This window comes from Microcoleus sp. w1-18aA5, assembly GCF_036701705.1.
Taxonomy (GTDB): domain Bacteria; phylum Cyanobacteriota; class Cyanobacteriia; order Cyanobacteriales; family Microcoleaceae; genus Microcoleus.
Window position 1 is genome coordinate 1 of record NZ_JAUPTE010000050.1, and the last position, 48,425, is coordinate 48,425.

General features: G+C 45.3%; 38 protein-coding genes. 25 read left to right on the top strand and 13 right to left on the bottom strand.

The genetic code is table 11. The annotated features are described in order from the left end of the window. Positions 1-130: 130 nt before the first annotated feature. The 4 genes from Q5691_RS17965 (at position 131) to Q5691_RS17980 (ending at position 4,176) form a co-directional block, all read left to right on the top strand. Entirely contained in the window at positions 131-577 is a 447-nt protein-coding gene (locus Q5691_RS17965; protein ID WP_333211027.1) for a helix-turn-helix domain-containing protein, read from the top strand. A gap of 19 nt (positions 578-596) precedes the next feature. Then, complete coding sequence (locus Q5691_RS17970) at positions 597-1,394, top strand: PIN domain-containing protein (protein ID WP_333211026.1); 798 nt, start codon at positions 597-599, stop codon at positions 1,392-1,394. A 77-nt stretch (positions 1,395-1,471) separates the two neighbouring features. Continuing rightward, entirely contained in the window at positions 1,472-1,702 is a 231-nt protein-coding gene (locus tag Q5691_RS17975; protein WP_333211025.1) for a type II toxin-antitoxin system HicB family antitoxin, read from the top strand. 53 nt (positions 1,703-1,755) lie between these two features. Continuing rightward, the gene (locus Q5691_RS17980) at positions 1,756-4,176 is read left to right on the top strand and encodes a dynamin family protein (RefSeq protein WP_333346043.1); all 2,421 of its coding nucleotides are present in this window, start codon (positions 1,756-1,758) and stop codon (positions 4,174-4,176) included. Positions 4,177-4,200: 24 nt separating this feature from the next. Here the strand turns inward: Q5691_RS17980 and Q5691_RS17985 are convergent, their stop codons facing one another. Then, a complete protein-coding gene (locus Q5691_RS17985; protein ID WP_333346046.1) occupies positions 4,201-5,379 on the bottom strand; it encodes a DNA cytosine methyltransferase in 1,179 nt (392 codons plus the stop codon). 530 nt (positions 5,380-5,909) lie between these two features. On the opposite strand from Q5691_RS17985, the gene Q5691_RS17990 reads away from it, so the two are divergent. From Q5691_RS17990 to Q5691_RS18000, 3 genes are all read left to right on the top strand, one after another. Next, positions 5,910-7,466, top strand: coding sequence for a metallophosphoesterase (locus tag Q5691_RS17990; RefSeq protein ID WP_333346050.1), 1,557 nt, complete (start codon positions 5,910-5,912; stop codon positions 7,464-7,466). A 145-nt stretch (positions 7,467-7,611) separates the two neighbouring features. Next, on the top strand, positions 7,612-8,340 hold the full coding sequence (locus Q5691_RS17995) for a DUF3891 family protein (RefSeq protein ID WP_333211017.1): 729 nt from the start codon (positions 7,612-7,614) through the stop codon (positions 8,338-8,340). Between the two features lie 269 nt (positions 8,341-8,609). Continuing rightward, positions 8,610-9,578: a YegS/Rv2252/BmrU family lipid kinase gene (locus Q5691_RS18000; RefSeq protein ID WP_333211015.1), complete on the top strand. Its 969-nt coding sequence runs from the start codon at positions 8,610-8,612 to the stop codon at positions 9,576-9,578. 52 nt (positions 9,579-9,630) lie between these two features. Here the strand turns inward: Q5691_RS18000 and Q5691_RS18005 are convergent, their stop codons facing one another. Beyond that, positions 9,631-9,987 (bottom strand): hypothetical protein, encoded by a 357-nt coding sequence (locus Q5691_RS18005; protein WP_333211013.1) that lies wholly within the window; start codon positions 9,985-9,987, stop codon positions 9,631-9,633. Between the two features lie 379 nt (positions 9,988-10,366). Here Q5691_RS18005 and Q5691_RS18010 point away from each other — a divergent pair, with 379 nt between their 5' ends. From Q5691_RS18010 to Q5691_RS18020, 3 genes are read left to right on the top strand one after another with little or no spacing between them, the layout of a single operon-like run. After that, entirely contained in the window at positions 10,367-14,860 is a 4,494-nt protein-coding gene (locus Q5691_RS18010) for a WD40 domain-containing protein (RefSeq protein ID WP_333308541.1), read from the top strand. A gap of 19 nt (positions 14,861-14,879) precedes the next feature. Beyond that, on the top strand, positions 14,880-15,119 hold the full coding sequence (locus tag Q5691_RS18015) for a hypothetical protein (RefSeq protein ID WP_333211010.1): 240 nt from the start codon (positions 14,880-14,882) through the stop codon (positions 15,117-15,119). Next, complete coding sequence (locus Q5691_RS18020) at positions 15,107-15,550, top strand: PIN domain-containing protein (protein WP_333308543.1); 444 nt, start codon at positions 15,107-15,109, stop codon at positions 15,548-15,550. Before Q5691_RS18015 ends, Q5691_RS18020 begins: the two co-directional genes overlap by 13 nt. 206 nt (positions 15,551-15,756) lie before the next feature. Here the strand turns inward: Q5691_RS18020 and Q5691_RS18025 are convergent, their stop codons facing one another. Both Q5691_RS18025 and Q5691_RS18030 read right to left on the bottom strand, forming a co-directional pair. Next, the gene (locus Q5691_RS18025; RefSeq protein WP_333346053.1) at positions 15,757-17,484 is read right to left on the bottom strand and encodes an ABC transporter ATP-binding protein; all 1,728 of its coding nucleotides are present in this window, start codon (positions 17,482-17,484) and stop codon (positions 15,757-15,759) included. 307 nt (positions 17,485-17,791) lie between these two features. After that, a complete protein-coding gene (locus Q5691_RS18030) occupies positions 17,792-18,274 on the bottom strand; it encodes an FxLYD domain-containing protein (protein ID WP_333308547.1) in 483 nt (160 codons plus the stop codon). Between the two features lie 219 nt (positions 18,275-18,493). Here Q5691_RS18030 and Q5691_RS18035 point away from each other — a divergent pair, with 219 nt between their 5' ends. Beyond that, positions 18,494-19,021, top strand: a complete 528-nt coding sequence (locus Q5691_RS18035) for a hypothetical protein (RefSeq protein WP_333346056.1) — start codon at positions 18,494-18,496, stop codon at positions 19,019-19,021. A 105-nt stretch (positions 19,022-19,126) separates the two neighbouring features. Here the strand turns inward: Q5691_RS18035 and Q5691_RS18040 are convergent, their stop codons facing one another. Then, a complete protein-coding gene (locus Q5691_RS18040; RefSeq protein WP_333346059.1) occupies positions 19,127-20,836 on the bottom strand; it encodes an ABC transporter ATP-binding protein/permease in 1,710 nt (569 codons plus the stop codon). A gap of 629 nt (positions 20,837-21,465) precedes the next feature. Here Q5691_RS18040 and Q5691_RS18045 point away from each other — a divergent pair. Next, positions 21,466-22,689, top strand: a complete 1,224-nt coding sequence (locus Q5691_RS18045) for an RNA-guided endonuclease TnpB family protein (protein WP_333308553.1) — start codon at positions 21,466-21,468, stop codon at positions 22,687-22,689. Between the two features lie 147 nt (positions 22,690-22,836). On the opposite strand, the gene Q5691_RS18050 is transcribed toward Q5691_RS18045, so the two are convergent. After that, positions 22,837-24,540, bottom strand: coding sequence for an NAD(P)/FAD-dependent oxidoreductase (locus Q5691_RS18050; RefSeq protein WP_333346062.1), 1,704 nt, complete (start codon positions 24,538-24,540; stop codon positions 22,837-22,839). A gap of 93 nt (positions 24,541-24,633) precedes the next feature. Here Q5691_RS18050 and Q5691_RS18055 point away from each other — a divergent pair, with 93 nt between their 5' ends. Then, positions 24,634-25,548, top strand: a complete 915-nt coding sequence (locus Q5691_RS18055) for a calcium-binding protein (protein WP_333308557.1) — start codon at positions 24,634-24,636, stop codon at positions 25,546-25,548. A gap of 79 nt (positions 25,549-25,627) precedes the next feature. On the opposite strand, the gene Q5691_RS18060 is transcribed toward Q5691_RS18055, so the two are convergent. From Q5691_RS18060 to ribD, 4 genes are all read right to left on the bottom strand, one after another. Next, a complete protein-coding gene (locus tag Q5691_RS18060) occupies positions 25,628-27,112 on the bottom strand; it encodes a DNA-processing protein DprA (protein WP_333308559.1) in 1,485 nt (494 codons plus the stop codon). A gap of 4 nt (positions 27,113-27,116) precedes the next feature. Further along, positions 27,117-29,213, bottom strand: coding sequence for a RecQ family ATP-dependent DNA helicase (locus tag Q5691_RS18065; protein ID WP_333308561.1), 2,097 nt, complete (start codon positions 29,211-29,213; stop codon positions 27,117-27,119). A gap of 110 nt (positions 29,214-29,323) precedes the next feature. Continuing rightward, on the bottom strand, positions 29,324-29,920 hold the full coding sequence (locus Q5691_RS18070; RefSeq protein ID WP_333308563.1) for a hypothetical protein: 597 nt from the start codon (positions 29,918-29,920) through the stop codon (positions 29,324-29,326). Between the two features lie 52 nt (positions 29,921-29,972). Continuing rightward, the gene (gene ribD / locus Q5691_RS18075; RefSeq protein WP_333210993.1) at positions 29,973-31,148 is read right to left on the bottom strand and encodes a bifunctional diaminohydroxyphosphoribosylaminopyrimidine deaminase/5-amino-6-(5-phosphoribosylamino)uracil reductase RibD; all 1,176 of its coding nucleotides are present in this window, start codon (positions 31,146-31,148) and stop codon (positions 29,973-29,975) included. Positions 31,149-31,534: 386 nt separating this feature from the next. Here ribD and Q5691_RS18080 point away from each other — a divergent pair, with 386 nt between their 5' ends. Beyond that, positions 31,535-32,395 carry an FAD-binding domain-containing protein gene (locus Q5691_RS18080; RefSeq protein ID WP_333308564.1) on the top strand — a complete coding sequence of 287 codons (861 nt, stop codon included), beginning with the start codon at positions 31,535-31,537 and terminating at the stop codon, positions 32,393-32,395. A 164-nt stretch (positions 32,396-32,559) separates the two neighbouring features. Further along, positions 32,560-32,973, top strand: coding sequence for a hypothetical protein (locus tag Q5691_RS18085; protein WP_190657509.1), 414 nt, complete (start codon positions 32,560-32,562; stop codon positions 32,971-32,973). A gap of 86 nt (positions 32,974-33,059) precedes the next feature. Here Q5691_RS18085 and Q5691_RS18090 read toward each other — a convergent pair whose 3' ends face one another. Beyond that, positions 33,060-33,599 (bottom strand): cyclic nucleotide-binding domain-containing protein, encoded by a 540-nt coding sequence (locus Q5691_RS18090; RefSeq protein ID WP_333346065.1) that lies wholly within the window; start codon positions 33,597-33,599, stop codon positions 33,060-33,062. 148 nt (positions 33,600-33,747) lie between these two features. Between Q5691_RS18090 and Q5691_RS18095 the strand changes: the two genes are divergently transcribed. From Q5691_RS18095 to Q5691_RS18130, 8 genes are all read left to right on the top strand, one after another. Further along, a complete protein-coding gene (locus Q5691_RS18095) occupies positions 33,748-34,026 on the top strand; it encodes a hypothetical protein (protein WP_333210986.1) in 279 nt (92 codons plus the stop codon). 231 nt (positions 34,027-34,257) lie between these two features. Then, positions 34,258-35,367: a hypothetical protein gene (locus Q5691_RS18100; RefSeq protein ID WP_333346068.1), complete on the top strand. Its 1,110-nt coding sequence runs from the start codon at positions 34,258-34,260 to the stop codon at positions 35,365-35,367. A 232-nt stretch (positions 35,368-35,599) separates the two neighbouring features. Further along, positions 35,600-35,875 (top strand): hypothetical protein, encoded by a 276-nt coding sequence (locus tag Q5691_RS18105; protein WP_333236574.1) that lies wholly within the window; start codon positions 35,600-35,602, stop codon positions 35,873-35,875. Then, entirely contained in the window at positions 35,868-36,209 is a 342-nt protein-coding gene (locus tag Q5691_RS18110; RefSeq protein WP_333103909.1) for a type II toxin-antitoxin system PemK/MazF family toxin, read from the top strand. The genes Q5691_RS18105 and Q5691_RS18110 overlap by 8 nt, the downstream gene beginning before the upstream one ends. 64 nt (positions 36,210-36,273) lie before the next feature. Beyond that, positions 36,274-39,393, top strand: coding sequence for an AAA family ATPase (locus Q5691_RS18115; protein WP_333346071.1), 3,120 nt, complete (start codon positions 36,274-36,276; stop codon positions 39,391-39,393). Positions 39,394-39,774: 381 nt separating this feature from the next. Next, positions 39,775-43,083, top strand: coding sequence for a PAS domain S-box protein (locus Q5691_RS18120; RefSeq protein ID WP_333346074.1), 3,309 nt, complete (start codon positions 39,775-39,777; stop codon positions 43,081-43,083). A 165-nt stretch (positions 43,084-43,248) separates the two neighbouring features. Continuing rightward, positions 43,249-45,123, top strand: a complete 1,875-nt coding sequence (locus Q5691_RS18125; protein ID WP_333346077.1) for an adenylate/guanylate cyclase domain-containing protein — start codon at positions 43,249-43,251, stop codon at positions 45,121-45,123. A 272-nt stretch (positions 45,124-45,395) separates the two neighbouring features. Then, a complete protein-coding gene (locus tag Q5691_RS18130) occupies positions 45,396-45,998 on the top strand; it encodes a Uma2 family endonuclease (protein WP_333209603.1) in 603 nt (200 codons plus the stop codon). A gap of 9 nt (positions 45,999-46,007) precedes the next feature. Here Q5691_RS18130 and Q5691_RS18135 read toward each other — a convergent pair whose 3' ends face one another. Beyond that, positions 46,008-46,775: a YebC/PmpR family DNA-binding transcriptional regulator gene (locus Q5691_RS18135; protein WP_333209601.1), complete on the bottom strand. Its 768-nt coding sequence runs from the start codon at positions 46,773-46,775 to the stop codon at positions 46,008-46,010. A gap of 148 nt (positions 46,776-46,923) precedes the next feature. Further along, on the bottom strand, positions 46,924-47,562 hold the full coding sequence (locus Q5691_RS18140) for a histidine phosphatase family protein (protein ID WP_333346080.1): 639 nt from the start codon (positions 47,560-47,562) through the stop codon (positions 46,924-46,926). Positions 47,563-47,625: 63 nt separating this feature from the next. Between Q5691_RS18140 and Q5691_RS18145 the strand changes: the two genes are divergently transcribed. Then, positions 47,626-47,898, top strand: a complete 273-nt coding sequence (locus Q5691_RS18145; RefSeq protein ID WP_333346083.1) for a BrnT family toxin — start codon at positions 47,626-47,628, stop codon at positions 47,896-47,898. Continuing rightward, positions 47,885-48,106, top strand: a complete 222-nt coding sequence (locus tag Q5691_RS18150; RefSeq protein ID WP_333346086.1) for a hypothetical protein — start codon at positions 47,885-47,887, stop codon at positions 48,104-48,106. The genes Q5691_RS18145 and Q5691_RS18150 overlap by 14 nt, the downstream gene beginning before the upstream one ends. The last annotated feature ends 319 nt before the right edge of the window (positions 48,107-48,425 follow it).

A 48,425-nucleotide genomic window follows, 5' to 3' on the forward strand; every position in this document is an offset into this window, starting at 1 on the left:
ACGTCTTAAGTTTAACTCCAATCAGGCAACTTAATGTTTTGTTACATAGATTGGTTTTTTCCCGCCTATCTACTTACCACCATATTTACTCTGTGCTTCAAAAACAATCACATCAAAAAAGAGATTAATTATGTTGAACCAAAAAGCATCGCTTGAGTCAGTTTTGATTCCCGAACAAAAACAAGAAGAAATAGCAAAATTAGATCGGATTCTCAGCCACGAATTTGCACAACCAAAATTAGTGGGAAGTAACGGAGAAGAGATAGTAATTCCTGAATCAGTCTACAGCATTTTGCGTCAGGTCGTGCGTGCAATGGCATCAGGTCAAGCTATCTCTCTAGTACCTCACAATCACGAACTGACAACACAAGAAGCTGCTGATATTCTGAATGTATCCCGACCATTTCTGGTCAAGTTACTAGACCAGGGAGAAATTCCTTGTATCAAAGTAGGAAAGCATAGACGTATTCGTTTGGAGGATTTAACTTTATATAAAGAACATCGAGACAACCAACGTCGCAAACACTTGGATCGGCTAATCGAGATGACCGAAGAAGCTGGTTTGTACGAGGCATAGAAATAATTCCAACATTAATATGTCTAAGCTTAGTGTTGTCCTCGATGCTTGTGTCCTGTTTCCTATGTATCTGCGCGATACTCTGCTTTCTACCGCCGAGGCTGGTCTGTATTTACCCTATTGGTCGCAGAAAATCCTGGATGAAGCAATGAGCAACCTTGTCCGCCAAGGGATATTATGCCAGGAGAAAGCAATCAATCTTGAAGCGGAAATCAATGCAGCCTTTCCCGAAGCAATAATTGAAGTACCTGTCGGCTTAGAGCAAATCATGAAAAATGACCCTAAAGACCGTCATGTTCTTGCTGCTGCTGTAACAGCAAATGCTGATGTCATTGTTACCAGCAATCTAGCGGATTTCAAAGAAAAGGATTTAGCTCCTTGGAACATCAAATCGCTGTCACCTGATGAGTTTATGAGCGATCTATTTGACGAATACCCGGACTTAATAGTGAGATTATTACGGCAACAGTCGGAAAGGTACAAAAAACCTCCGAAGACTGTTGCTGAATTACTTGAATTTTTGGAAAAAAAAGCAGGTATGCCCAAATTTGCTAGTGATATTTTGTTATATGAATATAGTCTAGATATTGTGGAAACTGCGGAAACAGTCTTAAGAAACTACGGCAGACAAATACCCGAAGGCGGTAAATTTCTTGAGGGAGAGCGGTATCGTATTTGGCAGCAAGAAAAAACACTTACAATTACTGCGAAAGATGGTAGAGGTGAAATTCTACGATTTCAGAATCAGGAAATTGAGGGGAATATCTCATCAGAGGATGTCAAAGCCTTAAAAATATTTGCTCAAAGCTTGGAGTGAGAATTAACAATAAATAGGGTTGAGGAGCAACAAGCTGATTAAAATAACCGATTTGCAGGAGCTAAAGGAGCTACAAGATGAATAGCCGTTACAGTCTCATCATCCAGTGGTCAGAAGAAGATCGACTTTTTGTTGTCAGGTGGCCTGAGTTTACCGATGTCATGCAGCCTTGTACTCACGGACACACTTACGAGGAAGCAGCAAAACACGGACAAGAATTGTTAGAAACATTGATTGAACTCTATCAAGAAGACGGCAAACCTCTACCACAACCTCACACGTTGGGGAAACGACTACAAATTGCTTAAAGTTGTTATACAATCTCTGCTACCATTCACCATAAACACCAACTAAAAACCCTATGACTTCTCAACCCTCCAAGCCAAATGTTCAAGACCTGCAAAGACAGGTAATTGCCCTGTTACAAGAAGTTAGCACTCTGATGGGTCGCGCTAGCAAAGAACTTAAGTCTGAGGATAGCTCAGAAAACAAGTACCAGATATATCAACAGGAAATTGCAAAGGAGATTGGTACAGTCACAGACCTAAAACTCAGAATGGCTATTGCCGCACCGATGAATGCTGGCAAGTCCAAAATTATTAATGCCATTATTGGTCAAGAACTCCTGCCAAGTTCTGCTACAGCGATGACCACACTGCCAACAGAGATTGTATTGAAAGAAAATGCAGCCGAGCCGATTCTAAAATTGAGTCCTAGAATTTGTGAAGCATTTAAGAAAGCATTGGATGCTATCAGGCAGGAAATTGAGCAGCAAGGGATGGAAGAAGTTCTTAAGCATACTGGTGAATATCCGCATTTAGCAAGTTTACTCCAAGAAATCCACAGTGATACAGATTTTGGGATTTCCGAAGAAATCTCTGGCAGTAAGAATATCAACAAGATCCTGACAGAGTTGAATCATATTATCCGTCTTTGCAACATTTTGGCCGTATCCCAAGATCAAGATCCTCTCCAGTTGCTCAATGACAATGACATTCCATCTATCGAAACTCCTTTTTTCAGAACAGAGCAAAATCAACAACTAGAGAAGCTAGGTAATCTTGTAATCGTTGATACGCCTGGGCCAAGTGAAGCCGGAGTCAGCGAAAAACTAGAAATTGTAGTTTCCAAGCAACTTAAGCGTAGCCAACTTGTGCTGCTTGTCCTGAATTTTACTGAATTGAGGGCTGAAGCAGCCGAAAAAATTAAAGCAGAAGTTCACAAAGTTATTAGAACAAGCAGTCAAGAAAATTTATATGTTTTAGTTAATAAAATTGATGAGCGTCGTCGAGGTGACATAGATACCGAAATGGTAAAACAATTTGTTGCTAATAACCTCGAACTGGGCGACACAGACCGCGTATTTGAAGTTTCTGCTAGGCAAGCATTCTGCGCTAAGGATTTTCTCCGTCAATCATCTTTCAGTAGTCAAGATATTAAAGATCCTGAAGCTGCCGAAGCATTAGCTAGAGAAGTCTGGCCTGTTGATTGGGAGGATGAACTGGAGGATGCAACTGTAGAGGAATTACAAAAGAAAGCGGTAAAACTTTGGAAAGCATCAAAGTTTGCATCTTTTCTGGAAGAAGCAATTAATGTAATTTTGCTACAAGTTGCCCCCCGCTGCATGGAGTTTGCATTGAATCGTTGTCTTATTCATCTAGATGATTTATGTAACAATGCAAAAAATGACCTGACTTACATTAACAGTAATGCTGAAAAGCTTCAGCAAGCAATTGAGGATCTTAACAAAGAGCTTTCTAGTCTAACTGCTTGCCGTCGGAGTCTAGATGAAGAGGTTGCCCAAACAAAAAAGCAAATAAAGGAAACCGTAAACGCCAACCTAGAAACCCTCAAAAAAGACGTTAAAAACGAACTTGACACACTATTGAAAAAGTATGTTTTAGATTCTGCTATAACAGTATTTTCCAAGTGGTTGGACGACATATCCAACATCTTTAATAGAGATAAAGATGAATTTGAATTTGATAGTAAGCAAGATGCCAAGCTATTCGCTGAGCAAATAGCAGCTTCGGCGAAGCAAATTATTGAACGTCAATTGGATGTCGCTTGTAAAGAGACGGATACACAGACTGAAAACAGGATTCAAAAATTATCCGAGTCACTAGATAATGAAACTAAGCCTATTATTGAACGCGCTCAAGATAGGTTAAAAAGAGATTTTGATGTTATTTTTAAGCCAGATATACTCAAGCTAGCTGATATTTACATAGAAGTGAATACCCCTGATCTTGAATTCAGAGGGTATGGGTTATCTGATTTACTCGCAGCATTGTTAGAAGAAGCATTTGGTGGTTTGTTGGTGCAGTTTGCTGCTCGTTTAGTGGCAATGGTAGCTAACAGTCCAATACTGAGCGCAATTTATGGTGCAGTTAGCACCTTTTTTGGTTGGTTCCGTGTGGACTTAGACAAACTTGTATATAAAGAAAGATATACAGTTAACATAATCCTTTTCAAGGGGGAAATTGTTAAATTCTTTGACAATAAAGTCGAAGAAATTCAAGAACAATCTAACCGATTGATTGAGCAATCATTGGATCAACAAATTAAAAGGTACTTTGAGGCTCTAGACTCTCTTGTAGGTGATTATAGGAAGGATTTGGAGCAATCACTAAAAGCTCAAGCTTTACCTTTAGAAACACTGAAAGAATTAAAGCAAGCGCTTGAATCATTTTCAGTAGGTAATGATAAATTACAGGTGGATAAGTTGAAAGAGAAGGCTAATGAACTTCTGAGTCAGACAAAACCATTAATAGCAAGCTGAGATGCGCTTACGTTTTTTACTAATTTAAGATTTCTGGAACAGGAACTTATTAAGTAAACTAGGTTTGTTCAAAGCAATATCAGTCAAATATGGAATAAGTGCAAAACCGATACACTCTGCTAAACGCGGCGACACGGCATTTCCAATTTGCCACATAGCCTTTTTCATTGAACCTTCAAAAATAAATGAATCCGGGAAACTTTGCAATCTAGCCATTTCACGAGCTGAAATCACGCGGTTGAGATAAGGGTGAATATGAGTGCCACCGTGATTTTCTTTAACAGTCATACTCGGTTTTCCCGGATACTGTCGCTTGAAAGCATCGGCGTAGCTTTCATACAAAGAACCGCCTGGTGGAACTTTAGCAAGTCTTTCCATGTACTGAACAGAATGACGAGTCCATTCGTGGTTGATTTCTGGGATGGGAGTATACTCTGGTAAATCATCAATTGCTGACTCAATCGCTTTGTATTGTTCTGGAAACAATTGCGGCTTCGGATAGGGATTTTGCATCCCAAATCTATTGGCAATAAAAATGGCTCGCGGGCGGATTTGCGGGATTCCATAGGCGGCTGATTCCAGAACAGCAACGGACATATGGGGATAGCCAATTTCCTCAAAAGCCTCGCAAATGGCTTGCTTAACAGCTCCTTTTTGCATAGTCAATATTCCGGGTACGTTTTCCATGACAACATACCAAGGACTTATTTCAGAGACGACGCGGACAAACTCTCTAAAGAGGCGATTTCGAGGGTCGTTGGGGTCGCGTTTTCCTGCAACTGAGAAACCTTGACACGGCGGCCCGCCTACAACAACATGAACTTCGGGCGAACCAATTTCAGCGAGCAACTTTTGGGGATTTAAGTTTTTTATATCGTCGCACAAGTGATGGCAATCGGGAAAGTTTTTTGTATGAGTTGCCGAGGCGATGGGATTAATTTCAACACTTGCTACTGGTCGAAAACCAGCTTGCAATAAACCTTGGGTCATGCCGCCAGCACCGCAAAAAAGATCGACAAATGTATAGTCTAATTTTGGCAGTGACTGAGATTCAACATCAATGAATATCTTGTAGGGGTCGCAGTCATTTGCTTCTAGTTCGCGTTGGATGCGTTCGTAACGCCCTAATTTTGCTTTCTTCTGCTTTTTGGCAGGAATTGGTTCTGACTCATTTGAGAACAAAGACAGTTGTATTGCTTCCATTTTATATTTTTTTACTGCGTTCTATCTGATGTTGCCCGCTTGGGTCAGGGTGTAGGGATCGATCGCACTTAGAGTCGGAGAGTGCGATCGTCTCACATATTGCACCATTCTCGCTTAACACGCTTTCCGACCTGTTCCACAAAGAGTGAGTTTTTTTGTGGGCTGGGCCCCAGAGTCCGCCCATAACAGGCTTATTGAGAATGCGACAAGATGTGAGTTGTAACTGAGATGTTGCACCATTCTCAAGAACAGGCAAGATGCCTGTTCCACAAGAGATGAATTTTATTGTGGAACAGGCATCTTGCCTGTTCCTAAAAAGCTTATTGAGAATGGTGCAATATGTCAGTTGTCAGGCAGTATTCTCCTAAAAACCAGGTTTCTGAGTACCCGCGCCTCGATTTTCAGCTTTTAGAGAGATGTAAAAACTCGCCCGATCGCTACACTATGATTAACTAGGAACTCAGCAATTTGGGAGACTAGGTGAATTGAAATTCGTGTCCGACCCGCGAATAACAGTCAAAATCCGCAAAATGAACGAGCGGGTGCGGTGGCAAGAACAGTCGATCGTCCATCGGGGAATCGACCAAACTCGGATGGTTTTAGAATCTCAAACCACCGACTCTCCAGAGTTTTCGTTTTTAGTCGTAGGCGACAGCGGCACGGGCAATCACCGCGGTTACAATCCCCAGCGGCAGATTGCCGAACAGATGGTCTCCGAGCGCGAAACTTGCCGTTTCGTCGTCCACACGGGCGATGTAGTTTATCTCGTAGGTTCCAGCGAATATTACTTGCAAAACTTTATTCGCCCCTACCGAGAATTTATAGTCGGCGGCGAGCATCCCTCTCGCATTGCCTACGATCGCATGGTGTTTAATTTTCCGTTTTTGCCCGTACCGGGAAACCACGACTATTACGACTTGCCGATAGTCTACGGCCTTCTGTCAGCGACAGCTTTGCCGCTGCGCCGGCTGTTGGGTTCCAAGTTGGATCTCGATGTCGGCTGGCACGGTTCCGATCGCGGAAACACCTACGCCAAAGCCTTTCTCGACTACCTGCAAGCTCACAAAATGCCGGGAGAACTCGATCGCCACCTAGACGCCCACTACACCGCCAGCACCAGCACAGGCCGCTGCATCCGCTACCAACCCGGACGCTTTACCCGCTTACCCAACCGCTACTACACCTTCCGCAGTGGCGGCATCGACTTCTTCGCCCTCGACTCCAACACCTTCAACGAGCCATTACCGATCCCGAAAACCAAACAGGGCGACATTCGCCGCCAGAATTTGGAACTAGATCGCCAGAAGTTGGAACAAGAAAAATTGGCAATGATCGAAATGTGCGATCGGCTCAACCCCGAAATTCCCGAGGAAGACGAACAGCTAGACGACTTGGCGGCCAAGTTAGAGCAAGTTGACGAAATGTTGATGGATATTGACAAACAACTGTCCCCCGACAAAACAGCCGCCACCGACGTTGAACAGCTCGAATGGCTGAAAAAAAGGCTGATTAACTCTTGGGGCGATTCCGAGGTGCGGGGGCGGGTAATTTACCTGCACCATCCCCCCTACGTGACCGAGGCGACAAAGTGGAATCAAGCTCAAACTTTGGCGGTTCGGTGGCGATTGCGCGAGGTACTCGACGGGGTGGCCGATGCAGTTGGGGATGTGGCGCGGGGGCGTCCGCTAGTAGATTTGGTGCTGACGGGCCACGCTCACTGTTTGGAATACCTGCGGACTGGGGATACTGGACACGGCGACTCTGGGATTAATTGGATTGTCTGCGGGGGAAGCGGCCACAGTCTCCGCCGCCAGCGCCCGGAAGGGCCGATGTTGGAGGAAGCATTGAGTCCTGAAGCTTATCGGTTGGCGCGGCAGTCTGGTTCCGAAACAGCCAGCCGGCGGGTAGCGGAATCTTTGCTATTTGTCGGCCGCAGCGGTCAAGGTTCCCATAAACGCCGTCCTTATTCGTGTTTGCGGATTGATGTTCTCGATGGATCTCCCCCGAAGTTCCGCATCCGACCTATTGTTGTCGAACGATTTGAGGGGAAATGGCAGGAGATCTCGATCGAACCTTTTGTGATTTAACTTTCGTTTTTCTGTAAGTCTCCATCCTTCTTAAAAATGTGGGCTTTGACCGATTCCGGTTCCCGCTTTTTTAAGGCTACGGGCGATCGAGAGCCGAATTCTCGCACAAAATACTTGTATCAACTTAATTCAGGACAAAAATTCCATGATTGCTAATTTAACCGCCACCGGCTGGGAAATTATTTACCACCGCGCCCACGCTTTACTCGCGGCGCAACTTGGCGGACAGTGGAAGCGCTCGAAATCTCCGGTTCGCCTCTACGAAACCATAGCGGCGATTTCGCATCACGACGATTTGGAGAAAGAGTGGGAAGAAAATATTTTGACTGAAGCGGGCGCGCCCTTTGATTTTACCTTGCAGACGGAAACTTCTCTGCCGAAAATTAAAGCCATGACGCAGAATTCCCTATATCGCGGTAGGTGGGTAGCCATGCTGATTTCTATGCACATGAGTTATCTCAATGAAGGAAAGCGGGGAGAGTCGAAGGAACTCGACGAGTTTTTGGACGAACAACTGGAAAATCAAAAAAAATGGCAAAAAGAGTTGAATATTTCCGAGGAAGATGCTAAGGCAGCTTATGCTTTTTTCCAGTGGTGCGATCGGCTATCATTAATTCTTTGCAGCCGCGAGTTACCCGCCGGAGAACGAGCTTTAGAAATTAGTGTCGGCCCGGACGGCAAGCGCTACGATATTGTACAGCACAGCAACGAACTCGTGACTGTAACTCCTTGGCCTTTTGAAGACGATAAATTTACTGTCAACGTCGAAGCGTGCAATTTAAATCAAGTCAAATTTGACACCAATGAGGAAATCAAGGAAGCGTTGCACAAAGCTCCGCGCAAAGTCTTAGAGTGGACTTTTGTCAAGTCTTAACTAAACCTTTGAAAAATAGGTGAGGGTTGTTGTGGAAGTTTAGCGGGCATGGCATTTGTGTTAACTTAATGTTAAAACCATGTCTAAATCAGGGTTATAGTTGAGCCTTGCTCCCCCTTAACTCCCCTTAATAAGGGGGGGATAAGAACAGTCAAAATGAGTCTTATTAAGGGGGATACGATCGCGATCGAAACTTGGATACAAACTAAACGAAAAAATCTAGAGTTTCAGTTCAGCCATTATCCATTACCTATTACCTATTATCAACTATGAAACGTTCAGCTTGCCTAATTTTCAATCCCGTCGCTGGTAACAGCGACCCCCACCAAGACTTAGCTAGAATTCAGGAACTTTTAGAGCCTTTTATTGACTTAGACATTCGGCTGACAACCCCCGAATTAGACGCAGACCAAATCGCCCGCGAAGCAGTTGATAGAGGAGTTGCGGAAATTATTGCTTGCGGGGGCGACGGCACATTATCAGCAGTTGCTGGAGCGATTGTCGGCACAAATATTCCTTTAGGAATTATTTCGCGGGGAACGGCTAATGCTTTTGCTAATGCTTTAGATATTCCGAATACAATTGAAACCGCTTGCGCCACTATTTTTGGAGGGCTGACGCGGGTGGTGGATGCAGCGATTTGCAACGGTGAAATGCCGATGGTTTTGTTAGCTGGAGTGGGTTTTGAGGCGGAAACCGTCGAACTAGCCGATCGCGAAATGAAGAATCGCTGGGGAATGCTGGCTTACATTCTTTCAGGAATTAAACAGTTAAACAATTTAGAAAGATTTGAAGCGGAAATCGAAACCGAAGATAAAATTATCAGCCTTACTGCTGTGGCCGTAACAGTGGCGAATGCAGCGCCGGCTACTTCGATTTTAGCTCAAGGCCCGGCAGGGATTGTTTTTGATGACGGCTTGCTGGACGTGACGCTGGTGGCGCCTGAGAATAAAGCTGGGGCGATCGCAGCTTCTTATCACCTTTTGCAAACAGCTTTGAGCGGCAATCCTACGGATCGCGACGACATCGGTTATTTGCGGGCAAAAAAAGTAAAAATCAGTGCCGATCCGCCTCAAAAAGTGGTTGTAGACGGCGAAATCATTGGCATGACTCCGGTTTCTATTGAGTGCGTTCCGGGAGGTTTAACTATTTTTGTACCGCGAGTTGAAGAAGAACCCGTGGTAGAAAAACTCACCGGTTTAGCGGACATCGAAATTACATTGAAGCCCTCAACGTAAAATTTTTAGCGACACAAACAATAACAAAGACCGCGCGGGCGGTCTTTGTTTTTTAGGCGTCTAAAATTTGGCGAATGCGGCGCTCCAAACGTTCGAGATCGAGTCCACCTTCATCGCGGCTGATGCGGCGCACGGTGACGTTAACATTGCTCAAATCTGCCAGCAAATCTTGCAGAATTTCTTGTTGCTGCCGAGCTTGAGTTATTTCGCGCGGTTCCTGCACCAAATCACGAACAATTGTATCTTCCGCGCGCGAAGCAACGATCGGGTCTACTTCGCCGTCTACGTGCACAAAAGTGCGCCGACCAGGCCCCCGTTCTTCTTCAATTGGTATTACTGCTGTTACTCGATCGGAGCGTACATATTTCCCAAATCCCAGGTGGACTAAGACAGAAGATTGTATTTTCATAGATAGCAAGTTTTATTTGTTAGTTATCTATATTTTAACTTTTTAAAATCGGATATGACAACTCAATTAGAGCTATTATTACTACAATGTATGTCGGTTTTTTCGATGTTTTAGAGTTGTCAATTTTTCTAAAAGATGCTAAGCTAATTAACTGGATATAACTTACCAACCGTGGGTCAGAAACCGGGTTTTTTACGAAAAGACACGCTCCTACCAGCAGATTTGGTAAAAACCCAGTTTCTTTGGTCGAAGTGCGTAAATCCTGTTACCATAAAATTCAAGCAGTTTGCGATCATCGCCCGCAGCGCATTTCAGGGACACAGCCTACCGATTCTAGATTTGAGCATTACTTCCACGGAAAAACAGGAAAGCCTAAATCATGCTAATTAGTCTCGACTTAGTTATCAGTATCCTGACTACAATTCCCTTCGGCACCATCAAAGACAAGTTTCAGCGCAACGAAAGTGTCATCAAAATCTTAAAAAGATTTAACCTCGACCCCGATGCTCCGCCCGCAGATTTTAGCGGAGTTTATGTTTATACTTTAGTAGAGTACGGCGCTGGCAAACCCAAGCAGATTTTAGAACTGTTTCGCCAAAAAGAGATTGAATCAGCATTTCGCAAAGCTTTCGAGTCCGATAGCCCAGCCATTTTAATTCAAGCAGGCGACGACTATCTTAATGAGAGTGCTTTAGGCAAAGAAATTCGAGATTTAGGCATTGACCCCAGACGGGAATTTATGGCATTTGCCGCCGTGTTTATGGAAGTAGCAAAGCGGACGCGGACGCTGGGAGATGTGATGATGGGAAATTCGATCGCATCTTTGCAAAAACGCCTATCTTTGGTAATGGATCGCATCGAACGCCTGCCCACTATCGAAGGAATTCGCACCGAGTTTGCACGACTGGAAGCCGAAGATTATCCCGCACTTCCCGCCGCAGCATCAACTAATATTCAAAAGTCTCAAGCTTTTATTTTATCACAACAAGTTCGAGGATGGTTTGAAACATTAAGTTATAAGTTTGAAACCTATCAAATATCGGAAGATAACTATTTTGAATGGATTATCAATGTTCCTGTCAGACGCAATCGGTACGATCGCATTTTAGTGCGCGGAATAGCCGGAGAAGCCGGACTCAGAGACATCTCAGCCCTGCGCGAGTCGGTAGAAAAACAGCGCACCGATGAAGGGTGGTTAGTCACCGCCCGCCGCATCAGTCGCGCGGCGCGGGATGAAGTAGAAAAAGATGAAAATCGCGATTTAGCTTGTTATACCTTCGATGAATTACTCGACCAAGATGCCGATTTTACCGCTTATCTGAATTGGCTAGAAACAGAAATTACCAGCCGAGGAATTGATACCAAATATGTGCCGCTAGCTTGTACGAAAGAAGAAATCGACCCCGATACTCACCGCAAGATAGGCGTGAGTCATTATGGCGATCGAGATGGCTGGATCGAAGGTTATCTTGACCTGTGGTTGAATGACCCAGTAAAAGAACATATTTCAGTTTTAGGAGAATTTGGAACTGGAAAAAGTTGGTTTGCGATGCACTATGCTTGGATGGCGCTGCAACGCTACCGAAATGCTCAAAAGCGGGGATTAGAACGTCCGCGTTTGCCGTTAGTAATTCCTTTGCGAGATTACGCCAAAGCAGTTAGTGTCGAGTCGCTATTTTCCGAGTTTTTCTTTCGCAAGCACGAGATACCTTTGGCGGGTTATTCGGCCTTTGAACAACTTAATCGCATGGGTAAATTTCTGTTAATTTTCGATGGTTTTGATGAAATGGCCGCTAAGTGCGATCGGCAAGAAACCATCAACAACTTCTGGGAACTAGCAAAAGCCGTCGTTCCCGGCGCAAAAGTCATCCTCACTTGCCGTACCGAACACTTTCCTGAAGGCAAGGAAGGACGGGCATTGTTCAATGCAGAACTGCAAGCATCAACAACCATTTTAACAGGCGAAATTCCCCAATTTGAAGTCTTAGAATTAGAAAAATTTAACGACGAGCAAATTAGGCAAGCGCTGTCATTTCAAACAGAAGCGGCGACAGTAGAAAAAGTTATGGGAAACCCGCAACTATTGGATTTAGCGCGTCGCCCGGTGATGACCGAGTTAATTTTGGAAGCATTGCCCGATATTGAAGCTGGAAAACCAGTCGATATGTCGCGGATTTATCTGTATGCGGTGCGGCGGAAGATAGAGAGAGATATCAAAGCTGAACGTACTTTTACTTCTGTAGCAGATAAGCTTTACTTTTTGTGCGAACTGTCTTGGGAAATGCTGTCTACCAACCAAATGAGTCTCAATTATCGCGGTTTTCCCGATCGCATTCGCAGCTTGTTTGGTTCCGTCGTGCAAGAGGAAAAAGACTTAGACCACTGGCACTACGACATGATGGGTCAAACGATGCTAATCCGCAATGCAGATGGCGATTATACTCCGGCCCACCGTTCGTTGTTAGAGTTTTTTGTCGCTTATAAATTTGCAGCGGAATTGGGAGTTTTGGCCGCAGATTTTACCGAATTAGTTGCGCCCGAACAGTCTTGTTTAGATCCTAATGCAGCGCCTCAAAAATATACTTGGTCTAATTATTGTCGATTGCAAGCCCAGAAGAGAAATAATGGTGAGCTTATCGCGCCTTTGCAGGGATTTACTGCTGAAGATTTAGGGCAACTTTGTCAGAGTTTCGGAAAAGCGCCGCTGACAAAAGCAGTGATGGATTTATTGTTACCAATGGTAGGGGCGGTGTCCTCGTGCCGGCCTTGCCTCGATGTAGCGGTAGCTACGGAGGAATTATTGGAAATTCTGGAAGCAACGCGGGGAAAAACTGAAAGTGAGGTAGGTTATGTGGGAGGGAATGCGGCGACGCTGTTGGTGAAAATCGATCGCACTGCGTTAGAAACAAAAGACCTGTCTCGTGCGGTTATTTTAGGTGCTGATTTTACAAATGCGACGCTGCGTCGCGTCAACTTTGCTGAAGCTAATTTGGCTAATTCTGATTTTACTAAAATCTTCAGCAGCGTGCGATCGGTCATATTTAGTCCCGATGGCAAACTGTTAGCTACAGGTGATACTGATGGCGTAGTTCGCTTGTGGGAAGCTGGCAGTTGCAGAGAAATATTGACCTGTAAAGGACATACCAACGTGGTGGAGTCAGTCGCCTTCAGTCCTGACGGTGAGATACTTGCTAGCGGGAGTTATGAAAATACAATCAAGTTATGGGATGTCAAGACTGGTGAATGTTTAAAAGTTTTGCAGGGACATACCGGATCGGTAATGTCAGTCACCTTCAATCCTGATGGAAATCTACTCGCTAGCGGGAGTTTCGATTGCACGATCAGGTTATGGGATATCCGCACAGGTGAATGCTGCAAAATTTTGCAAGACCATACTAAAGTTGTATTTTCAGTTGCTTTCCATCCTGCTGGTGAGATACTTGCCAGTGGAAGCGGCGACACAACAGTAAGGCTGTGGAATGTCGGTACTGGTGAATGCCTCAAAATTTTGTACGGTCATACTAAAAACGTGTTTTCAGTAGCTTTCCATCCTGCGGGTGAAATACTTGCTAGTGGCAGCAGCGAAAAAACAGTGAAACTGTGGGATATCAGTAGCGGTGAATGTCTCAAAACTTTGGAGGGACATGGCGATCGAGTACGGTCAATAGCCTTCAGTCCTTCGGGCGAAATACTCGCAAGTGGAAGTCACGATCGAACTGCAAAGCTGTGGGATATCCGCACTGGAGAATGCTTGAATACTTTGCAAGGACATAGCAATCAAGTAAGGTCAGTCGCCTTCAGTCCAAACGGTGAAATACTTGTTAGCGGTAGTTACGATAAAACGCTGAGGCTGTGGGATATCGACAGCGGTGAATGCTTGAATACACTGCAAGGGCATCGCAATCAAGTAATATCGATCGCCTTCAGTCCAAACGGTAAAATACTTGCTAGCGCCGATGACGAACAAACTGTCAAGCTGTGGGATGTCAGCAGCGGTGAGTGCCTCCAAATTTTGCACGGGCATCTCGATCGGGTAAACTTAGTTGCCTTCAATCCTTCGGGTCAAATACTTGCCAGCGCTAGTTATGACCAAACACTGAAACTGTGGGATATTCGCAGTGGTGAATGCCTTCATACTTTGCCAGAATTTGGCAATGAAACACGATCGATCGCCTTCAGTCCAAATGGTGAAATACTTGCGAGTGCAGGTTATGACCAAACGGTGAGGCTGTGGGATATCGGTACTGGCGAATGCCTCAAAACGTTGCACGGACATAACAATTATGTATACTCGGCTGCTTTCAGTCCTTTGGGCGAGATATTTGCCAGTGAAGGTTTTGACGGAACGGTGAGGCTGTGGGATATCCATACTGGTGAATGCCTCCAAATATTGCAGGGGCATACGGATTGGGTACGCGCGATCGCCTTTAGCCAGAACGGTGAAATACTTGCCAGTGGAAGTATCGATCAAACAGTAAGAGTATGGGATATCAACAGCGGTGAATGCCTCAATATTTTTCACGGGCATACTGATTGGATACGTTCAGTTGCCTTTAGTTATTCGGGTGAAATAGTTGCTAGTGGAAGTGTAGATGGAACGGTAAGAATATGGGATATCCGTACAGGTGAATGTCTAAAAATTTTGCAAGATCATACCAGTAGAATTAACTCAGTTGCCTTCAGTTCAAATGAAAAAATTATTGCTGCTTGTAGTCGGGATGGCACAATTATGATTTGGGATATTGAAACTGGTGAGTGCCTCAAAATACTCAAAAGTGACAGACCTTATGAAAACATGAATATTGCAGGAGTTACGGGTTTAACGGAAGTTGAAAAAGCCACGCTCAAAGCTTTAGGAGCTGTTGAAAATTAATCATCGCAAAGGAGGAAGTATGCAGTCAGCAATACGGATTACAACCAAAGTTCTTGCAGGAAATAAACTGGAAATTCAAGTGCCGCCTGGATCTGTGGGTGAAGAGGTTGAAGTGTTTGTGATTATACCAGAAAAGCCTCAAGGTGGGCGACGTAAAGTGTTGGCATTGTTGACAGAAATCCGCAGCCGTCATGTTTCCAGAACTGTTGAAGAAATTGACCGGGAACTAGAAGAAGAAAGAAACTCATGGGACAACTAAACCTACCAACCTCTTCTACAATTTACTTGGATACACAAGTCATTATTTACACCGTTGAAGCTAACTCGAATTACTATTCGCTTCTTCAACCCTTGTGGCTGAAGTTTCAAACAGGTGAAATTGAACTCATGACCAGTGAATTGACGTTACTGGAAACCTTAGTTTTCCCTCTAAAAAATGCTAACACTATCTTAGTCAGTGACTACGAACAACTTTTATTATCCTCAGATATACAGCTAGTTCCCATCACTCAATCTGTACTGAGAACGGCAGCTAATTTAAGGGCTAATACCCATCTCAAAACCCCTGATTCTATTCATGCTGCGACAGCCATCACTGAAGGCTGTACGCTGTTTATCACCAATGACAATGGATTTCGTAATGTTCCAAATCTATCTGTTGTCATCCTGAGTGATGTTTTGGCATCATAATCATAGGTGATCGCATTCCCAAAAGAATGCTATTTTTCCCTTTGGATATATCTGAAAACCTGTTCAACCGTCAGGTTGAGTTCGGGGAACGCAGATGATAAAATACGATGATAGGACTTACCCACGGGTGGTCAGAAACCGGGTTTTTTCGACAATACTTCGTTGAAACCAGCAAAAACAGCTAAAAACCCGGTTTCTAACGTAGCCTACTGACTAAATTGCTGAGCGTAGTAGCCAGCATAGCGATCGCCCTTTTCCAGCAACTCCTCGTGCGTGCCAGATTCGACAATTCTGCCTTTTTCCAAAACTAAAATGCGATCGGCTCTCCGCACAGTAGCCAAGCGGTGCGCGATAATAAACACCGTGCGATCGCGCATCAATCTTTCCAGCGCTTCTTGCACTAAACCTTCGGATTCCGAATCCAGCGCCGATGTCGCTTCATCCAAAATCAATATTCTCGGATTAAGCAAAACTGCACGGGCGATCGCAATTCTTTGTTTTTGTCCCCCAGATAAATTTACACCCCTTTCTCCTACCCAAGTTTGATAGCCGTCAGGAAACTCACTAATGAATTGATGAGCGTTAGCAATCTCCGCAGCTTTTTGAACATCTTTCAGTTGATAATAAGATTGACCGAAAGCGATATTTTGAGCAATTGTACCGGAAAATAAAATCGTTTCTTGCGGTACAATTCCGATTTGCCTCCGCAGAGTATTTAAGGTGACATCTTGAATATCAATACCGTCAATTAAAATCTGTCCCGCTTGCGGATCGTAAAATCTCGGTAACAAGTTTACTAAAGTAGTTTTACCCGCACCCGATGCACCCACGAGAGCAATCATTTCTCCGGGAAGCACCAACAAACTCATGTTTTGCAGGATGGGCGTCTCTGAGTTATAGGCAAAATTAATGTTGCGGTATTCGACTTTGCCTGTAACATGGGGAAGTTCAATTGCACCCGATTTTTCGACTACAGCGGGTTGAATTGCTAATAATTCAAAAATGCGATCGCTAGAAGCTTCTCCCTGCTTAAAATCTCCGTAATTAGCAGTTGTAATAGCGATGGGGTCAATTAACAGTGCTACTCCTGCGATATAACTGATAAATTGAGTACCTGTGAGATTTCCTTGAGAAATTTGCCAACCTCCCAGGAAAAAAAGCAAAATCACGCTCATCGCTTCCAGAAAGCCAACTACAACGAACTGAAGTGCTTTTACTCTTTCTGACAGATACTTAGCGCGACGGTTTTGTTCTGCTTCTTCTGCAAAGCGGGCAATTTCGTAGTCTTCAGCCACAAATGCTTTGATTAAACGAATGCCGCTGAATACTTCTGTCAGCAAAGCGGATAAATCAGAGATGCGATTTTGACTTTGCCGCGAGTAACTTAGCAGTCTTTCGCCAAACCAGCCAATTAAAATAGCCATCAGCGGTGCAATAATTAATGCACCTAGAGTTAATTGCCAGTTGAGATAAATCATATATCCCAGTACGGCAATTAGCTGCAAAATACAAGGGATAAACTGATGAAAAAATTTATTTACTACTTCGCCAATGCGGTCAATATCTTCTGTGAGGCGGTAGGATAAGTCTCCGGTTTTGGCAGTTTCAAAGTAGCCGATATTAAGTTTTTGCAGGTGGGAGTAGACTTTTTTGCGAATTTCTAAAGCAATAGTCAAAGCAGCTTTTGCCATCAGCGTATCTTGACCGTACTGGGCTGTACCGCGAAGTAGAAATATAATGGCGCTGAGTGCAGCAATTTGAGCGAACCCTTGTAAATCTCCTTTACCTATAAATTTGGCTGTTTCGCCAACTAGCCACGCTATAATTGGCCAAAATACGGTAAATACTACGGTACAAGCTAATGCTTTACCGATGGTTTGTTTTTGCGGACGGAGGTAGGGTAAGATTTGCCAGTATGTCGATCGAGTTTTCAAGATATTTTGCCCTCGCAAATTCTGTTTTTGGGAATCTCTGCAAGAATATTCAAACTTCGATCCCCCCTAACCCCCCTTAATAAGGGGGAGACAAGATTATTATTCAAAGCCCCCCTTTTGAAGGGGGATTTAGGGGGATCTCTGCGTAAGTCATAGAGATATCTGAGCCAGAATATGATAACAGCGATCGGACAAATCTCAACAATCATTCTTCACCGAAAGCATCCGGGATACAAAGGTCACGGATTCATCTGTGGAGTTCATTGTCCAATTCTTCAATCTAAAATCTAAAATCTAAAATCTAAAATCATTCTTGACCGTCGGCATGAGTAGCCTGTACTTTAGACCCCGCGACAACTTGGCCCCGAAAGACGGCTGACTGTCCGGGTGCAAGAGTAACTGGTTCAGCGTAGATAAATCCGTTGTCAATTAAATTGCCTAACTCGTCCAAAACTTCATAATTGACTTTGACATTCTTGATTATTTTGCAGCCTTGATTAAGCACTTGGCCGCTGAAAAAGTTGCCGTCATAATTAGTCGCCGCAATAGACACTTTCGCAGCAATGTTGGAACCGGGAATGCAAGTTTGGGAAGTTCCTAAAGATGGCTGTTTCTCGCATAACTTGCCTAAGTCTACTGTTTTGCCATCGGGGGTTTTCATGTAGCAAAATGGCTCGTCAATTTCGGAGTTTTGGGCAATTGTATTTGTAGAGTATGCAATCAAAGCGCGAGCTGAAATCGGGGCCATTAGCAAAGTGGATAAAGCTACTGTTAAATGTAAATAAATCATGCTTTTTTCGGCAATTTATGAAATAAATTCTACAATATAATGCAGCTAAAATTTAGGCTAGCATATCTATATGTATGGCGCGTCGCGCTCACGCTGCATTGTGCTATGATAAGACATCAAACTTTAGAAAGTAAAGTAAAGTCATGGTCGTTACTCAAGACAACTCAGGATAAAAAAAGTTAGAACTGATCGTGTTGTTCTTGGGCAGGAAAGGAGAAAGTGAAAGGAGAACCTTTGCTCCTACCGATTGTGAACGTTACTCAAATTGAAGCTCCCGACGCCATCTTTTTACCACTCAATCCCCAGAGTACATATAAGAATAATTATCATTGGCTCGTTCCTCCGGAGAATGAGCCACCGATTGTGCAAATTACGCCGAAATTATTACAGCTACGTCCCTCTGTTTGTGTCTCTGCTAAAAAAAATTATAAGGTTGGTGCTGATACCCCCGTCGTTGTGGTAGCAACTGTCAAAGATGGCTTAGCCATGATGGAAAAAGCAACTTGTCAGGATGGGGAATACCCCGATGGGACAGTAGGCGGTGCTGGATTTCCTGTAGAAGTGTATAACAATGGCGATGCTAAAGAAAATTACGCAGAACTAGAACTGCTTTCTCCACTACATCTTTTCAAACAGGGCGATCGCTATCAGTATACTGTGCGTTGGAGTCTTCATCAACTGCTTTCAAGTGATGTCAATGCTATGGCAACACGCGACGCTATTGAAAAACTCCTAAAAGGGAAGTGATGGACGGGTACGGTCAAAAGTTACTCTGTTCTACCTGATCGCACGCCTGGAATTTTGAGGCGGGTACGGTAAAGACCATTACTTGCAGTTCGGCAATTGCATTTTTCAAGTAAACTCGGCGAGATCGGGGCTGTAATCTTTAGCCGATATCAGATGCCAATTGGTATTACCAACTAGCCTTAAGACCTGCTCGTGATACTGTACCAAAGTCGGACGGTGACCGACACTGATAAAGGCAGTTCCTGTTTCTTTGAGCAACTGATAGAGCCGTCTCTCGTTAGCCACATCCAATGCACTCGTTGATTCATCCAAAATAGCGTAGCGAGGTTTAGTCAGCAGTAGGCGTGCAAATGCTAACCGTTGTTGTTCTCCTAGTGACAAAACATCAGCCCATTCCAATTCTGCATCAAATCCACCTACCCGTTCTGGCAAATGGGAAAGATTGACTTGTTCGAGTATTTCGTGCAGTTTTTCATCAGTAACTTGACCGCTGGTGTTGGGATATAGCAATTGGCTGCGTAAGTCCCCTAGCAACATATAAGGCCGTTGGGGCAAAAACAGCGTTTCCTCCGGTTTAGGACGGACAATGCAACCCGTACCCGCATTCCACAATCCTGCGATCGCTCGCATTAACGAACTCTTGCCAGCGCCAGAAGGTCCAACAATCAAGACGCTTTCACCCTGCCCCACCTTGAAAGATAAATCTCTAACTAAGATTCGCTCATAGTTAGGCGTCTCTAAGGTAACCCCTTCGAGGGCTAGATAGTGCTGTTCCACAACATCAATCGTTGCCATGCCGGCTCGAGGTGCTGCCATTTGCTCGGACAGAACCCGATCAAATGTTCCTAAACGATTAATCTGAGTGGTAAAGTTAGTTAGCATATCAAAATTCTCGGCAATAAAGCCCAGGGCACTTAAAATAGACACAAACGCTCCAGAAGCTTGCGTTACCTGCCCAAAATCTATCTGACCCGCAAAGTATCGAGGAGCTAAAAAAACTATAGGTAAATTTGTAAATATCATCCCGGTTCCTTGGGTAAATAAACCAAGGTTACGCTGCAAGACAATCAGGTTATTAAAATTATTCAAAACTTCATTAAATCGCTGTGATACTGCACTATATTCACGCTCTTCACCTCGGTAAAATGCAATGGATTCACTATTGTCTCGAAGATGAACCAAACTATAGCGAAAATTTGCTTCTCGTTGTAACTGATTGAACTTTAATCTACTTAATCTCTTACCTATAAAGATAGTAAAAACAGTTTTAAAAGTAGCCAGTATAAATACAACTAAAGTCAGTGCCTTGTCAATTGTAAAGAGAACGCCGAGAAAAGAAATTATTGTGACAACTTGGTTGAATAATAATCCCCAAATATCAATATTTTGCTTGACAAACAAATTAACGTCTTCAGCTAAACGCTGATCGGGATTATCAACCTTATCATTGAACTTAATTTTGTAGAAACCTTGATTGCTAAAATATTTCTTCAGTAAGTGATTCGTTAGCCACTTTCGCCAGTAGAGTTGCAGTACATTTTGCGAATAGAATAAGAAAACCATAATGGGCGTGAATATGGCAAACAGACCCAATAGCATCAGCCACATCTTATAGAAGTCTGAAACATTCTTTCCCGTGACTGCATTCATCAAGTCCCGCATAATATAGCTCTGGACTATGCTCACAGCATTGAAACCTAGCATTAATAACATTACGAGGGCGAACAACCCCCTAGCTCCCCATTTTTCTCTGGAAAAGAAGTAGGGGTTTGCGATCAACCAAAACTGCTTTACCGACTGCTTCAATTGATTCATCTTTTCTTATGGGTAGGAAAAATTGTGCTTTGGTGGAAACTACCTGTAGCGGATGGGGCAATTCTCATCGTTCTTGTCCATCAGCGACACCTGGCATGGGTGATGCTCCCGTGGTACTTCCCTAATGATGCTCGGATAACTTCAAGATTTCTATCTTAAGGTAGATGACAAATCTTAAACATCAGTAATTTTACTGATTTAACGGAACTTAACCGGCACACGGGGTAAGTTCCGTCTGAAACCATTGCGAGGTGAGACTTGCCCGGAGCCTCCAAGTCTTTTACATAAATACAATCTCTTACAACCCTTATGTGGCTGGGTTTTTGCTTAAATTCATCCTCGAACAATACTCTCGCCCTAAATATTGAGAAAATCTTAAATACATGACTACGGTTTGTCGGCAGTCAAGTCGCTAAAACCGAGACGGGAAAAAGAATACAGCCCCCAGAACTACCCCCGCAGGGGGTAAGTTCCGATTTAACTCCTCGCTCCTGTTGTCCCCCGCTATAACTGTACCCAGTTTAGCGGTGGGATGAAAGGCAGGGAGATTGTAGGTACGGAAATCTCCAAATCTTTATCGATGTCGCTGTTTTACTGGAATGTGTATAATACAGTAAGGAGGTAATGAGATGCTGCATACTGCCATCAAGGTTCGACTTGATCCAACATTAGAGCAACAAGCCCTACTGTCTCAGCACTTTGGCTGTGCCAGATGGTGGTGGAACTATGCTCTAAACAAGTCAATTGAGACTTACAAAGAAACGGGTAAAAGCCTTGGTCAGTCAGCACTCAATGCCTTTTTACCCAAACTCAAGAAAGCCGAAGAAACACTTTGGTTGTCTGAATGCTATAGCCAAGTTTTGCAAGCAACAACGCTCAACCTCACAACTGCCTATAAAAACTTTTTTGCAGGTCGTGCTAGGTTCCCGCGCTACAAGTCAAAGCATGATAAGCAATCGATTCAGTATCCTCAAAATGTCAAGGTACTTGATGGGTTTGTTCGGTTTCCGGGCAAAGTCGGCAAAGTTAAAGCCAAGTTGCACAGGAACATAGAAGGAACAATCAAAACCGTAACGGTTAGCTTAGATCCTTCTGGGAAATACTTTGCCTCAATATTGACGGAGAGTGAAGGCGACAATCCAACTGTTTCAACGGCAGGCAAAGTAATTGGAATTGACTTGGGATTGACTCACTTTGCTATTACGAGCAATGGCTGCAAAGTCTCCAAGTATGATCGCCCCAAGCATCTAGCCAAACACGAGAAAAACCTCAAACGCAAGCAACAAAAGCTAGCTAAAAAACAGAAAGGAAGTAATTCAAGGAACAAAGCCAAAAAGACTGTAGCTAAAGTGTACGAACGGGTAACTAAATCCCGTCAGGATTTTCTACATAAGCTTTCGAGAAAGCTCGTCAATGAAAACCAAGTTGTCGTAGTAGAGAATCTTAATGTCAAAGGCATGGTATGCAATCACAATTTAGCTAAAGCCATATCTGATGCGGGATGGGGAATATTTGTCAATTTCCTAGCTTACAAGCTAGAGAAAAAAGGTGGTAAGTTGGTTGAAATTGACCGTTGGTTCCCCAGCTCCAAGCTCTGCTCTAATTGCTATTACCAGATCGATAAGCTACCGCTTGATATTAGGAAGTGGACTTGTCCTAATTGCGGTACTCGTCATGACCGTGATGGTAATGCTGCAATAAACATTAGAGCGGAAGGCATCAGGATACTACAGACGGATGGAACAGCCGTTTTTGCTAACGGAGGGGAAGTAAGACCAAAGATTGGACGCAAGTCTGTTCTGAGGCATTCCTCCGTGATGTTAGAAGCCGACACTATAATCGTTTCGATTTAGTGTGGGTAGTTCACAATCAGTAAAATGGCTTTAAGCTGTTGGGCATCTAAATTGTATTTTTGGGCGGGCTAGAAGCCCACCCCACAAGAATTAGATGCACGGGCTAGGAAAAACGGCGAACAAGCATTAAATACGCACCTGGCGAGATTATCTAATACTCGGCTTCCTATTCCTAAGATTCTGCGCTCCGGGAACTTTCCGGCTGGGACGGCGAGTGTTCAAATTACTCGCAGTTCGAGCATTCAAAGCATCAGCAGAAGGTATCAAACCCAAGTCTTGCAAAATTTCAACAGCCGCCCTTTGTCCAGTTTCGCAACCGCCTTCCATGTAACCTTGATTTTCCAGGGAAGTGTGTTCCCCGGCAAAAAATAAATTGCCAACTCGTTCGCCTTCAACGCCGTACATTTGCGTCCACTGTCCGACTAAATAGCAGGAATAAGAACCTTTAGAAAAGCGTTCTCCCGGCCAATAAGCTCGCACAGCTTTGCCCGATCGCAAATTTCTCACTCCGGGAAAAACTCTTTCAAATTGGTTCAAAAATCTTTGTGCTTGGTCTTCGGGAGTTCCGGCACCGATCGACAAACCCTGCTTTCCTCCTGTAAAATTAGTAACTAAACCGTTAGGAGTAGGAGCAAAAGGCGTAGCTTCCCAGGTATTCTGGAATCCTAAATCGCTATAAACAGAAGCCGTCGATCGATAAGGTTCCCGCCAAATTCGGCTGCGGTAGCCGGTAATTAACTTAGAATTAGTACCGTAACCCAACTGCTCGATCGCCCTGCGCTTTGGTTGGGGCAAAGGTACGTTAATTTTAACGTCTCGCAGAGTGCTGAACGGCAAAGTTAACAAAACTCGCTCGTAAGTGCGCTCGAACGCGCTTAGTCCCGATCGCAAATTTACCCGATAGCGGCCATCCGGCAAAAGAGTAATCGCTTCCAAAACCGTCCCCGCCTCGATCGAACCAGACAATTGACCCGCCAAACGGTTGATAATTTGACTGTTGCCGCCGTCAACTTGATAACGCTCATCGCTGTTGCCGTACAATTCAAAACTGCCAGGTTCAGAACCGATTAAAAACAGCAGATTTAACGCCGACTGTTCTTCAGGATCTCGACCGTATTCAGTCGTGTAAGCAATGCGGAGTAGCTGCCGGACAATCGTGCTAGTCTCAGCTTGGTCTACATATTCAGCGATCGAAAGATTGTCCAATCTTTCCGCTGCTTCTGTAAAATCTTGATAGCTAATTTCATCGCCAACCGCCTCCAAATCAGCAGTAATTTTACTCGCTAGTGGCGCAAATTCCGCGATTATTTGCTCAAGAGAAAAGCGGCGCCCTTGAAAGAAAAAAGTATCCTTCACCAGTCCACTCTGCACTTGGGCTAAGTCGATCGCCCGCAAACCCAATTCCGTCGCCAGCGAGATTAAATTAGTGTGGCCGGTGTCAATAAATTCTCCCCCCAGATCCGCCGGAATCAGCGTTCCAGCCACCTTGGGAATAGTGCGAATCCGCCCCCCCACGCGGTTAGTTGCCTCGATTATATCGGCACGCACACCCGCTTGGCGCAAGCGATAAGCCGCCGTCAAACCCGCAATCCCTGCACCCACAACCAAAATGGGCGATCGTCCGCCCTGTTGAGCAAAAGCTCCCCCTCCCTCCCTGGTAAAAGTCGCAGCAGCCACAGCCCCCGCAGCAGCTAAGCCCCCGTGCAGCAAGCGGCGCCGAGATATGGCAGAATTGGGAATGCCAGCGCTCAGCATCCCCAGCAGTTCATCAGCCGGAATGCCAGTTTCCCTTGATTTCTGAGCAATACTCGCAGCGCGGCGCAGCATTGCCATCAGTCCAGATTTAGCCATAATTAAGACATCCTCACAAAACAAAACTTTGATGTAAACTGGATTCTCGATCGTGCACTTTCCAGACTAAAGTCCAGAGAGATTTTTTTAATAATGCTAACCCTCAGAACACTGTTCGACAGCAAATTTTATCTCGAAAACAACCCAGATGTCGCCGTAGCAGTTGCCAGAGGCACGGTATCGAGTCCCTTCGATCACTACCGAAAAATTGGCAAATTTGAAAATCGCGACCCGAATGCCCTGTTCGACGCCAGCTATTATTTAGACACCAATACAGATGTAGCGGTATCAGCCAAACTCAATGGCTTTTCAGCAGCCGATCACTTTATTAGATTCGGTCAATTTGAACGACGCAACCCCAACCCTTTCTTCGATGTTGGTTTCTATTTAGCAAGCAACCCAGATGTTCAGACAGCAGTCCAAACAAATCAATTTACCCCTTTTGAACACTACTTCAAAGCCGGTCAATTAGAAAACCGCAAAGCCAGCGTTTTCTTCGATCCCAGCTTTTATCTAGAAAAATATCCGCTGGTAGCAGCCGCAGTCCAAAGCGGCGCAGTTAAAAGTGCGATCGACCATTACATTCAATTCGGTCAACAAGAAGGATTGTTGAGCACTCTCCCCGATCCCGCAGACAATTTGAACGCAGCAAAAAGCCTGGGCATTCTCACAGAAATTCAAACTGCGAGCGATTTTGTGGGAGATGCAGAAACAGCCGACATTTACAGTTTCATCCTCAATACTCCCAGCCTTTTCAGTGTAACTGTTGACGGCTTGAGTGCAGATGTTGATGTTGAATTAATTCAAGATCTCAACGGCAACGGCGAAGTTGGATTAGACGATCTTATTGCTTCGTCTAACAATTTAGGCACGGCTTCAGAAACAATTGTCAGCAATGGGCCTTTACCTGCGGGGAGTTATTTTGTCCGCGTTTCTCAATTTCAAGGCGATACAAATTATGACTTGAGATTGCTATCCGCTCCCTCAGTAATACCGCCCCAATTTTAAGGAGTAAATTAATTTGAAAATTTAAATCTTAGATGGAAAATTTGAAGAATTTACCCACGGAAGTTTGAGACACCGTGGGTTATGCACTTTCATCAAGCAAAGATAATAAAGCTCCTTTTTGATGGGCTACATAAGCCACTGGATTCTTAGTTTTGATCGCCTTACCTTCTGCCACGGCTCTTTTTAACCATAGCCGCATTTGCCCTATTTGAACATCCAGAAGTTCCGCAAGAGATTTATCATCTAACGGTTGCTCTAAATTACTGAGAATCAAGGGTAAAACTGCTTCGTAAATATCTTTTGGACGAAATTCGACGGCAGGTGTTTTCTCGTAGGGAATCGCATTTTCGGAAGTTCCATTAGATGCAACATATATTTCTTCCGAGGCTGGTGCTTCCACTTCTGTTTTTGCGGATACAATCTCCAATGCTGAGTTTGACAGTGATCTATTTACTGCAATATCCAATGTTAATGAGTGTGTCACTTCCACATCTGTAACTGCGGCTGCAATTTCTAACAGCGAACCTTGTGGTTGTGGGTTTTCCCTCGCATCAGCCGATTCATAACAATTCGTTTCTCTTTCAGTTTCGATTGAGCCAAATTCTGATGTAGATTCGCCCCTAATTTTCCTTAAAATTCCCCTTAATGAACTAGGAGGTATAAATGGAAATGGCCAAGGTTGTGCTCCCCGTTTCAGCAGTTGGCGATTGCCTTCTGGTACGGCATCATCTATCGGCACAAAAACCGGGACATCTTTTATCCTTTCTAGCGCTTCCACCGCACCCGCCCAAGTGCCGCCCGTACCGACTGAACAACTGACTACAAGGGCGCGATCGGCTAAAGCATAAATATATTTATTTCGCCCCATCGCATTGCCAACATTAAAACTAGCATTCGGATCGCAAGCAGATACTAAAGTCAGTCTGCCTTCTTTAATACCAGTGCGATATTTTCCAGCAACAGCAGCTTTAGCCAAACTGTCAGCCAGCACACCAACAGCCGTTCCTTTGGCCTCCAGCGCGCTTAACATTGCCGCCGTATCTACCCCGCGCGCGCCACCGGAAACTACCTGCATTTCTTGTTCGGCACAAGTCTGTGCAATTCTCTGAGTGCGAGCGAGTCCTTCTTCATCAATATCCCGAGAACCAACAATAGCCAATCCTCCCTGAGATAGCAATTTTATGTTGCCAATTCCATAGATAATTGCTGGTGCTAAATGTTTCAATATTTGCTTGAGGCGCTTGGGATATTGAGAGTCGCTTCTTCCCAATATCCACAGCCCTTGATTAGTCCATTTTTCCACAGCTAAACTCAGCATTACACCTCGTTCTAATAACGCCGAAACTCGGTCAAATTCAATTCCACTCGCCGGAATTTCTTGTAACAGGTTTAAGCCATTTGGAGTTAGCAAATCTGCTGGGCGCATCTGATTTTCGCGCAGCAAACCAGCCAAAGAATTATATTCGCTAAGTGTTAGGGGCTGCGGTTCTGTTTGCCGATTTTGCCCGAAGCTAGCGCACAAGAGTAAAATTGCTTGAGTATCTGGTGGCAGTACGTGATTCATATATCTAATCGGCGAGAGAGTTGAGGGATAATGCTAGAGGAAAAACTGGCCCGCTACCAGCTTGACGTAAAAGTGCAGCAATGACTGTAAAAGTCCACCGGGAATCTACCATATCGTCAACTAAGAAAACTGTTCCTTTGATTCCTTCCCAAGTGTCTATCGCAAATGCACCATCCAAATTATGAGCTTGCTGATAACTATTATTCATCTCTTTTTGAGGTTGTGTTGGGTTAATTTTCCGAATGACTGGCTTAAAAGGCAAATTTAATCGAGCGGCCAGCTTTTGAGCAAAATTCGGTACTAAGTCGGGACGATTTAAAGAAGGTACGCAAGTCACCCAAGTTGGAAATGGTTGAGGTTGCCAGCGCTGAATCATTTCAAAAGCCCCCTCAACCAGTGCATCATTAAAATTATTATCCCGATACTTACCTAGTTTAACTAATTCTCCCCAACCTGCGTCACCCCATAAAGACAGAGCTCTTCCGGCTTCGGCTCTTAAATTAGGTTGAATATTTCCCGAATAACGGTAAATTAGAAATGCTTTTGAAGGCCATTGTTTGCGGGGTTCGATAATTATATCGCACCGCCGTAGGTACTGAATTGCTTGATTTACAATTTCCAGAGAAGGGGTTTCTGGCAGTAAAGATTCACCCAAACATACAGCACATTTGCCACACTTAGTTGGATTGGGGTCATCTAATTCTTTTGCGAGAAAAGCCATGAGGCATTGCTTTTTTTCGCCCATGTATTCTCGCATTTGGTCTTGTTCTTGGCGACGAATTTGCGTCAAACGTTCGATTTTATCACTGTCTGGCTGATAGTTAATAGGGGTAGCATACCACTTGGAATTTTGCTTGCTCACCGGGGCTGGTGATTCAAGAGATAGCAGTTTTAAAACCTTCTCAATTTTACCTTTAGAAAAATTTATTTGTTGCTCTAACTGGGGAACAGATAAGCCATTATCGGCTTGGTTAAGCGCGATTAAAACTTCCTGCGTATGGGCTTGTGGAGGAAAAGCTGTTCTGATAAAATAGTGGGTAATTTCGTCATCTTCATCGCCACTTAAAAGAATGCCATATGCTTGTTTTACGGCTCTACCTGCTCGCCCTACTTGTTGATAATAATGAACAACGGAACCAGGACGTTGGTAATGAATGACGAATCCTAAATCGGGTTTGTCAAAACCCATTCCTAAAGCTACAGTTGCAACTAACGCTTTAATTTCGTTGTTGAGAAGTTGGTCTTCTAAGGCTTCTTTCTCTAGATTTTCCAGCTTGCTGTGGTAGGCTTTAGCATCAATTCCTTGAATGGTTAACCAGTCCGTAACCCGTTCGGCATCTCTGACAGTTAGGGTGTAAATGATGCCGCTTCCCGGTAAGTTGGGCAACTGTTCTGCTAACCATGCCATTCTTGCTGCTGAACTTCCCAGAGCGATATTTTGGAGTTGCAAGCTTTCTCTAATTAAGTTTCCTCTGATTACGCGGAGATTTGCACTTAATTGCTCGATGATATCGTTAACCACTCGGTTGTTAGCTGTAGCGGTTGTGGCTAAAACAGGTATGTTTTGAGGAAGAGCTTGTAAAATTCGGACAATTCGGCGATAATCTGGTCGAAAATCATGTCCCCAGTCGGAAATGCAGTGGGCTTCATCGACGACAAATAACCCAATGTTCAGAGAAATTGGTAACAGTATATCCTGGGTAAATTCTTCATTGGCAAGTCTTTCGGGGGAAATTAGGAGAACATCTATTTGTCCTGCTAGCAACTGAGTTTTTACGAGTTGCCATTCCTCTGTATTGCTGGAGTTAATTGTTGCTGCTTTAATGCCAATTCGATCGGCTGCCGCAATTTGGTTTCGCATGAGAGCGAGTAGAGGTGAAATAAGGAGTGTGGGGCCTGCTCCTCTATCTCGCAGCAGCCGAGTTGCTAAAAAATAGACTAAGCTTTTACCCCAACCAGTGCGCTGTACCACCAGCAGTTTCGATCGCTCTTCGATTAAAGAGGCGATCGCTTCCCACTGTCCGTCTCGAAAGTCAGCTTGTTTGTTGTTGAGGGCTATCTGGAGAAGCGCTCGCGCCCGATTTTTCAATTCTACTGTCATATTGCTAACCTGTTGGTGAAAGTTCCTGATTTTGTAATTTAGTGCTAAAAATAACAGGACTAATTACTAACATGATATCACCAACTACCCAAGTCTTAATTCGTACTTTATTACCCCCTGGGAGAGGGCAAAGATTGAACAGGTGTCGGAGGCCAATTAGAGCGACTTCTGCTTAGAGTAGTAGACACCAAAGCATAGCCCAAAATAGCAGGAAGCACGATCGCACTCATAAACACGATCGTCGCAGCCCAAGTCATCGCATTCGAGATCGGGCCGTAATGAGTGCGGTAAGGGTCAAACATGGGTAAATTAGGCATCGGGGCATCCCGCAGCGCGATCGGACGTTTGAACCGCACCCGCCTGTCGTCTAGCTTTTCGAGCAAAATCCAGCCAACTTCCGCCTCTTCCTGGCATAGCTTGTGAAAAATCGCAGGATTGCGGAACAAATCGTTGCTAGCCCGCACAATCTTGTACTCCCAAACCGTCAAATCAACAGAATTGGGTTCAGACTTGGGATTGCTATTGGATCGCGCATTTTCAGGCGCATTAAAATTATCTTCTTGAGATTCGTACCGAGTCAAAACTTCCTCCTCCTCATCGCATTTTTGCCCCGCATCCAATTGCTCGTGGTTCACCAAAAAACCCACAAGCGCAGCCTCCAAGCCGAGACTGCCAATCATCAAACTCCAAATCAGAATTGCAACCATAAAAGGAGTTAAAAGTTAAAAATCAAAAACTCAAAAGACTCGCTTTTAACTTTCAATCTTTAACTTTTAAATAGCCTTCTACCACACAATCTGCACCAACTGTGCGCCAAGAAACCCGCTCTAAAGTCAAAGCATCAGTCATTGCGGAAAAGCCCAAATCTCCTACAGGAGTTGGAGCACCTTTACCACCGACAATTTTAGGAGCAATAAAAGCCATAATTTTTTGAACTGCACCCTCAGCAATTGCCCTCGCGGCTAAAGTGCCACCGCACTCCCAGAGTACAGAAAGAAAAGATCGATCGTACAAATAAGCCATAACATTAGTCGGTGTCAGAGGCGAGAGCTCCACAACTTCCACCCCTTTGGCGATCAAAAATTCCTGAAATTCCGGGTTAACCCCAGGCTCAGTCAGCACCAAAGTAGCCGCCACAGAGGTTTCCCACAACCAAGCCGACTTCGGCAAATCCAAAGTGCGGCTCATCACCACCCGCAAAGGATTATTCCTATCAGGCTTGTGACTCGTCAGTAGGGGATTGTCCAGACGCACCGTATTTCCCCCAACAATCACAGCATCGCAGCCGACGCGCACCCGGTGTACCTCGCTCCGAGCCTCCTCGCCTGTCACCCAAGCGCTGTGGCCGCTACTGGTAGCAATTTTACCGTCCAAAGTCATTGCATATTTCAAAATTCCAAAAGGCCGACGGTACAAAATCCGGTGCACAAAAGCCTCGTTGAGTTTCTGGCAAGCTTCCCCTTCCACTCCCGCCACCACTTCAATGCCAGCCTCTCGCAACCGGGCTAGCCCACTTCCAGCTACCAAAGGATTCGGATCGACCATGCCAGCCACTACTTTTGCCACCTTGGCCTTAACTAAAGCTTCGGAACACGGAGGAGTCCGGCCGTAGTGGTTGCAGGGTTCCAGGTTCACGTAGACAGTCGCTCCTGCGGCGAGTTCCCCCGCTTCCCGGAGCGCAAAAACTTCGGCGTGAGGTTGACCGGCACCGGGATGAAACCCTTCGCCGACAATCTTGCCGTCTCGGACAATTACAGAACCGACAAGGGGGTTGGGTGCGGTTTTGCCGAGAGCACGGCGAGCCAATTCTATGCAGCGGCGCATCATGGCTCGATCGAACTCTTCAACTTCGCTGTTTTCCAGTTGTTTTGTACCTTGCTGCTGTCCGTTAGTTAAGCTGGCGATCGTTTTAGCGTGCGCCGGAAAAGTTTCCATAGGATTTTGGTATTATATCTATCCCTGAGTGTACTGAACTTTGATGCTAATTTTGGCTGCGATCCGACGATCGATTGCGGCTGGGGCAAACTGTACGTTACCACTGAAGATATAGCCTTTCCCAGTAACATGAGGTGGGCATAGGGCATAGGGCATAGGGCATAGGGCATAGGGCATAGGACTCGGCCCCATACCTCATCACGGTTGAGAACCGCTATATTGCACCATTCTCAATTAGCCTTTTATGAACAGGCCGGAAAGCCTGTTACTGACAAGGGTGCAAGATGTGAGTTAGCAGGAGTGAAAAGCAATTTAGGGCGATCGACCCGCACGCCCGATCGCATAGCTTTAAGATTAAGAAACAATAGCAGGCGCTTGAGAAAACCATGAGTCAGGAGATGAAGCGGGAATTTGCCAGCCGCGACGAATTAATTGCCTACGTGCGTGAACAGTTCCCCGAAGCCGCCGGCCGGGACAGCAGCGTACCCCCAACCCCAGGCGGGCGGAAAGCAGCCGAGACAGCCCTGCAACAAATTGACCCCGGCAAATACGCCTCAACCCGCAATTTCCTCAACGGTGCGGTAACGCGCTTGTCGCCCTATTTGCGCTACGGAGTTTTGAGTCTTGCGGAAGTCCGGGATGCCGTACTGGAGAAGGTGCGGCATCCAGAAGAGGCCGTAAAACTCGTCAACGAGTTGGGTTGGCGGGATTATTGGCAGCGACTGTACGCCGAATTGGGCAAGGGCATTTGGCAAGACCGGGAACCCTACAAAACTGGTTACACTGCTAAAGATTACAGCGAAACTCTGCCACAGGATGTCGTCGAGGGCACGACTGGTTTGGTTTGCATCGACAGTTTCAGCCGCGAGTTGCGAGAAACTGGTTATTTGCACAATCACCAGCGGATGTGGACTGCCGCTTATCTCGTACACTGGCGCCGCGTGCGTTGGCAAGCCGGAGCTCGCTGGTTTTTGCAACATTTGCTAGATGGAGATCCGGCGAGCAATAATCTTTCTTGGCAGTGGGTAGCAAGCACTTTTAGTCACAAACCTTATTTTTTTAATCGGGAAAATTTGGAGCGTTACACTAAGGCGGTTTATTGTCGCGATTGTCCTCTGTATGGGCAATGCGATTTTGAGGGAACTTACGAATATTTGGAAGGGCAGTTGTTTCCTAATGGAGAAAAGGTCGATCGTAGCGGCGGTTCTAAAAGTTGGCAAGGCTCTAAAAAAGGTAGCAGAAATTAAAAAGTCAGTAGTCAGTAGTCATTAGTCATTAGTCATTAGTCATTAGTCATTAGTCATTAGTTATTAGTTATCAACAGTCAACAGTCAACAGTCAACAGTCAACAGTCAACAGTCAACCGTCAACCGTCAACAGTCAACCGTCAACCGTCAACAATTCCCAATTTATGAACAATCCGATTATTTGGCTGCACGGTGACTGCTTGAGTCCTGAAGGCCCGGCTTTTCAAGCGCACCCAGAGGCACCGGCAATCTGGGTTTGGGATGATGCGCTCATTGATGAATGGCAGTTGAGTCTCAAACGAATGGTGTTTATTTACGAATGTTTGCTGGAGTTGCCAGTAGTTATTCGGCGGGGCGATGTGGCTGCAGAAGTTATCGCTTTTGCGATCGAATCCGGCGCGAATCAAGTGGTAACTGCGGAAAGTCCCAGTCCTCGGTTTCAGGATATTTGCCGGGAAATTAAGCGATCGCACCCAGTAGAAGTTTTGCCACCCGAACCCTTTGTCCGCTACGATGGTTACATTGATTTGAAGCGTTTTTCTCGCTATTGGCGCGTCGCTGAAAAATATGTTTTCTAATTGTAATTGGAAATTGGAAATTGAAAAGAGGTGTTCTTTTCTCTTCTTCCCTCTTCCCTCTTCCTTCTTCCTTCTTCCTTCTTCCTTCAACTCCCCTTCAAACGCTCCAACAGCCATTGAAATCTCGATGCCGCCAAATCTGGATTTTCGACATTTTGCGGGATGCCGTCCTCGCCGTCGGGATCTTCATATATTAAACCCTCACTATCATCGCCGAAGCGTTTGACTGTACCCCGCAGTCTGGACGACAGAAATTTGGTAATCGCCCGATAAAACCGCAGGGAAAAAAGCACGTCTTGCTCGAGTTTTTCAGTTAGCAGTCGCCGGGGAATTGACAGGATGAGGCACTCTTCAATTGCCGTGACGCTAGCAGAAGGAAGCCTCCCGTCTACAAAAGACATTTCCCCTAACACTTCCCCGGAAATAATTTTTCCAATTTCTTTGTCGCCCAAAGATGATACAGAAACGCTCAAAGTTCCCTCCAGAACTATGTACAGGGCGTCTAAGGGCTTACCTTCGGTGATCAGGGTTGTGCCGGGGAGGACTTGGGTGCGGGTGCCGTTGGCGAGCATCCAATCGATGTCGCGATCGCTCAATTCGCCTAATATCACTAGAACTTTGCTCATAAAGTCAGGTTGAGATGAGATACTTTGTATTTTTTTACTTGTTTAGTTGCGTGCAGTTGTTAGATGGTCAGACCCTGAGCGAAAGCGAAGGCTAAACTTTACAAATAGAAGACTAAATTTTACACAATTTTCATAAAATTCAGTAATTTTGACACGATCGAGCCACAAATATTTCTCGGATCGGTGGTATTATTCTACATTAATTGTCAGGGACTGTGCAGCAGCCGATCGCGTTGTATTAACTGCACTTGCTTTGGACGGCGGGGCTGCCAAGACTGTTTTGAAAGCTTGTTGTCTCTTGGTTTCGACTCCGTGCGCCCTCAAAAACCGGGTTTTTCCGGCGTGGCTGCAAGTGCAGCGCCCCCAAGTACAGTATTGTAGAATGCAAGCGAGACGCGCGATCGACCCATCAATTAAACAGGATTAAGAATGGAATCATCCCTAGGATTGATTTTTTGCCGATCGATCGGTAAATTAAAATTAGCCTCTAAACCCACCGTCCGTTCTTGAATCTAATCAGCTTGAGAGTTGACTATTCAACGGTAAAATGGCAATCTAGGAACAACACAACTCATATTTGTGTCTTTTTTTCCCAAAGCTCTCGACGTTCTCCCTCAAACACTTACACTTTTAACACACCCTTCATTGAGGAGTTGCTATGAATAGTCTATTTTCCAAGTCTACTTTTGCGTTAATAAATCTTGCAGCTTTAGCTGTTTGTTGCAGTACCATGTCAGCGAAAGCTGAAACTGGCAACTTGCCCGATGTCGCTACAACTGCAACAATCGCAGCTCAAAATATTGACCAAACTTCTGAGCCTGCGGCAACTTCAGCAGTTAAACCCGACGCAGAAACAACGTCTAGTAATAAAAAAATTGATTCAATCAGTTGGAGCGAACTAACAGAAGCGGCAGAGCCAGCAGCCTCTGAACCGGCCGCCAACTTGCAAGTATCTATTGCTGCACCCGAAAAATCGGAAGCAGCAACATCTGAAATTGCTGAGACAGAAACAGCGCCAAATACCTCCATTGCTGCTGAGACCCAAAAGTCGGAAGAAACCGCTAAAATTGCTGACAATGGTGTCAAAGTTGAGTCAACAGTCGAGACTGCCAAAAAGAGCGATCGACCTAGCTCAATTGTTGCCCAAAGCAATAATCTTGAAGTAACAGCAACGAAGGAAGAAAAAGAAGTCAAAACAGCACAAGAATTGTTGAGCAATCCTGTCAGCACTTCCGCCTCAGCTTTGACAAACCAACCGAAAGTTGCTGAAAAACCGACAACTGCCTCAGAACCAACTAAAAAAGTGGCTCAAGGAACTCAAATCCGACCAGGCCGAGCTACCCGTTCTGGGCCCAGCTACATCGGCATTGGTGGCAATCTTGGTTTTGGCGGAGATTCAGCTTTAGGCGACGGTTCATTTGCCATTATTAGCAAAATCGGTTTGACAAACAATTTGTCGGTGAGACCGACTGTTTTGTTCCAGGACGACTTAGCTTTTCTAGTTCCCGTTACCTTCGATTTTGTATCTCAAAATACCGTCGAAGTCAGCGAGGATTTTGTGATTACTGCTGCTCCTTATGCAGGTGCTGGCGTGATAATTTCTACCGGGGATGACGGTACTTTGGGCTTCCTGATTTCGGGGGGTGTAGATGTGCCGCTGACGAGAAATTTTACAGCAACAGCGGGACTGAATGTTGGTTTTGTAGACGGAGCTGAAGTGGGATTGTTAGTCGGTGTCGGCTATACGTTCCCGAATATTGCCAGGTAGTGTTGCTGTTTGAGCAAACGCAGGACAAATAAATCTGTGCGGGGTTGGCTGTAGGAATACAGTCAACCCTTTTTGATGATGGAAAATCTGCCTATGCGATCGATGTATGGTGCGCCATAAGCACAGAGCGGTAATGTAGGTTGCGTCATCAGCACAGAGCGCCGATATTGATTTTTGTGAAAGATATAATGATGGTGCGATCGTACTTTCTCACCAACCACCCGAAAAAACCGTGACCAAAACAGAAATCTTAGCAGCACTCAAAAATCTGACAGCAGAAGAACGCCTAGAAATTATCGAAACAGCTTCGCGGATGATGCGCGAAGAAATAGAAGAAAAAGCCCAGCGCAAAGTTGAGAGAAAACGGAGACTCAGAGCCGCAGCAGAAGCAGCAGTTCCTTTGTATGAACCAGGAGGGCCGCTGCACGATTTGTGGTCGCCCGACAGCGAACCGTATTTCGATTCAGAGGAAGAATACCTGAGCGCAGGGGTAGAAACTAATGCGTAAGGGCGAAGTGTGGCTCGTCAGACTAGATCCAACGGTGGGAGATGAAATCGGCAAAACTAGACCTGTTGTGGTTGTCAGCGATGATGAAGTGGGAAATTTGCGCCTCAAAGTAATTGTTCCAATTACAGCATGGAACGATCTTTTTTCCCCGCTTGATTGGATGGTGCAGCTCGATCCGACATCAGAAAATGGCTTGGCGAAACTCTCCGCCGCCGATACTTTTCAAGTCCGTTCCGTCTCCCAACAAAGATTTGTCCGACAACTCGGAACCTTGTCCGAGACAATTATGGAAGAAATTGCAGAAGCACTGACAATTGTTCTGGATCTAGATTGAATAACTAGGCAACAGCGTACAAATAGTGTTATTTATAGATAGATTGTATGGCGCGATGGCCTAAATGATTCCTATACAACTTACACTCAAAAATTTTCTCAGCTATCGCGAAGCTGCTTTAGACTTTCGCGGCCTGCACACCGCTTGCATTTGCGGGCCTAACGGTGCTGGCAAATCCTCCCTCTTAGAAGCCATATCCTGGGCACTTTGGGGCTGTTGCCGCAGCGATACGGAAGACGATATCATCCATATCGGCGAAACTGATGTGCGCGTTGATTTCACTTTCTCCACCGGCGGCCAAATCTACCGGGTGATTCGCAACCGTCGGCGCGGACAATCGGGAAGTTTGGAATTTCAAGTCAGCTTGAATTCTGCCGAGAGTGAGGAAAAACTTAATTTTCGCACGCTCACAGACAAGGGGCTGAGAACCACTCAGCAAAAAATCCTCGAACACATCAAACTTGATTACGATACTTTCATCAACTCGGCGTATTTGCGGCAGGGGCGAGCTGATGAATTTATGCTCAAAAAGCCGATCGAACGCAAACAAGTTTTAGCCAACCTACTCAAACTCGACTCCTACGACACTTTATCCGAACAAGCCAAGGATACCTCCAAACAATTTAAAGCTCAAGTCGAAGTGCTCAAACAGAGTTTGCTAACCGTACAAGAGCAACTGCAACAAAAAGAAGCTCTCGCCTCCGAACAAACTCAATTGCAGCAAGCAACCGATTTGCTTCAGCAGCAGCAGCAAGCCGACACAAACGAGTTACAGCAACTGCAACTCCAGCACCACAACCGCCAAAGTTGGAAAGAACTCCTCGCAGGCTACCAGCAACAACACTACAATATCTCTCAAGAATGCCGCCGCTTGCAGCAAGAACTCAGCGCAGCAAAACAGCAGAAAAATGAGCTGCAAGCCCTCCTTGGACAAGAAAATGAAATAACAGCCGGCATCGCGTATTTCCACAGCTTGCAAGCCACAGAAGAAAGTCTGGCGGGAAAATTTAAGGTTAATCAACAAGCCCAAAATCAGCGTCAGCAATTGCAAGAACAGCAACGGCAAGAACTGAACTTTTTGCAAAGTAAAATTCAGCAGTTGCAAGCTCAATTAGAGGTTTTAGAACAAGATGAAAAAGATGTTCTGGAGATTCTCAAACAGCAGCCGGAGGTTGACAAAGGACTCGCACAGTTGCAAGCAGTTCGATCGCGCCTCAATGAACTAGAGCAACTGCAACTGCAAGTTTCGCCACTGCTACAACAGCAGCAGCAAAAGCAACAAAAGCTCGATCGCGCCCGCGCTGGTTTAACGGCCCGCTTAGAGGAAATTAACCGACAGGTGCAAGTTCAGCAGCAGCAGCGACAGCCGCAATTACAGCAGGAAATCTCGGCTATCGCCAATCAAATTTTGCAGTTGGAAAACAAGCGAGTTTATCAGCAGCGAGTCCGCGAAAAAGGTCAAGAAAGGCACGACTTTCTCGGAAACTTGCAAGCCAAAAGTCGCGACTATCAAACCCGACTCGCCGAGATCGACCAAAAACTCCAACTGCTGCGGAAACATGAAGGAGAAACAACCGCAGGCGAAGGTAAAGCCTCGAATTTTGCAGAAAACGAGCCATCGAATTCGCATTTAATGGTGCGGGATGCAAATTTTGGCAATTGTCCTTTGTGCGATCGACCTTTAGACGAACACTACTGGAATTTGGTAGTCACAAAACACCACACCCAACAGCAGGAAATCTGGAACCAACTGTGGGTTGTGCGCGAACAGTTGGCCGTCTCTGAGCGCGAAATTCAAGTTCTCAGACATGAATACCGCGAACTTGAAGAGGAATTAGCGCCCTACCAAGAATTGCGGGAACGCCGCAGTCATTTACAAGCACAATTAGATAGCCTGGGCCAAGATGAAAACCGACTGCAAAGTATGCGTCAAGACGCTGCAGAAATCGAGCGGTTGCTACGCACCGGCGAGTATGCAGCGGAGGATTTGGGCGAACTCCAGCAAATCGAACAACAACTGCAACAGCTCAATTACAGCGATCGCAGCCACTCCCTCGCCCGCAGCGATGAAAAGCGCTTGCGGTGGGCGGAAATTAAGCAAGCTCAAATCAAAGACGCTCAGCAGAAACTGAATAAAATTAATGCCCGCCGCCCGGATTTGCAAACTCAATTAGTCACCGTACAGCAACAGTTAGAACAGCAAAAAAACAGCTCGGAAATACAGCAGCAAATTCTATCTTTAGATAGATACATTGCTGAAATTGGCTATAATTTGGAACAGCACGAACACGTGCGGAGCGAAATGCGCCGATCGCAGTTTTGGATCGCCCGCGCCGAAAAATTGCGATCGGCAACTGTGCAGTACCCGCAAGTGCAGCAGCGGGTTAATGAAATAGCAAATTCCATCGCAGTGCGCGATCAAGATTTGCAAGTTGTCAGCGCTCAAACTGCCGCGATGAACCAGCAATTGCAAGAACATCCCGATCCCACAGCTCGCATAAGTGCGATCGAACAGCAAATCAGTCGCCGCCGCCAGCAGCTAGACCAACATTTGGGAAGTCTCGGACGCCTCCAGCAGCAGCAGCAAAATCTGGAAAATCTGCAAGTTCAGCTAGTAGCTCAAAAAGAGCAAATGCAAGTTGCCAAACGCCAGCAGCGAGTTTATCAAGAGTTGGGTCAAGCCTTTGGTAAAAACGGCATTCAAGCTTTAATGATTGAAAATGTTTTGCCTCAACTCGAAGCTGAAACCAATCAGATATTGTCGAGATTGAGCGCGAATCAATTGCACGTTCAATTTATTACTCAGCGGGCTGCTGCTTCTAAAAAAGCAACTAAATTGATTGACACTTTAGACATTTTAATTGCTGATGCTCGCGGTACTCGCGCCTACGAAACTTACTCTGGCGGTGAAGCTTTTCGGATTAATTTTGCGATTCGGCTGGCGCTGGCGAGATTGCTGTCTCAGCGGGCGGGCACGGCTTTACAAATGTTGATTATTGATGAGGGATTTGGGACTCAGGATGCTGAAGGGTGCGATCGGCTGATTGCTGCAATTAATGCGATCGCCTCCGACTTCGCCTGCATCCTCACCGTTACCCATATGCCGCACCTGAAAGAAGCTTTTCAAGCCAGAATTGAAGTAAGCAAAACTGCTCAGGGTTCTTGCATTAGCTTGTCAATTTAAAAGGGTTGATGAACCGGATGGAAGGAGGAGAAGAAAAAAAGTTCAACATATCAGTGTTTTCACCTTCTCTTTTCTTGCCGCCTTGGGTATTTTCACCTTCTGTTTTCTGGATAAGTACCGAATGCCTTCTGTTATACTACTTACTTTCAAGCACAAAGGTAATTGTATGCCCGTGCCCCAAACCATAATGGAATCAGTCATTGCCAATCTAAAATCTAAAATCTAAAATGGTATTAGTCGTCTCCCCCGTCGGCTTTTTTGGGCTGCTGACTTTGTTAAAAAAGCTAAATTAAAAATAAAATTATAGAATAAGAATGGCTCAAGCTATTTATAATTTCCTATTGTTCTGTCCGCTCCCAAGGAGTTTGGATATTGCTACAGATGACAACAGACTCTTTCAACCTGTCTCTCCTAGAACGGGCGATCGCAGCTTCGAGCAACAGTATCCTCATCGCGGATGCTCGCAAGCCTGACACACCTATTATCTACTGCAATCCTGCTTTTGAGAAACTGACCGGTTACAGTGCCGAAGAAGTTATTGGACGCAACTGCCGGTTTTTGCAGGGGCCCGATACCGATCATGCCGAATTAAATAAACTCCGCCGCAGCTTGGAAGCGGGAACGGAAATTCAGGTAATTATCAAAAATTATCGCAAAGACAAAACTCCTTTTTGGAACGAATTAATGGTTTCCCCCATCCTAGATAATGAGGGAAAATTAACTCATTTTATCGGAGTTCAGAACGATATTAGCAAAAGAGTAGCAGCCGAAACAGCCAGGGAAGAAAGCGAAGAAAGATTGCGCGTTATCGCCAGTACGACTCCCGTTCCCATGTTAATTACGCGCCTAGAAGACAGCGTTATTTTGTATGCAAATCCTGCTCTTGGTGAAAGTTTAGGTTTGAGTAATGAAGAACTCCTTGGTGGAAAAAAAAATGAATTTTATGCCAATATCAACGACCACATTCAATTGCTAGAATTAGTCAAACAAAATGGTTTTAGCGACCGCGAAGAAATCTGCCTCAAGAAAGCAAATGGTAGTTTTTTTTGGGTAAAAATGTCGATGCGAGCGATTAATTTTAATGGCGAAGCCGCAATTTTATCGGCATTTTACGATATTACCGATCGCGTAGAAGCAGAAACAGCACTACGGCAAAGCGAAGCGAGGTTTCAAAAACTAGCCGCCAACGTTCCCGGCATGATTTATCAATTTCAGTTAGCAGCAGACGGCGCTATGTCTTTCCCCTACGTCAGTTCCGGCTGCCGCGAACTCTGGGAATTAGAACCAGAGGTACTCCAAAATTCAGCTAGGCCCGCGATCGAAATGATTCATCCAGACGATGCGCCAAGCTTCCATGAATCTGTTGCTACCTCAGCTAAAACTTTAGAGCCTTTGCGGTGGGAAGGAAGATTTGTTTTTCCGGGCGATCGGATTAAGTGGATTAGCGGGGCTTCCCGACCAGAACCGGGCGAAAAAGATAACATTATTTGGGACGGCTTGTTGATTGATATTAGCGATCGCAAACTTGCAGAATCAGCACTGATCCAAAGCGAAGCCAGATTCCAAAAAATGGCCGCCAACGTGCCGGGAATGATTTATCAATACTTGCTGCATCCCGACGGTTCAAATGAATTCATTTATGTAAGTTCCGGCTGTTGGGAACTCTACGAATTAGAGCCAGAAAAAGTTGAACAAAACTCGGATTTAATTTGGGCAACGGTGCATCCAGAAGACCTAAAAAATCTGTTAGAATCAATCGCAATTTCCGGCAAAACTCTCAAACCTTGGATATATGAAGGGCGGATCGTAACCGGATCGGGAAAAGTGAAATGGATTCGTGGCATTGCCCGCCCCGAAATGCAGCCTGGGGGCGATATACTGTGGGAGGGAGTGACAATCGACATCAGCGATCGCAAGCTAGCAGAAATCGCCCTCAGCGAGTCAAAAATCGCCCTGCAACAAGCCAATCAAGAACTTGAAAAGCGCGTCCTAGAACGCACGGAAGCCTTGGAAACCTCCCAAAAAATGCTGTGGTTGGTAATCAATAACATCCCTCAGTTAATCGCCTGGAAAGATCGAGATTTAGTTTACTTGGGAGGCAACAAAAACTTTGCCAAAGTCGCAGGTTTCAATCACCCCAGTGAAATCGCCGGTCTCACCGACTTCGATATGCCTTGGAAGCCGGAAGAAACAGAATTTTTTCGAGCCTGCGACCGCCGTATCATGGCAACCAACACCCCAGAATATCACATCATAGAATCCAAAATGCAAGCCGACGGCACCCAGTGCTGTCTGGATACAAATAAAATACCTTTACACGACAATTCCGGCAATGTTGTCGGCATTTTGTCTACTTTTGAAGACATCACCGATAGGCTTTCCCTAGCAGCTCAAGTCCGGGCCAGCGAGGAACTATTTCGCACAATTTTTGAAGATGCACCCATCGCTATCTACTTAGCTAATTTAGATGATAATAAGTTAGTGAGAGTCAATAAAACTTACTGCGAAATGCTGGGATATACCGCAGCAGAATTGCTTGCCCAAACATTTATTGAACTTGGACATCCCGAAGATTCTCCAAAAAATCTCCAAGTTGCTGATTCTCTTAAGCGGGGAGAAATTACTCACTATCAAATCGAACTCCGCCAGATTACCGCTACAGGTAAAATTGTTTGGGTAAACGTGACAGCTACTTTGATTCGAGACGGTGAAGGACAACCTATTTACAACTTAGGGATGATTGAAAATATAACCAATCGCAAAATTTCCGCCGCCGCACTCCAAGCTTCCGAATCTCAATTAAGAAAACAAGCCGCCCAATTGCAAGAAGCATACGAACAGCTACAAAACGCTCAAATCCAATTAGTTCAATCCGAAAAAATGTCGAGTCTCGGTCAGATGGTGGCTGGGATTGCCCACGAAATCAACAATCCTGCCACTTTTATTAACGGCAATATTTCTCATACTTACAACTATTTTCACGATTTAATTGAACTGTTAAGTCTCTACCAGGAATGCTATCCGTCCCCAGGGCCTCAGATTGCTAAAAAAGTTAAGGACTTAGAGTTAGATTTTCTGAAGGAAGATTTGCCAAAAATGCTAAACTCTATGAGAGTAGGAGTAGAAAGAATCAGTAATATTGTGTTGTCGCTGCGGAACTTTTCGCGGCTGGATGAATCAGAAATGAAGTTAGTAGACGTTCATGAAGGAATTGACAGTACACTGTTAATTTTGCAGCACAGATTTCATCAGGCAAGTCAAAAAACCCGGATTGAAATTATTAAAGAATACGGAAAAGTCTCAAAAATTTACTGTTGTGCGGGGCAGTTAAACCAGGTATTTCTCAATATTATCAGCAATGCGATCGATGCTCTAGAAAACCAACCGGAACCTCGGACGATCGTGATTCGCACCCTCATGAAAAAAGCTGGGTTGAAAAGCCACAGTAAAACCCAGCTCAGTGATTGCGATCGCATGGTAATTTGCATCGCCGACAGTGGCCCGGGAATGAGCGAAGAGGTTCGCAAGCGGCTATTTGACCCGTTCTTCACCACCAAGCCCGTAGGCTCTGGAACTGGTTTAGGATTATCCATCAGCCATCAAATTGTGGTAGAAAAACATAAGGGAAGCCTGCGGTGCATCTCAGCGCCCGGACAGGGAGCGGAATTTTGGATTGAAATCCCCTGCTGAGCGATCGTCCATTAATGTAAAAGTAAAAGTTTAAATATCTAACTTTTAATTCCCAATTGCCGTCGGTGCTTGAGTTATCAGGGTTTTGAATTAACCGCACTCAGAGGCCGGAACAAATCGCACTCAGCGGTGTGCTAATCTGCAGCCCTTATTCGCTAGGCAATTATGCTGAAAAAACTACCTTTATCCTGGTCTCGCTACATTCCAGCCGGGTTGACGCTGGCTTTGGGTGTCGGGCTGTCGGTTTTGACATTTGCCTTGGTTTGGGACTGGGAAGACAAGCGCCGCGACTACGAAATGCACCGCCGCATTGACGATATTTCGATCGGCATCGAACGCCAGCTCAACTCCGACTTAGATACTGTTCTCGCCCTCAGCGACTACATGAAAGCCTTCAGCGCCGTTGAGCGTTCCTCTTTTGCCCGGTTTGTCGCCCGGCCCCTATCCGTCCACCCCAGCCTGCAACTCCTGGCTTGGGCCCCCCGCGTCCCCAATTCCGAGCGGCGCAACTACGAAACCAAAGCTAGAACCGAAACAGATCCCAGCTTCGAGATTACAGAGCGTGGCCCGCGAGGAGAACTCCGCAAGGCCCTCCAGCGTTCCGAATACTTCCCGGCTTTCTACGTCGAACCACCAGCCGGAAACGAGACAGTATTAGGCTTTGACCTCGCCTCCCACCCAGAAATCCGCGTCGCGCTCGATCGAGGGCGCGATACAGGAGAAATGATTGTCACCAACTACATCGGCTTAACTCAGGGCAATTCCCCGGAACAGGGTCTTTTGGCAATAGTTCCGATTTACGAAAACAGCAGTAAACCGACTACCCTGGAATCCCGTCGCCAATTGCTACAAGGATTTGTTCTGGGCGTATTTCGAGGCAAAGATATTTTCCAAACCTCTTTAAAAGGACGCAATACCGAATACCTCAATATTTATCTCGTTAGCGAGGCTCCAGACAAGCAACAAGCAGCGTCATTGTTACCCCAAACGGCCAACCCGGTTCTCAAAAACCTCCCTGCTGAGAGGCAAATTCAGCAATTTGCGGTGCAGTTCCAATCCGCGAGCCAACAAGTGCTTCCAGTATCAGTCGCTGCAAAACCCTCTCTCCTACAAAACTGCCCGATTCTTGACAATCCAGGCCCGAACTATACAGCTTGCAGAAGGCGGCTGAAAATTAGCGGCCGCCAGTGGTCTATGTACGTGTCGGCAACGCCGGAAATTCGCAGGATTCGCAAGCACTGGCGCTCTTGGGGAACTCTGACGATGGGGATGCTGTGGACTCTGATTCCGGTGACATATATGCTGACATCTTTGAGTCGCACCGCCCAAATCGAAAAGCTAGCCAAAGAAAGAATTCGCCAAGCCGAACAGTTGCAGGCTGCTTACCTACAGTTGGAACTCGAACAAGCTAAATCCGAGCAATTGCTGCTGAACGTTTTGCCCGCAGCGATCGCCCTGCGTTTGAAGGACAATGAACACAATATCGCCGAAAGTTTTGCGGAAGTAACTGTCATGTTTGCGGACATTGTGGGGTTTACAGAGCTTTCGTCGAGAATTTCAGCGACGGCAGTGGTGGAAGTGCTCAACGATATTTTTTCGGCTTTTGACCACTTGGCCGATCGCCACGGTTTGGAGAAAATTAAGACTATTGGTGACGCTTACATGGTTGTCGGCGGTTTGCCTACGGCCAGAGAGGATCATGCCGAGGCAGTTGCGAACATGGCGATCGATATGCTACACGAAATTCGGCTCCTCAGTTTAGAACATTCGGAACCTTTCAGCATTCGGATCGGGATTAGCAGTGGCCCTGTCGTTGCCGGCGTTATCGGCTTAAAAAAGTTTATTTACGACCTCTGGGGCGACACAGTAAATATTGCTTCGCGCATGGAATCCCACGGGATTACGGGCTGCATTCAAGTCACCGCCGAAACCTACGAGATATTAAAAGATAAATATACTTTTCAGAAGCGCGGCGCCATTCAAATTAAGGGCAAGGGATACATGGTTACTTATTTGCTGACTGGGAAAAAAGATTATTGACAATCAAGCATCCAGGATACCCGCCACGTGATTCATCCGTCCAGAAATAAAAAACCTGTATCCGATGAAACTTGCCCCCCGAATTGCTCCGTGGGGTCAATGCTTCAATTCTTTAATCTAAAATCTAAAATCTAAAATCTAAAATCGATTGACCCAGCCCAAAAACGGATACAAGCCTCCGAATCCGCGATCGATTAAGACTTGCGATCGCCAAGCTAAGATATGATAAGCTCAAGGTATTCTATCACCCCTGCACCAACTGAGGAAAAACCATGACGACGCTGCTAATTCAAACCGAAAGCGTCCCACTGACGGTCAATTTCCCTGCGATCCAATCGATGACTGTTGAACAGTTCTATGAATTCTGTATAGTTAATCGCGATTTGAGAATTGAGCGTACTGCCAGTGGGGAAGTCATTATCATGTCACCAGCTTTTTCAGATACAGGGAATCGAAACGGTAAGATTTTTCAGCAACTTGCAAACTGGGCAGAAGAAGATGGCACAGGTGAAACGTTTGACTCCAGTGCAGGCTTTACCTTGCCGAATGGAGCAACCCGATCTCCCGATGCCTCCTGGATTAAACTAGAGCGCTGGAATGCCTTAACTGAAGAACAAAAAGCCTCATTCGCACCGATTTGTCCCGACTTTGTGATTGAATTGCGGTCTGCTAGTGACACTCTCAAGGGATTGCAAAACAAGATGCAAGAATATATTGAGAACGGTGTATCGCTCGGCTTTTTGCTCGATCGCAAAAACAGAAAAGTCTACATCTACCGTCCCGATTGCGAACCTGAAATCTTAGATAATCCTGAAACAGTCAGCGCAGATCCAGAGTTACCGGGATTTGTCTTGCGGATGGCCAAAATCTGGTGATTTAGAGCGTTACACCATACTCAAAGACATCAATTCATCGGTCATTTCAAAATTCGCCGTGACGCTTTGCACGTCATCCAAATCTTCCAGTGCATCCATTAACTTTAGGAGCGATCGAGCTTTTTCAGGAGTGTCTATTTCCACTGTATTGCTCGGAATCCAGCGATTTTCCGACTGCAAAACTGCAAATTTTTTTTGTTTCAAAACATCAGCCAGTTGTTCCAGATGAGCCACACTTGTAAATACCTCTGCACCTTCAGTATCCTCATCAATTAATATCAAATCATAAGATTCCGCCGCCGCCTCTAGGGACGCTTCAAACAATTGTTCCTCATCAATCGGGCCGCGTACAGTACAAACTCCTTTGTTGTCAAACATCCAGCCCACACAACCAGTTTCGCCCAAGTTTCCGCCATTTTTAGTAAAAGCTTCTCGCAAGTCAGCCGCTGTGCGGTTGCGATTGTCTGTCAGCGCTTCAATCAGAATAGCAACCCCGCCAACGCCGTAACCTTCGTAGCGAATAGCTTCTAATTCCGAACTTCCCCCCGCCAAGCCAGCACCTTTGGCGATCGCCCTTTCTATGTTTTCATTAGGAATATCCGCCGCCTTGGCTTTTTCAATAGCCGTCCGCAGTTGAAAATTGCCAGCGGGATCGGGAACTCCGCTGCGGGCCGCGACAATAATTTCGCGAGATATTCGAGCAAAAACCTTGCCTTTAACGGCATCAACTCTCGCTTTTTGGCGTTTAATATTCGCCCACTTACTGTGTCCAGCCATATCGATTTAAGATTTTCGATTTAAAATGTGCGATCGAGATTAAACAATAACACCCAGATTCGGACTAATCAGATGAACGTAAGGTGCTCTTCTGCCGCGCACCTTACACACATAGCATAAAATGCGATTTTTCGCACGAATCTCAACTTTAATTAAACCGGATCGCGGTTTCAGAGTCAGTCAGGTGAGAAGTATCGCCATTAAGTGCGATCGACCATTCTCCCTCACCCCGCACCACTTTCACCAAACAGCACAAAGAAGCGTTAATTTCCGTTTCTGCACAGCCCGCTAGCCCGATCGCAGTTCCTAAAACCGACGCACCGTGACCTACTAATAACATATCTTCAGGAAACTCAGCCGCGAGGCGTTTAGCAGTTTCCCCCGCCCTTTTGAGACAAGCTTCCCCAGTTTCGGGATAATTAGCAATACCGCCCTTGTAGGAAGCATCAATCCGGGGAAAACGCCTGCACAAAGCTTCGACGGACTCAGTTTCCGGCATTTCTGTCATCCATTCCGGATTCAACCATTCGCACAGTCCCCACTCTAGTTTAATTGACAAATCGAGAGCTTCGGCCGCGTGATTTGCTGTTTGGACAGTTCGCAGAAAAGGGGAAGCAAAAATATGAGAAATTCCTTCTCCTTTGAGGCGATTGGCGAGTTGTTTAGCTTGAACGTGACCGTCTTCGGAAAGGTGGGGATCGTAGCGGTGTTCTGCGGTGAGAAACCAGTCGGGGTTAACGAAGTCGATGCGGTTTCCGTGTCGTGCGATCCAGACTGTTTGTGGCATGAGTTGGTTTGAGTTTGGCTTCTAGGTGTAATATTATATCAAAGATGCTGATTTGGGCTCTTTATGAAATTCGAGTGGGATGAAAACAAGGCTGCGGTAAATTTGTCCAAGCATGGCATCTCATTTGAGGAAGCCAAAACGGTTTTTGACGATCGCCTCTACGTCGATTTCTACGATCCGGATCACTCTGATGAAGAAGATCGCTATATTATTGTTGGAGAGTCCCAGCAAGGTAATTTATTGATAGTGTCGTATACAGAAAGAGCAGATTTTATTCGTTTGATTAGCGCCAGAAAAGTAACACGAGTGGAGCGAGAAGTTTATGAAGAAGGATGAAACAGGGATGGACGATGAGCTGCGGTCGGAATATGATTTGAGGAAGTTGCGTGTAAGAAGGGTAGGATCTGGACGAAATACCTTTGGTGGTGTAAATATTCGTTTAGAACCGGATGTTGCAGAGATGTTTCCCGATTCTGAAGCAGTGAATGAAGCTCTGCGGTTTTTGATTAGAATTACTAAAGAAAACCTGGTATCTGAGAAATAATACCAAATCAGGTGTCCTCTGTATTGAGTTAATATTATATCGAAGTTTGGTAATCTGGTGGGTTGCGAAGCTATTGATTGATTTTTTTTAACCGCAGATACACGCAGATAGACGCAGATGATAGTGGGTTTGGTAAGAGATGATGGAGTAGTGTTTTTTACCTTTAAAGTCTTTCCAGCCATTTTTGCATGGATAAATCAATTAATTGAGCTGAAGTAAATTTACAGGTACGTTTCTCTAAGTAGGGCTTGCTGAAAAAGCCTAAAACCCTTACATCAAAAGACTTTGGCTCCTGACAGCGCTGAGCATGTGTAAGATT

What these genes read in the sequence shown, in the direction of transcription:
- Q5691_RS17965 (WP_333211027.1), top strand. Translation starts at nt 131, where the DNA reads ATGTTGAACCAAAAAGCATCGCTTGAGTCAGTTTTGATTCCCGAACAA.
- Q5691_RS17970 (WP_333211026.1), top strand. Translation starts at nt 597, where the DNA reads ATGTCTAAGCTTAGTGTTGTCCTCGATGCTTGTGTCCTGTTTCCTATG.
- Q5691_RS17975 (WP_333211025.1), top strand. Translation starts at nt 1,472, where the DNA reads ATGAATAGCCGTTACAGTCTCATCATCCAGTGGTCAGAAGAAGATCGA.
- Q5691_RS17980 (WP_333346043.1), top strand. Translation starts at nt 1,756, where the DNA reads ATGACTTCTCAACCCTCCAAGCCAAATGTTCAAGACCTGCAAAGACAG.
- Q5691_RS17985 (WP_333346046.1), bottom strand. Translation starts at nt 5,379, where the DNA reads ATGGAAGCAATACAACTGTCTTTGTTCTCAAATGAGTCAGAACCAATT.
- Q5691_RS17990 (WP_333346050.1), top strand. Translation starts at nt 5,910, where the DNA reads ATGAACGAGCGGGTGCGGTGGCAAGAACAGTCGATCGTCCATCGGGGA.
- Q5691_RS17995 (WP_333211017.1), top strand. Translation starts at nt 7,612, where the DNA reads ATGATTGCTAATTTAACCGCCACCGGCTGGGAAATTATTTACCACCGC.
- Q5691_RS18000 (WP_333211015.1), top strand. Translation starts at nt 8,610, where the DNA reads ATGAAACGTTCAGCTTGCCTAATTTTCAATCCCGTCGCTGGTAACAGC.
- Q5691_RS18005 (WP_333211013.1), bottom strand. Translation starts at nt 9,987, where the DNA reads ATGAAAATACAATCTTCTGTCTTAGTCCACCTGGGATTTGGGAAATAT.
- Q5691_RS18010 (WP_333308541.1), top strand. Translation starts at nt 10,367, where the DNA reads ATGCTAATTAGTCTCGACTTAGTTATCAGTATCCTGACTACAATTCCC.
- Q5691_RS18015 (WP_333211010.1), top strand. Translation starts at nt 14,880, where the DNA reads ATGCAGTCAGCAATACGGATTACAACCAAAGTTCTTGCAGGAAATAAA.
- Q5691_RS18020 (WP_333308543.1), top strand. Translation starts at nt 15,107, where the DNA reads ATGGGACAACTAAACCTACCAACCTCTTCTACAATTTACTTGGATACA.
- Q5691_RS18030 (WP_333308547.1), bottom strand. Translation starts at nt 18,274, where the DNA reads ATGATTTATTTACATTTAACAGTAGCTTTATCCACTTTGCTAATGGCC.
- Q5691_RS18040 (WP_333346059.1), bottom strand. Translation starts at nt 20,836, where the DNA reads ATGAATCAATTGAAGCAGTCGGTAAAGCAGTTTTGGTTGATCGCAAAC.
- Q5691_RS18045 (WP_333308553.1), top strand. Translation starts at nt 21,466, where the DNA reads ATGCTGCATACTGCCATCAAGGTTCGACTTGATCCAACATTAGAGCAA.
- Q5691_RS18050 (WP_333346062.1), bottom strand. Translation starts at nt 24,540, where the DNA reads ATGGCTAAATCTGGACTGATGGCAATGCTGCGCCGCGCTGCGAGTATT.
- Q5691_RS18055 (WP_333308557.1), top strand. Translation starts at nt 24,634, where the DNA reads ATGCTAACCCTCAGAACACTGTTCGACAGCAAATTTTATCTCGAAAAC.
- Q5691_RS18060 (WP_333308559.1), bottom strand. Translation starts at nt 27,112, where the DNA reads ATGAATCACGTACTGCCACCAGATACTCAAGCAATTTTACTCTTGTGC.
- Q5691_RS18065 (WP_333308561.1), bottom strand. Translation starts at nt 29,213, where the DNA reads ATGACAGTAGAATTGAAAAATCGGGCGCGAGCGCTTCTCCAGATAGCC.
- Q5691_RS18070 (WP_333308563.1), bottom strand. Translation starts at nt 29,920, where the DNA reads ATGGTTGCAATTCTGATTTGGAGTTTGATGATTGGCAGTCTCGGCTTG.
- ribD (WP_333210993.1), bottom strand. Translation starts at nt 31,148, where the DNA reads ATGGAAACTTTTCCGGCGCACGCTAAAACGATCGCCAGCTTAACTAAC.
- Q5691_RS18080 (WP_333308564.1), top strand. Translation starts at nt 31,535, where the DNA reads ATGAGTCAGGAGATGAAGCGGGAATTTGCCAGCCGCGACGAATTAATT.
- Q5691_RS18085 (WP_190657509.1), top strand. Translation starts at nt 32,560, where the DNA reads ATGAACAATCCGATTATTTGGCTGCACGGTGACTGCTTGAGTCCTGAA.
- Q5691_RS18090 (WP_333346065.1), bottom strand. Translation starts at nt 33,599, where the DNA reads ATGAGCAAAGTTCTAGTGATATTAGGCGAATTGAGCGATCGCGACATC.
- Q5691_RS18100 (WP_333346068.1), top strand. Translation starts at nt 34,258, where the DNA reads ATGAATAGTCTATTTTCCAAGTCTACTTTTGCGTTAATAAATCTTGCA.
- Q5691_RS18110 (WP_333103909.1), top strand. Translation starts at nt 35,868, where the DNA reads ATGCGTAAGGGCGAAGTGTGGCTCGTCAGACTAGATCCAACGGTGGGA.
- Q5691_RS18115 (WP_333346071.1), top strand. Translation starts at nt 36,274, where the DNA reads ATGATTCCTATACAACTTACACTCAAAAATTTTCTCAGCTATCGCGAA.
- Q5691_RS18120 (WP_333346074.1), top strand. Translation starts at nt 39,775, where the DNA reads ATGACAACAGACTCTTTCAACCTGTCTCTCCTAGAACGGGCGATCGCA.
- Q5691_RS18125 (WP_333346077.1), top strand. Translation starts at nt 43,249, where the DNA reads ATGCTGAAAAAACTACCTTTATCCTGGTCTCGCTACATTCCAGCCGGG.
- Q5691_RS18130 (WP_333209603.1), top strand. Translation starts at nt 45,396, where the DNA reads ATGACGACGCTGCTAATTCAAACCGAAAGCGTCCCACTGACGGTCAAT.
- Q5691_RS18135 (WP_333209601.1), bottom strand. Translation starts at nt 46,775, where the DNA reads ATGGCTGGACACAGTAAGTGGGCGAATATTAAACGCCAAAAAGCGAGA.
- Q5691_RS18140 (WP_333346080.1), bottom strand. Translation starts at nt 47,562, where the DNA reads ATGCCACAAACAGTCTGGATCGCACGACACGGAAACCGCATCGACTTC.
- Q5691_RS18145 (WP_333346083.1), top strand. Translation starts at nt 47,626, where the DNA reads ATGAAATTCGAGTGGGATGAAAACAAGGCTGCGGTAAATTTGTCCAAG.
- Q5691_RS18150 (WP_333346086.1), top strand. Translation starts at nt 47,885, where the DNA reads ATGAAGAAGGATGAAACAGGGATGGACGATGAGCTGCGGTCGGAATAT.